The sequence below is a fragment of the Methanimicrococcus hongohii genome (assembly GCF_032594095.1).
Classification (GTDB): domain Archaea; phylum Halobacteriota; class Methanosarcinia; order Methanosarcinales; family Methanosarcinaceae; genus Methanimicrococcus; species Methanimicrococcus hongohii.
On sequence record NZ_CP131059.1, the window covers coordinates 288357 to 346027 of the forward strand.

General features: G+C 38.6%; 42 protein-coding genes (1 of these 42 only partly in view). 37 read left to right on the top strand and 5 right to left on the bottom strand.

The features are described 5' to 3' along the window. Positions 1 to 24 precede the first annotated feature (24 nt). On the top strand, positions 25 to 4827 hold the full coding sequence (locus MmiHf6_RS01320) for an SdrD B-like domain-containing protein (RefSeq protein WP_316557914.1): 4803 nt from the start codon (positions 25 to 27) through the stop codon (positions 4825 to 4827). Positions 4828 to 4977: 150 nt separating this feature from the next. After that, on the top strand, positions 4978 to 5439 hold the full coding sequence (locus MmiHf6_RS01325; protein ID WP_316557915.1) for a hypothetical protein: 462 nt from the start codon (positions 4978 to 4980) through the stop codon (positions 5437 to 5439). A 43-nt stretch (positions 5440 to 5482) separates the two neighbouring features. On the opposite strand, the gene MmiHf6_RS01330 is transcribed toward MmiHf6_RS01325, so the two are convergent. Beyond that, on the bottom strand, positions 5483 to 5683 hold the full coding sequence (locus MmiHf6_RS01330) for a hypothetical protein (RefSeq protein ID WP_316557916.1): 201 nt from the start codon (positions 5681 to 5683) through the stop codon (positions 5483 to 5485). A gap of 223 nt (positions 5684 to 5906) precedes the next feature. On the opposite strand from MmiHf6_RS01330, the gene MmiHf6_RS01335 reads away from it, so the two are divergent. Continuing rightward, complete coding sequence (locus MmiHf6_RS01335; protein WP_316557917.1) at positions 5907 to 10649, top strand: SdrD B-like domain-containing protein; 4743 nt, start codon at positions 5907 to 5909, stop codon at positions 10647 to 10649. Positions 10650 to 11172: 523 nt separating this feature from the next. Further along, positions 11173 to 13239 carry a sodium-translocating pyrophosphatase gene (locus tag MmiHf6_RS01340; RefSeq protein ID WP_316557918.1) on the top strand — a complete coding sequence of 689 codons (2067 nt, stop codon included), beginning with the start codon at positions 11173 to 11175 and terminating at the stop codon, positions 13237 to 13239. A 252-nt stretch (positions 13240 to 13491) separates the two neighbouring features. On the opposite strand, the gene MmiHf6_RS01345 is transcribed toward MmiHf6_RS01340, so the two are convergent. Both MmiHf6_RS01345 and MmiHf6_RS01350 read right to left on the bottom strand, forming a co-directional pair. Further along, the gene (locus tag MmiHf6_RS01345) at positions 13492 to 14064 is read right to left on the bottom strand and encodes a type II toxin-antitoxin system VapC family toxin (RefSeq protein WP_316557919.1); all 573 of its coding nucleotides are present in this window, start codon (positions 14062 to 14064) and stop codon (positions 13492 to 13494) included. 20 nt (positions 14065 to 14084) lie between these two features. Next, positions 14085 to 14438 (bottom strand): hypothetical protein, encoded by a 354-nt coding sequence (locus MmiHf6_RS01350; protein WP_316557920.1) that lies wholly within the window; start codon positions 14436 to 14438, stop codon positions 14085 to 14087. A gap of 260 nt (positions 14439 to 14698) precedes the next feature. On the opposite strand from MmiHf6_RS01350, the gene MmiHf6_RS01355 reads away from it, so the two are divergent. The 4 genes from MmiHf6_RS01355 (at position 14699) to MmiHf6_RS01370 (ending at position 17507) form a co-directional block, all read left to right on the top strand. Then, the gene (locus MmiHf6_RS01355) at positions 14699 to 15184 is read left to right on the top strand and encodes an RNA-binding protein (RefSeq protein ID WP_316557921.1); all 486 of its coding nucleotides are present in this window, start codon (positions 14699 to 14701) and stop codon (positions 15182 to 15184) included. A gap of 342 nt (positions 15185 to 15526) precedes the next feature. Next, positions 15527 to 15919 (top strand): cell division protein SepF, encoded by a 393-nt coding sequence (locus tag MmiHf6_RS01360; RefSeq protein WP_316557922.1) that lies wholly within the window; start codon positions 15527 to 15529, stop codon positions 15917 to 15919. Positions 15920 to 16525: 606 nt separating this feature from the next. Further along, positions 16526 to 16669, top strand: coding sequence for a hypothetical protein (locus MmiHf6_RS01365; RefSeq protein ID WP_316557923.1), 144 nt, complete (start codon positions 16526 to 16528; stop codon positions 16667 to 16669). 178 nt (positions 16670 to 16847) lie between these two features. Then, complete coding sequence (locus MmiHf6_RS01370) at positions 16848 to 17507, top strand: ZPR1 zinc finger domain-containing protein (RefSeq protein ID WP_420891309.1); 660 nt, start codon at positions 16848 to 16850, stop codon at positions 17505 to 17507. 136 nt (positions 17508 to 17643) lie between these two features. On the opposite strand, the gene MmiHf6_RS01375 is transcribed toward MmiHf6_RS01370, so the two are convergent. Continuing rightward, positions 17644 to 17952, bottom strand: coding sequence for a hypothetical protein (locus tag MmiHf6_RS01375; RefSeq protein WP_316557925.1), 309 nt, complete (start codon positions 17950 to 17952; stop codon positions 17644 to 17646). 21 nt (positions 17953 to 17973) lie between these two features. Here MmiHf6_RS01375 and MmiHf6_RS01380 point away from each other — a divergent pair, with 21 nt between their 5' ends. Together MmiHf6_RS01380 and MmiHf6_RS01385 are read left to right on the top strand one after the other, a co-directional pair. Next, the gene (locus MmiHf6_RS01380; protein WP_316557926.1) at positions 17974 to 18336 is read left to right on the top strand and encodes a hypothetical protein; all 363 of its coding nucleotides are present in this window, start codon (positions 17974 to 17976) and stop codon (positions 18334 to 18336) included. Positions 18337 to 18462: 126 nt separating this feature from the next. Continuing rightward, positions 18463 to 19788, top strand: a complete 1326-nt coding sequence (locus tag MmiHf6_RS01385) for an adenylosuccinate synthase (RefSeq protein ID WP_316557927.1) — start codon at positions 18463 to 18465, stop codon at positions 19786 to 19788. Positions 19789 to 19811: 23 nt separating this feature from the next. Here the strand turns inward: MmiHf6_RS01385 and MmiHf6_RS01390 are convergent, their stop codons facing one another. Then, entirely contained in the window at positions 19812 to 20504 is a 693-nt protein-coding gene (locus MmiHf6_RS01390) for an HFX_2341 family transcriptional regulator domain-containing protein (protein ID WP_316557928.1), read from the bottom strand. A gap of 161 nt (positions 20505 to 20665) precedes the next feature. Here MmiHf6_RS01390 and MmiHf6_RS01395 point away from each other — a divergent pair, with 161 nt between their 5' ends. The 27 genes from MmiHf6_RS01395 to MmiHf6_RS01525 form a co-directional block, all read left to right on the top strand. Continuing rightward, a complete protein-coding gene (locus tag MmiHf6_RS01395; RefSeq protein ID WP_316557929.1) occupies positions 20666 to 24979 on the top strand; it encodes an AAA domain-containing protein in 4314 nt (1437 codons plus the stop codon). A gap of 2 nt (positions 24980 to 24981) precedes the next feature. Then, complete coding sequence (locus tag MmiHf6_RS01400) at positions 24982 to 27105, top strand: hypothetical protein (RefSeq protein ID WP_316557930.1); 2124 nt, start codon at positions 24982 to 24984, stop codon at positions 27103 to 27105. Next, positions 27102 to 28169, top strand: a complete 1068-nt coding sequence (locus tag MmiHf6_RS01405) for a hypothetical protein (protein ID WP_316557931.1) — start codon at positions 27102 to 27104, stop codon at positions 28167 to 28169. Before MmiHf6_RS01400 ends, MmiHf6_RS01405 begins: the two co-directional genes overlap by 4 nt. Before the next feature lie 2 nt (positions 28170 to 28171). Next, positions 28172 to 29986: an AAA family ATPase gene (locus MmiHf6_RS01410; RefSeq protein WP_316557932.1), complete on the top strand. Its 1815-nt coding sequence runs from the start codon at positions 28172 to 28174 to the stop codon at positions 29984 to 29986. Next, positions 29979 to 30530: a 4Fe-4S single cluster domain-containing protein gene (locus MmiHf6_RS01415; protein WP_316558632.1), complete on the top strand. Its 552-nt coding sequence runs from the start codon at positions 29979 to 29981 to the stop codon at positions 30528 to 30530. Before MmiHf6_RS01410 ends, MmiHf6_RS01415 begins: the two co-directional genes overlap by 8 nt. Before the next feature lie 422 nt (positions 30531 to 30952). After that, positions 30953 to 31402: a 30S ribosomal protein S19e gene (locus MmiHf6_RS01420; protein ID WP_316557933.1), complete on the top strand. Its 450-nt coding sequence runs from the start codon at positions 30953 to 30955 to the stop codon at positions 31400 to 31402. A gap of 112 nt (positions 31403 to 31514) precedes the next feature. After that, on the top strand, positions 31515 to 31865 hold the full coding sequence (locus tag MmiHf6_RS01425) for a DNA-binding protein (protein WP_316557934.1): 351 nt from the start codon (positions 31515 to 31517) through the stop codon (positions 31863 to 31865). 82 nt (positions 31866 to 31947) lie between these two features. Next, on the top strand, positions 31948 to 32550 hold the full coding sequence (locus MmiHf6_RS01430; RefSeq protein ID WP_316557935.1) for a DUF7411 family protein: 603 nt from the start codon (positions 31948 to 31950) through the stop codon (positions 32548 to 32550). A gap of 153 nt (positions 32551 to 32703) precedes the next feature. Continuing rightward, positions 32704 to 32859, top strand: a complete 156-nt coding sequence (locus MmiHf6_RS01435; protein ID WP_316557936.1) for a 50S ribosomal protein L39e — start codon at positions 32704 to 32706, stop codon at positions 32857 to 32859. Between the two features lie 38 nt (positions 32860 to 32897). Further along, the gene (locus MmiHf6_RS01440; RefSeq protein ID WP_316557937.1) at positions 32898 to 33167 is read left to right on the top strand and encodes a 50S ribosomal protein L31e; all 270 of its coding nucleotides are present in this window, start codon (positions 32898 to 32900) and stop codon (positions 33165 to 33167) included. 176 nt (positions 33168 to 33343) lie between these two features. Further along, positions 33344 to 33997 (top strand): translation initiation factor IF-6, encoded by a 654-nt coding sequence (locus MmiHf6_RS01445; protein ID WP_316557938.1) that lies wholly within the window; start codon positions 33344 to 33346, stop codon positions 33995 to 33997. A gap of 170 nt (positions 33998 to 34167) precedes the next feature. Beyond that, positions 34168 to 34344: a 50S ribosomal protein L18Ae gene (rpl18a, locus tag MmiHf6_RS01450; protein ID WP_316557939.1), complete on the top strand. Its 177-nt coding sequence runs from the start codon at positions 34168 to 34170 to the stop codon at positions 34342 to 34344. A 2-nt stretch (positions 34345 to 34346) separates the two neighbouring features. Continuing rightward, entirely contained in the window at positions 34347 to 34751 is a 405-nt protein-coding gene (gene pfdA / locus MmiHf6_RS01455; protein WP_316557940.1) for a prefoldin subunit alpha, read from the top strand. Positions 34752 to 35106: 355 nt separating this feature from the next. Beyond that, the gene (locus MmiHf6_RS01460; protein WP_316557941.1) at positions 35107 to 35673 is read left to right on the top strand and encodes a matrixin family metalloprotease; all 567 of its coding nucleotides are present in this window, start codon (positions 35107 to 35109) and stop codon (positions 35671 to 35673) included. 4 nt (positions 35674 to 35677) lie between these two features. Continuing rightward, positions 35678 to 36304 (top strand): hypothetical protein, encoded by a 627-nt coding sequence (locus MmiHf6_RS01465; RefSeq protein ID WP_316557942.1) that lies wholly within the window; start codon positions 35678 to 35680, stop codon positions 36302 to 36304. 42 nt (positions 36305 to 36346) lie between these two features. Continuing rightward, entirely contained in the window at positions 36347 to 37021 is a 675-nt protein-coding gene (locus tag MmiHf6_RS01470; RefSeq protein WP_316557943.1) for a hypothetical protein, read from the top strand. A 265-nt stretch (positions 37022 to 37286) separates the two neighbouring features. Next, complete coding sequence (ftsY, locus tag MmiHf6_RS01475; protein WP_316557944.1) at positions 37287 to 38657, top strand: signal recognition particle-docking protein FtsY; 1371 nt, start codon at positions 37287 to 37289, stop codon at positions 38655 to 38657. Positions 38658 to 38750: 93 nt separating this feature from the next. Beyond that, positions 38751 to 40007: a tRNA (guanine(10)-N(2))-dimethyltransferase gene (locus MmiHf6_RS01480; protein ID WP_316557945.1), complete on the top strand. Its 1257-nt coding sequence runs from the start codon at positions 38751 to 38753 to the stop codon at positions 40005 to 40007. A gap of 112 nt (positions 40008 to 40119) precedes the next feature. After that, a complete protein-coding gene (locus tag MmiHf6_RS01485; RefSeq protein ID WP_316557946.1) occupies positions 40120 to 40326 on the top strand; it encodes a hypothetical protein in 207 nt (68 codons plus the stop codon). Positions 40327 to 40816: 490 nt separating this feature from the next. Continuing rightward, on the top strand, positions 40817 to 41329 hold the full coding sequence (locus MmiHf6_RS01490) for a cupredoxin domain-containing protein (RefSeq protein ID WP_316557947.1): 513 nt from the start codon (positions 40817 to 40819) through the stop codon (positions 41327 to 41329). A gap of 264 nt (positions 41330 to 41593) precedes the next feature. Next, positions 41594 to 42289, top strand: a complete 696-nt coding sequence (locus MmiHf6_RS01495) for a DUF2110 family protein (protein WP_316557948.1) — start codon at positions 41594 to 41596, stop codon at positions 42287 to 42289. A gap of 121 nt (positions 42290 to 42410) precedes the next feature. Then, entirely contained in the window at positions 42411 to 42935 is a 525-nt protein-coding gene (locus MmiHf6_RS01500; protein WP_316557949.1) for a DJ-1/PfpI family protein, read from the top strand. A gap of 271 nt (positions 42936 to 43206) precedes the next feature. Then, complete coding sequence (locus MmiHf6_RS01505) at positions 43207 to 43683, top strand: hypothetical protein (protein WP_316557950.1); 477 nt, start codon at positions 43207 to 43209, stop codon at positions 43681 to 43683. Positions 43684 to 43780: 97 nt separating this feature from the next. Then, positions 43781 to 45415, top strand: a complete 1635-nt coding sequence (locus MmiHf6_RS01510; RefSeq protein ID WP_316557951.1) for a thiamine pyrophosphate-dependent enzyme — start codon at positions 43781 to 43783, stop codon at positions 45413 to 45415. Positions 45416 to 46834: 1419 nt separating this feature from the next. Further along, positions 46835 to 47524, top strand: a complete 690-nt coding sequence (locus MmiHf6_RS01515) for a hypothetical protein (protein ID WP_316557952.1) — start codon at positions 46835 to 46837, stop codon at positions 47522 to 47524. A gap of 789 nt (positions 47525 to 48313) precedes the next feature. Further along, entirely contained in the window at positions 48314 to 55705 is a 7392-nt protein-coding gene (locus MmiHf6_RS01520; protein WP_316557953.1) for a cobaltochelatase subunit CobN, read from the top strand. A 441-nt stretch (positions 55706 to 56146) separates the two neighbouring features. After that, positions 56147 to 57671, top strand: partial view of a DUF4139 domain-containing protein gene (locus MmiHf6_RS01525; RefSeq protein WP_316557954.1) — the 5' portion only. 257 nt of this gene lie beyond the right edge of the window; the window shows 1525 of its 1782 coding nt (coding positions 1-1525); it begins with the start codon at positions 56147 to 56149; the stop codon falls past the right edge of the window.

Genomic DNA, 57671 nt, shown 5'->3' on the forward strand with positions numbered 1-57671 from the left:
ATTGTTCTTATATTGTTGTTGTTAATGGTTGCACCTGTAGCTGCGACAGATATTTCTGCAGACTGGAGTGACAATTCAGGCGTAAGCACCACTAAAATATTACAGCCGACAAACAGCAGCTCTTTAATTTACAAAATAACATCGACATCAACGGCTAATATTGAGTTAGAGCTGACAATTGAAAATGCGAATAACAGCAATTACGGTGTCGGATTTAATCTGACTTATCCGACCGAATATGTCGGGACAGAAGACAATTATTTTGCAGAAGTCCTTTCACATTCATACAATTATGATTCCGGTACCAATAAAGGAACTCTTAAAATGGTTCTTGAACCAAATGCTTCCGTTTTTGATTTAAATATTGTTGTTACGGCGGATGCAAAAAAAGTCTATCATAATGAAACGGCAGAAATCAATGCAAAAATTACTCAAGCCGGTTCAACTAAAACGGCTGATGCCGCAACAGTTAAAGCACGAATTCCTTCAATCACATCTTCCGGTTCTTATATTCTTAATAATCCGTCCCGATTGGCGACAGGTGCGGATGAGGTCGACATTGGTCTTTATTATGGTCCAAATATTTCTGCTCTTTCCGTTGCAGGTTTCAGAATCTATGCAGACTCAATCACTTTTAACTTTTCCAATATTACAGTATATGCAGACGGTTTTACCGGTAATTTGTCGGAATGGAAAACTAATAACGGCGGTACGGATATTTTAACATTCGAAGAGTTCTTAAACGGCACTTACATAATTACCGTTGATAGCGATAATTATACCGTTACTTTTACACCAAAATCCGGTCAATTTACTTTAGCCGGCGCGTTTTATTTACCTCTGAAAATTAAAACAGATTCAAATTTTACGGATACACCCGCTAATACGACAGCTCCTTCCATTTCCTTCACGAATGTAATGCTTACTGCTGAAAATATGACTTTCAACGGCCGCGGTCCTGTTATCACAAGTTTTAAGTCCGGTACTTCAACCGACGGAAGTACTTACGGATGGGGCACAGGCGGATCGAAATTTACCGCTGTCAAAAGTGGAGATGATCATTTATCTGTTAAATTAAATGCGCCGACAGGGGCGAACGGCGATATGAACCGCAATATCATCAATGCCGATGCCGGTATTTTTGAATATCAGAATCTCTTTAAAGCTCAGATCACAAACAGTGTGCGAAACGGTTCAGATGAAACAATTGACTTTGAAATTCCGACCGGCCTTAAAGTCACACACATTCGTGTTCCTTCTTACAGCAATGAACAAACAAAGTATACAGCGGTTTCAATTTGGGACCGTGCAAACAATACTTTTGTTTCTTTGGCTCCTGCGGTCACGACAAATTTGACTCAATATGGTTATGGAGACGGCGAAAACATCACTTTGAAAATTGAAAATGTTCTTCGTATGTATCCCTCCCCGTCCGCAGCAAGCACAGAAAGCGCCAGCCATATGATTACTTTTATCGGTCAAATTACGGACACCAATACAACACCTGTCTCTTTTACATTCAACGCTTCACGAAACGGCAGCGCTTTGGATAATATCAGTGCCGGTTTAACGATTACAGTTCGAGACAGTTATATTGTGATGCCTTATCATGCTTACGGAAACGGCATTTTGACAGACTCAAAAACAAGTTATGCCGGAACACCGTCACTTGTACAGCGCGGTGATACTTTCTACATGTTTACAAGTTACAGTGCTTCCTCTTATCCGTACAATTCCGTTCTTCGATTTAATCCGATGAATGTCGGCGGCACAACCGCGGTCTCCAATCCGGTGATTTACTTTAACATTCCAAACGGATTAGTCGTCACGGGAGATCCTGAAGTGACTTATTCAAACGGTACCGTAAAAACTTATAATTCTTATTCCGGCACCCCTTTGACATTTACGACCAAAACATATGAAAATGAAGGAATATACGGTTCTGAAGGCGGATATGTTGTCGAAGTGAAATATAATGTTGATAATTCAAATACTGGTACTTTTTGGGCACGCGATGCAAATATCCGTCTTCCGGTAACTGTTGCGGATGACTATGAAGGCACAGGATTTACCTTTGAGCCTTACAGCATACTTGTTTCAACCTGGGATCCGAATGCTTATGATGTCTATATGAGCGGGTCAGGCGGCAGAGTTTACAAGTTGAGTGATGTTTTTTCATCTTCTAATTTGAGCACAATTGCATCATCTGTGACTCATTCAACTTATCCGCAATACATTTACCAGTCCTTTGTAGAAGTTGCATCCGATGCTTCTGTTTCGGCAAGCACTTCTGTTAAAATGTCAACAGGCTATGTTTCCTATAAATCAGGCACGACAACGACATATCCCGAACTTCATGCGGGCAGTCAAAATGAAGAATTCAAAATTTCTTTCAAAAATAAATTGAGTTCTCTCACCGATGACGCAGTTGTTTATTTCGTTTTGCCTTCCAATGACGAGTGGGCACCTAAATTGCTTTCTCCGAATTTGGGAGACACCGATTTGAATATCAGTCTTTCCGGAGATTTGGATCGCGGAAATATTACCGTTTATTATACAACAGAAGCACTCGGCAATGAAAATTCGCTGACTGATATGGGCGGCTTAACAACATGGGTTGAAATCACTTCTGTAAACTTGCAGTCCATTATTTGGGATGACGTCACTGCGATTCGCTGCGATGTTATCAATGCGCCCGGCGACAGCGGCTTTGATCTTTATTTGAAGTTCTATATGCCGGATCTTGAAGCAGCTGCTTTATCCGATGAAGATCAATTGGTTCTCGGACAAACGCTTTATGATATCAACATCTCCGGATTTGATCCGATTACTTCCGAAACCGGCGCAACCGCCGCGATTAAAATAAAAGCGTCTTTGCCGCCTCAAATCATTGACATTGCGGGAGTCGACTTTGTGACTTCTTCAGATGTTGAATTCCGTACAGATTCCGTTTCAAATAAATTCTATGACGGGTTCATAGTACGCGACGATTTCAGTGATGTGAAACTTGATCAAATCATTGTTAAATATAAAGAGCCGGGAAGTACTGAGTTTATTGTTCAGTCTCAATATTCATATGACAGCACCAACCTTTCCGATGCGGTAACTTCAGTGACTTATTCCGATACCATATCCGGTCAAGATTGGAAGGGTTACAAGTACACTTTGAAAGACAGCTTGAAAACCTATATTCAAAATATGAATCAAACGTTGGGTGAATATTCCGTTACTTTAATTTCAACAACAGATAATGATTTGAATCCTGCTTCGGCAACTTATACAATAAAAGTTTCAAAGAATGAATCTAATGTCACACTTACATTGAATAATAACAGTGTTGAGTATGAAATGAATTCAGCCAATACTCTCCCGTTGTATTTGCCGGACGGTTCAACACCGACAGACGGTTCATACACCTGGACTGAATATCTGACCTACTTTGTAGATGTCAACGATTACGGAGACGTACACAATGTTTCCAGATTTGTCAAAGCGGAGAGTTCAAACTTCACCAATATTGCAGAACCCGGAAAATTCTTTATGAATTATACATACATTTCTCCGGGATTGACTGACAGTAAATCTGTTTCTGTTCCGGTAACCGTTGTATTGTATGATGATTTAACGGTGAAAGCGGTTGCCGACGGTCAGTCTCTTGACGGTTTGACTGTTTACGTCGATGACGGTGTGTTAAGTCCGATTGTTCCGCTGAATTATGATTCGGATTTATCTGGATATCCCACTTTCATTAAAGGCAGTTACAGCGATCCGAAAAATGCTTCGTACGCAATTTACTATTCCGGCTTCCCGTCGGGATTAAAAGATGTAAATGGCGGCGTGTCTGACGGCTACGGTAATTTGACAGTTGATTATTCCGTTGAATACGGCGCAGAAAGCTATACGCGAGCCCGTGTGCTGAATTTTGATCCGATCAAATTCGAAGCAACGGCATCAGGAGATACAGACGGCATTTATTCCGTGAGCTTGTATAAAGTTGATACAGAGGATGAATTAATTGACAGTCCGATCATTCAGGACAAAGAAACACCTCAGTCCGTTTTCACATTCGATAAAGAATCAGGCGAAGGCTGGTATTCTGACGGTGGTTATTATGTTTCTGTTCAGCTCATACCGGGCTATCAGCTCAGTGCTTCAAGCGGTTTTGTCCAAGATTCTGATAATTCTTTGATTTGGACAAGCAGTCCTGAAAATTTGAACAGCGCAGATGTTTCATTTGCTTTCACCGTTGAACAGGCACCGTTTGTCTCAGGTCTTGTTTGGGTCGATTCAAATAAAGACAGTACGATGGATGTCGGCGAAAAGCTTCTCTCAGATGTCGAAGTTCAGCTTTACAACAGCACAAATGACCTTATTGGCACAGCCAAATCTCTGGATGACGGATATTATTATTTCTACGGCATGCCGGAAGACGACTATTATGTTAAAGTCATTGTTCCGAGCGGATACCGGCTGTCCGAATTTGATGTTGATCAAACTGTGTCTAAAACGAATGACAACAGTTCAGATGTATTCACTCTTGATTCTTCGACTCCGTGGAAAGAAGCAATGTATGTCGGTCTCTACAGAACAGACAACAGCGGATCCGGATTCGGTCAGGCATATGTTGTTGCATCCGCTTCCGGCGGTACAGTCTTGGTTGAAAGTCCTGAAGGGGAAATCAGAGAACCGGGTTTTACAACACCTCTGGATGTTATTGAAACAAAGAGAACTCAGTTCCCGTGGTATCTTCTGATCTTGGGATTGCTTGTCGTCATCGTTTGTGTCGGTGCGGCAGTAATGTATCAAAAATCGAGAGGAAGAGTTTAATTTTCTTCTTCTCTTTTTATTTTTTATTTCTGATTCGTTCTTCTTGTCATTCTTTTCGATACAAATTGTTTTTAGGGGGACAGTTTATTAATATTTAGAAAAATATTAGTTACTACTCTAAACAGTAATATTGTTTTTCAGGTGATTTATATGAGAATTAATAACGACGATAAAATGAGAATTTTCGGGGTTTTGGCGGAGCGCTATTTTGCGGACAACAATTGGAAATTTTATTCCGTTGAAAAAGGCGCCGACCGCATTATCAAAATCGCCGAAGACATCAATGAACAGCACAACGCTTATCCGAGCATCACGCGCGACTGGTACGTTCAAAACGGCGGCTCACGCGACATTCACTTGACAGATTCATGGGACGAACTCAAAACGGTTGCCGGATTTTTAAAGAACAGTCCCGGTTACTTTGATTATTTTGTCGACACGGGCGAAATCAAAGCGTTCTGTATTTTGAGCGCGACAAAAGAGCTTGAACCCGAACGCATTGAAATAATTTTAAAAGCACAGGAAGCAGGCATTCGAACCCTCGTCTTTATTGCGAATGTGCCCAGCGACATTGAAGCCAGCATTCTTCAGATTCGAAAGAGTGAATGCTGATTCTTTTTCTTTTTTACTTCTTCTATTATCTTTTTTACTTTTTCTATTTCTTTTTTACTTTTTCTATTTCTTTTTTACTTCTTCTATTATCTTTTTTACTTTTTCTATTATCTTTTTTACTTCTTCTGTTGTCCTTTTTACTTCTTCTGTTATCTTTTTTACTTCTTCTGTTATCTTTTTTACTTCTTCTGTTATCTTTTTTACTTTTTCTATTTCTTTTTGGTTTTGATTGTCGGCGATTCAATCTTTTTACGTATGGTTTTGTTTATTTCTTTTCGTGTATTTATCTCATCGTGGATACATTTTATAGATTGTTATATCTATTAATTATTATTATATTTTCTCTCTTTTTTTGAGACTTAGTGTATTCTCTCAAAACATTTAAATATCTTATAAATTGTTATAGTTTTTAGTTAGTTTATTTTCCTAATAAGGCTGATAAAGCACATTAATAGGGGTTGAATTAAATGAAATTACACATAAAATATTCTTTTTACGTTTTATTAGTTGCAGCATTATTTTTGATTGCTTTGTCCGCACCGGCATTAGCCGCATCCTACAACAGTACAATTACAACAACATGGCTGGATTCCACAGGTGATAACTATTCTATCCAGGCCAATACCGATTACAAACTCGTTTATAAAATTCATGCAAATGAGTCTGATCTCGGCGGTAATTATGTTTTTACCGTTAAATTAAGTCATAATAATTCGACAGTATCTGAATCAAAAACAGGATTTGATATTACAGGATATACAACGGAAGATGCCTATCCTGACAATATTTTAAATATTGAATTGAAAAATGGTAACACAGAAATTGTTTATACATTAAAAGAACCGACATTAATTCAGATCGAGCTCGTCATTCGGGCAAATGCGAAATTGGTTTATGACGGCGAAGTTGCTGATATTACTGCAGGTTTGTCAAGATACGAAAGCGATTCACTAAATCAAGTCGCAAGCGATTCAATCATGCAGGCAACCTGTGTTTATCCGACAATGAAGATTACCGGTAATTATGAATTGACAAATCCAACAATTATGCCTGACGGTGCCAAGAAAATTGATTTTAATTATATCTTTTACACAGATTCAACATTTAATTCCCTCCGTACAAACGGGGGTCTGACAATGTACAACAAAGGATATACTTTGGATTTCTCAGATGTTAACATTACAATTAATGGCATAACCAAAACTTATGCCGAATGGCAGAATGAACCGAATTGTCCGATTACTTTTTATTATTCAGACAATACATCTCTTTCTTCTGATTATTTGATTAAATTTTCAACGCCCTCCACACTAGGTTGGGGGTCTCGTCTCCCTTTTAAAGCCATTACAAATGAGTATTTCACAAATACGCCTATAATTGATTTCTCAGGCTTGAAAGCTTACGGAGAGATGAGTTTAAATAACCGCGGAACAACTGTTGAAATTTCTACCGATGATGGAGAACTTTTCAAATCAACCTCTGCCGGAACATTTACAGGAGTATCTGCATACAAGACATCTGTTACACTTTCACGTTCTGCCGGCACCACCAATAATTATATCATTGCTAATTCGGAGAGTTATAAGACAAATATAACTCATTCTCATCTTTTATATCAAGAATTATTCAAAAGCTATATTACCAGTACGGAACGCGACGGTACGTCGAATGTGACGGTAACTTATGAAATCCCGGACGGTGTTACTGTTACGCATATCCGCATTCCTGTAAGCGGCGCTAACAATGAAACAAAATACGGCAAAATCATTCTTCTCAAGGATGGTGAGTCATACGACCTCGGAAACAGCGGCATGTTTTTAGATCTTGTCAACACCACAACTCTCGACGGTAAATCTTTTTCACAGTTTGTGCCAGGTGAAAAGGTTGTTTTTGAATTCGAAGATGTTTTAAAACTTAAAGCACAACCCGGGTCCGGCCAGTCTTACAGTCAAAGTTATTCTCTGAGTTTTATTGGAACAACGAACAGTTCAGTTACAGGCGGTTCAGCTCTGACTTTTAAAGCGAGTACAAATGAAACAGGAAACATTCCTGCTTCTATTACAACATCTGTCTCTAATAAATATTATATGACTTCTTACATGATTTCTATGAGTCATTTGACAGGAAATGAAAATTATCAGCAGGTGACTGCTATCGAGAAAGAAAAACCGTTTTATTTCTATACCGGAATAACAACACCTACATATCCGTATTATTCCACGCACCATACGGACCCGTCCAATCCGGCAAACACCGGTGTTTTTTCAAGCCCTGTCTTTTACTTCAGCCTTCCTGAAGGAATTAAAGTTTCAGGATATGACGCCGCGGAAATTGTCACTTCAGCAGGTGCCTCCGCAACATTGAAAGACATTAATGGCAACGTGATTACACCCAATATTACGGCGATTTATCCGAATGCAGGTCTTTATACAAATGGAACGCTTGTTGAGGTCAAACTTGAAAATGCCGACAATCCTGATGATGTTTTTTGGATGCGCGGCGCAACATATCTCCGACTGAAAGTCTTCATAGAATCTGAATACGATGGTGTTGAGGTTATTACAATCCGACCGAACAGCATTTTGCTCAGTTCATGGGATCCGTCAGTTATTGATACAATGACCGGCGGTTCAGGCGGCGGAGTAATGGCAGTTCCGGCAGCTTCCGGAAAAATACATGCGGGGACGAACGGAACTTATCCTTCTTATTTAACAAACAAAACAATTTCCGTCATTTCTGCTGAAGCTGTCCGTGTCGCTGTCAGTGTTATGACTCCTTCCGGTAACTTGACATATACGCCGGGCGATGAAACATCGTACCCGCAATTGAAAGCAGGCAGTCTGAACGAAAATTTCAAAGTCTATTTCTCTAACGATTTGGAAGATGGCATTTTCCCCACTGCCGATGTTTTTGTCATTTTGCCTAAATCATCAAACTGGAAAGCTGACTTAAACGGTGCTGCGATTTTAAAGACTTCAGGATTCGCAAATTCAAACGATTATATAATTGAATATGCGCTTGATGCAACTAATCCGATTGATTATACAAAAATCGGAGATACTTCCTATTATAATCGCTCTTCGCTTCAGTCATTTACTTGGAATACTATGATTTTTACAGGGGATACTGCAAATAGTATTGACTGGGAAAATGTAACTGCCATTCATATTAAAATGAATTTGAGTGGCTATGAAAACTTGGAATTGCAGCTTCCTTTCGAACTTCCGAAAGTAAATGCCTCTGACAATATTAATTACGGTGATACAGCACGCGGCCAAACGATTTACTATTTGAATGATACACTCAAACACGATAATACATACACTGCCGCCGTTATGCTCGTTAAATCCGATATTCCTGTCGTTTCAGCCGTCAGTACGTCTGGTCAGATTCCTGAATCTTTCCAAGATGTGACGATTGATTATCAAAATGATACGATTCCGAATTGGTATGAATTTTATACATATGATGACTTTACAGCTGATTTGAAAATTAAGGAAGTCAATGTTACCTTTACACCGTATGTCGGTTCACCTGACAATTATATGATTCCGCAATCTGCGATTTCAAATACAACCTATATGCCGCAAAGATCAAACGGTATGGGCGGGTATGAAGATGATGTTGATTTCGTTTACGGATTTAAATGGACAATCTCAAATCCGACAAATTATATCAGCTCGGGTGTTCCGGGAGTCTATCGCATTACTTATGTTACGGAAGAGGATGACGATTCACAAACACGGTCAATAAATCAAAACATAACAATGTCAAAAGGTGCTGGTACGATTAGTGTCTCTGCAGCCAATACCGATATTTTATGGAAGACAGACCTCGGTACAACAGTCGAGGAGTATTTCAAACAGTATGTTACGGCAACGGACAATGATGTCGCTTCAATTGATTCTTCCAGAATTCGTTTGGAATCACAAACTCCGGAGTTTAATATCAGTGAACCCGGAAATTATACTCTGAAATACAGTTATACCGATTTGGGAAATAATGTAAAGAGCACGACAATGATTGTTTCTGTCCGCTACAACGGAACACTTAACGGAACAATTTTCGGAAACGGTTATCCGGTTGAAAATTTCATATTAGATGTTGACGGAAATCCTGTGACGACCAACGAGGCCGGACAGTTTACCCATGAAGTTACAGCTCCTGTCTCTTTGCCGACACAGGCAGATTATAATGTCACTTTTACTTCGTCGGTTCCTGCGGGACTGAATTATTCAGGCAGTATGCCGATCAGCGGTTTAGGCAGTCTTTCAGTTCCGGCACCATTGGAAAATATTTATTTCGATGCGGTTTCAATGACTGTCAACATTACCGGCCCGACAGAGGGTATTGAGTCTGTCAAATTGTATAAAGTCGGTTCAGACTCTTACATAGACATCAATGATACTGTTTCGGGAGATGTTGTGTTTGCAAAAGAGTTCAATGGAGGATGGTTTGAAGCGGGTGATTATTATTTCGTTGCCGAATTAAAATCGGGATATCGTGTCAACACATCTGATTTCGATATCACAGATGCAGGCAATTCAATTTTGAATTTGAATACCTCGGCATTTACTCTCGGCAATGATGATATTGAAAAATCTCTTGTTGTTGAAATTGCACCGCTGATTTCAGGCTATGTTTGGAATGATGCCAACCGTGACAGTATAATGGATGCATCGGAGACATGTATTGCTTCAACGACTGTCACCCTGTTCGATTCGACAGGTGCTGAGCAAATTAATCAAACGGCAACCGATGAAAACGGATATTATTGTTTCATTGATTTGGATGAGACTCTTGAATATATCATTGAAATCAAAACGCCGAGTGGATTCAATCATGTTTCTGCACTTGTAAATGATCAGAGGATCAATGGCAGTACTTTCCAGACCGACTTGATTGATTTCGCAAGTGATCTTCATGTCACGGAAATTAACGGCGGCTTCTATAAGGTCAATTCCGGCGGCAACGGCGGAACAGGCGGCGCAACAATTGTTGATTCGACAACTCCTTCCTCTTCAATGAACGGAACGGACAACAGCAGCGGCGACAGTGATGATTCGGCTGACAAAGAAGGTTTCCAAAATGTACTGCCTGAAATCGTCAAAGAATCCGGCAATATATGGTGGATCTTGCTTCTGCTTCTTGTTGCAGTCATTGTCGCAGGCGCAGGGTATTTCCTCTATCAGCGCAGAAAACAAGCATAATAAACATAAATAAAAGTAATTTACAAAAAAGATAAGCGATTCCGATCACTTATTTTTTTTTTTTTTTTTTTTAAAAAAAAATTCTTTTTCAGACACTTGTTTTTGGATTATTTTATTACTTTCAATTTCATGTTTTCAAATGTTTTTTAAAATGAAGTGTCTCACACACGCCGATCCGTTTTTTGTTTAATCAAATCAATCCTCTTCATTTACCTCTTCCGTGGTCGTTTTATGCTATAATCCACGGGGTTTATATATTATAAAACTCTTCCTCTTCACATTAGTCGCCTGCCGCATTCCGTTAACACGACGGTTTACAGTGAGCGGTTTTGTTCATTTCAGCAGTGATTTGGTCCGGACGCGGAAAACGAACGGCTGAAAGGTTATTATTATCATTTTTGTCAAAATTGTTAAATTATTTTTCACACAATTATTTAACATGCAGTTGAAATTTTAAATTTCAAAATTTCAAAAAATTTCAAGTTATAAATTTACAAATTATTGGTTTAAAAAGAGGTATAAAATGGATTTAGGATATTTGATTTATCTGGCTCCTATTTCCGGTTTGGTCAGTCTTCTTTTTGCAGCTCTGCTTGCCAAAAAAGTTCTCGCTGAGGACAAAGGGTCAAAAGAGATGCAGGATATTGCGGCGGCCATTCAGGAAGGTGCCATGGCGTATCTGAACCGCCAGTACAAGACAATCGCAATTGTCGCGGTGATTTTAACAATTTTAATCGCTTTGCTTTTGCCCAAAAGCGATTATTACAGCTTTATCGTTGCAGTTGGTTTCGTTTTCGGTGCCATTTCATCCGCAGCAGCAGGCTACATCGGTATGAACGTTTCCATTCGCGCAAACGTCAGAACCGCAGCCGCTGCCAAGAACGGTTTGGAAAGCGCTTTGAACGTTGCTTTCCGCGGCGGCGCCGTCACCGGTTTGGCCGTTGTCGGTCTCTCTCTTTTCGGTGTCAGCACATTCTACATCATTTGTGATTATTTCGCTCTTGCGGCTAACCCTGTCGATTTGGTCATCGGATTCGGTTTCGGTGCCAGTTTGATCAGTTTGTTTGCCAGAGTCGGCGGCGGCATTTACACAAAAGCCGCTGACGTCGGCGCGGACATTGTCGGCAAAGTCGAAGCGGGAATCCCCGAAGACGACCCGAGAAACCCCGCCGTTATCGCTGACAACGTCGGTGACAACGTCGGTGACTGTGCCGGTATGGGCGCAGACTTGTTCGAAACATATGCTGTCACTCTGCTTGCGGCAATGCTTCTTGGCTCACTCGTTTTGGACTCCATCCCCAACGCCATTCTCTACCCGCTGATGCTCGGCGCAGCAGCCATTTTCGTGACAATCGTTTCATTGTTCTTCGTCCGTCTCGGCAAGAACAAGAACATCATGAACGCGCTTTACAAAGGCGTTGCAGCAGCGACAATCATCAGTGCCGTCGTTTTCTTCTTCATTACCGAATACTTAATCGGCGACTACACTTTCTACATCGCAGCACTTGTCGGTATGGTCATCACTGTTTTGATGGTCGTTTTCACCGAATATTACACTTCCACCAAATACCGTCCGGTCAAAGAAATCGCGGCCGCATCTCAAACAGGTGCCGGAACCAACGTCATTTCCGGTCTTTCTTTCGGTTTTGAAAGCACTGCCCTTCCGGTCATTGCAATCGTTATCGGTATCTTGGTTTCATTCTTCGTTGTCGGCGGCGCAGCTGATGCGACAATCGGCCTTTACGGCATTTCCGTTGCGGCAATTGCAATGCTTTCCACAACCGGAATGATTGTTGCGCTTGACTGCTATGGTCCGATCACGGACAACGCCGGCGGTATTGCTGAAATGTCTAAACAGCCCGAATCTGTCAGAGAAGTCACTGACGAGCTCGATGCTGTCGGAAACACAACAAAAGCAGTTACAAAAGGTTATGCGATCGGCTCTGCGGCGCTTGGTGCGCTTGCATTGTTCGCTGACTACAAACTTCGCGTCGATTTGGGCGCAGGCTCACTTTCCATTGACAACCCGCTTGTTTTGGTCGGTCTTTTAATCGGCGGTCTTTTGCCGTTCATTTTCTCTTCCGTTACCATGCGCGCTGTCAGTAAAGCGGCGATGAAAGTCGTTGACGAAGTCCGCCGCCAGTTCAAGGAAATTCCGGGCATCATGGAAGGAACCGCAAAACCCGAATACGGCAAATGTGTCGACATCGTGACATCCGCGGCTCTTCGCGAAATGGTTGTTCCGGGTGCGCTTGCAATTGTCGTTCCGGTGGCAGTCGGTATCATCTTCGGCTCCGAAGCGCTTGCAGGTCTTTTGATCGGTATTATTGTTGTCGGTCTCATGCTCGCCATGACGCTCAACAATGCCGGCGGTGCTTGGGATAACGCTAAAAAGTTGATCGAATCCGGTCTTTACGGCGGCAAAGGTTCTGAAGCGCACAAGGCGGCTGTTGTCGGTGACACGGTCGGTGACCCTGCAAAAGACACTTCCGGTCCGGGTTTGAACGCTTTGATCAAAGTCGTGAACATGGTTGCTATTCTTTTTGCAACGCTTTTCATGAGCGGCGGATTGATCGGCGGCTTATTGTAATTTAAAAATCGTAAGAAAAGAATTCTTTCTTTTCTTCTTCTTTTTTATTTTTCGTAATTTGTTGAAAACATTCCGTCTGTTTTGATTTTTGAATAAATCGGTTGTTTTATTTTGATTTCTTTTTTGAAAATATGTTCGTCGGGTTTTTTATTTTTTTGAAAGTTGTGGGACTCGCGCGCGGCGGGCGGCTGCAGCAGTTGCAGCAGTTGTAGCGATTGCCGATTCCATTGATTTACACAGAATCTTTCATTTTTAAAGCGTATAAACATTGATATTCGGATCAGTTTTGAATTTCATATTTCGCTTAAAATCGGAGTCGGCTGTTATTAAATTGAAATTTCGGCAAACGCTTTTGTTTTTGCGGCATTTCGGACAAACTGCTAAAAAATCAATCGGGTCGAGATGGTGTCTGTCATATGTTTGAATCAAAAGTCGAATTGTTTCAAAATCAACAGTTTCGTCTGTTATGAAATAATCTGAATATATCTGCTGAATTGTGCTTTGCAGTTTGTTTTTGACTGCTATACGCTCATTTTGATAACCGCGATACTCTTTGAGTGTAATTCTTGTGTTATTGTTTCGACAATATTTTTTATATTCGGCTTTCTCAATAACATGCAGTAACTCCTGCAGATTGAGAGCGGAAATATACAATGGGTTGCCGTTGTTTCTAAGATTTTTAATATATTTGCGATAAGCGTCTGCTTTCATCTTTGTTTTTTCAAAATTTTGATCATTATAATAAATAAAATACAAAACATTCGCATCAACAAAAAAGTGTTCGTCGGGTGGCACAAAGTCCGATAAATCAATTGAATAAATCATTTTTACCACCGATTTTATTATTACAAATATTCTTCAACCATTTCTTCCAATTCTTTTTCTAATTCGAGGCGGACATGAAGGGGCAGACTGTAATGATTGACCATATTATCATAAGTCAGCCAATATGCACCTTTTCCCAAGTCTGATAATCCTGTTAATTGAAAACATTCATCATATTCTTCATGAGTCATATCTTTTAAGCGATATGTCAGAGAAGATCTGAAAAAAGCGGAACAGTATTGTTCAATGCCTGTAAAATCAATAATGATCTTTTCCTCTCCGTTTTCCAATGCAGAATCAATAAGGTTTGAAAGAATTTCGGCATCTTCTGTGCTGTGTGCGGTTTCAAAATGTTTTGCTGCTTGAATAATCATATAATCCCTCAAAAAGCCAATAAAAACAGATGAGTATATATTCATTTTTAAATTTTTTCATATGTTATTGTTTTGTAAATTATATAAATTTGATTGATGCGGTTTTTAATTTTTTTGTATGCTTTTTAAGTATATTTTAGTATGTTTTTAGTATGTTTTTAAGGGTATGTTTTAATCGTCCATGATTCCTGTATTTTTTTCAGCATCTTTTTATCTTACTTTTTCATATTAACCGTCAAGCTAAAATTTCAGGTGATTTTTTGAAAATAAAGTCAAGAGTCAGTCTCCGAAAAAATGATAAAAACAAGATGGTTGAATCCCTTCGCGATATTTACGGCGACGAGGTTTCCGTTTTTTCAAATTCCAAGTTCGAAGTGATCACGACAGACGAATTTAAAGTGATTTTCGCGGACGGCAAACAAATGTTCATTGAATATGACGGTCAGCTTTTCCCGACCGTGCGCGGCGCGCTTGAATTGCTGCCGCCGAAAAGATTGGTAACGGTCGATATGGGCGCCGTGAAATTCGTTGTCAACGGCGCGGATGTCATGAGCCCGGGAATTACCGCAGCGGATTCTTCCATTCAAAAAGATGATTTGGTCGTGATCGTTGAAGAAACGCACAAAAAACCGCTTGCTATCGGACGCGCGCTCATGTCCGGCGATGAAATGGCGGCATCCGATTCGGGCAAAGCGATTAAATCACTTTCATATGTCGGCGACGCGCTTTGGGGACTTGAAATTTAAAAAATAATTGATTGTTTTTTAATTTTTAAGGTTCATCCTAAATAATTTTAAGATTTTTGATTTTAATTAATTTTAATTAATTTTCAATATTTCTAATGTTTTTAATAATTTTTAATATTTCCAATGCTTTTAATAATTTTTAACAAGTTTTAAATTATTAAGTCAAAAGGCGTTCTATACGGTTGAATTTGTTTCATGTTTATACACAAGTTTATAAATATGTATAGCATTAATGCTTTATATTATTCCAATATAATTTACATAAAATATCAACCTCGGAAAATTTATCGGCGTTCTTCCGTTACTTTTTCCGCTTACACACATTTTAATTAAAAGACAAAGGTGTTCCAATTGAGTTTTTTGAAAAAGATTATGGGCGGTTCCGAGCCCAAACAGAGTGACGATTATTCAGCATACATTGACCTTGACAAGTTTGAAAAGGACATTGACAGCAATGCAGGCGACGAGCCCGCAGAAACATATGTCAAAATCGCCATTTTCACCCACTTTGATCAGATCACGTCCTTAAAGAAGGAAATTTATGACGGCAACATTTTGATTGTTGACATTTCCAACATCAAATCCGATGAACGCCTCAGAAACCATCTTTTCAACGAACTCAAAGATGTTGTGTTAGATGTCCACGGCGACATCGTCGGCATGAAAGACAACAATATTCTTGTCACGCCCACAGGCATTAAAGTGGACAGAAAGAAAATCGGCGGCAACTATTAATCCGCCATTATCTGATTTTCTTTTCATTTTTTTCTTTTATTTCCTTTTCAATTCATTTCAACTTATTTTCGATTTATTTCAGTTTATTTTCTCCTTTTGTATATTTTCTTTTGTATATTTTCAATACTGAAACCTAAACATCCATTTTTCAAAATCGGTAAACCTGAACGCCCGATAAAACCCTAATCTTAAAATGCTTGATTTTGATAAAAGACGGCGTTCCGTTTTTGAATAATTTTGATAAAAGTGATGTTTCAGTCTATTTTGAAATTTTGTTGAAAAGACAAAATACCGCCACCTCCAACGACGCGTTTCCGAAGCGTAAGCGGAGGAAAGAAGGAGTTGGAGATTCTTACCATGCAAAATAAAAACACAAAAACATCTGGTTTTTCAGCTACGTTCGGCTCCTGCAACGTGTTTTCTTGCAACTGTCTTTTACTGTGACCTGACCAAGCTTAGCCTGTCAATCTGCAACTGTCTTTTTATGGTTGCTGCTGTCAATCAGGTTTGCGCTTCCGTTTGCATCTGCTCATTTTAATCGTAATCCGTTGGCATTAAATTTTGCTCGGCTTCGCCTCACAAAATTTCAGGCTGCCGGTGAGGACGGTGTTTGTTTCCGCTTGGAGTCAGGTTTCTGTTTCCGCTTGGAGTCAGGTTTGCGCCGTCGTTGCCGCCGCCGATAGCCGCCGCGCGCGAACTGTACAACTTTTAAAAAATAATCAAAACGCAGCTCGTATTATTCTAAAATAATCAAAAAGAGGATAAACAAATTTGTATTCGTTTTGCATTTATTTTTCATTCATTTTGTATTTATTTTCTGTATCTTTAAAACTTGATTTCATTTTTTAAACAACCTTTTTTTATACAGCTTCTTCCTTTTTTTATTTATTCTTATAATTCAAATATCTATACAAATTCATTTAAAACGGTGTTATTCTTGCTTGATTATTTTGAAACACAATCCAGCTGCCCGCTTTGTCAGGCCGACATGGCGATAAAATGGCAGAAAGATACGATTCCCTATTTCGGCGACATCATGTACACGACTGCCAATTGCGACCAATGCACTTTCCGCTTTGCCGATACGATTATTCTTTCCGGCAAAGATCCGGTCTGCTATTCGATGCCGATTCGAACAGAATCCGATTTGGACGCGCGCGTCATTCGCTCGACTTCCGGAACAATCGTTATTGAAGAAATCGGCGTTATGGTTGAGCCCGGTCCGATTTCGGAATCTTATGTAACGAATGTCGAAGGCGTTCTTCAGCGCATCCGCGGCGTTATCGAAAGCACGGTTCGATGGTCTGAAATGGACGGCGATTTTGAAAAAGTAGAAATCGCGTTGGATCTTTTAAACAAAATCGATGCCGTTATTGATAATCCCGAAACGGCGCCCGTGTCGCTGACGCTTCAAATCAAAGATCCGATTGGGAACAGCGCAATTATTTCGGCAAACGCGGAATCCCGAAAATTGACGGAAGACGAATTGGAAACCCTGAAAACCGGCATGATTATTTTGGATGCCGAAAAAGACGAAATCATTTACGATATTTCCGATGAAGCCGGACCGATCGGAAAAGACGAGTGAAAGGATTTGATTTTTTTTCAATTCTCTTCTTTTCCTTTTTTCATTTATTTTTCATTTATCTTTTGATTTATTTTTTTGTTTATTTTTTAATTTTTCTTCTGTTGTTTTTAGAACGATAAACCCAAACATCCAATTTTCAAAATCGGTGAACCTGAACGCCCGATAAAACCCTAAAAAAGATAGATTTTATTGAAAAATTGGCGTTCCGTTTTTTGAAGAAAATTGATAAAAGACGATGTTTCAATAATTTTAGATTTGAATAAAGTTCAAAAGCCGCCACCGCAAGTTGAGTTTCCGAGCGCAGCGAGGAAACGAGACTTGGCGGATTCTTCCCATATGAAAATAAAAAATAAAAACAGTTAGGTCTTTCAGTTGTTTTCGGCTCCTGCGAAGCATTTTCTTGCGACTGTCTTTTATTGCTGCCTGTTCCGGCTAAGCCTGCCAATCTGCAACTGTCTTTTTATGGTTGCCACTGTCAATCAGATTTGCGTTGCTGCCTGTATCTGCTCATTTTAATCGTAATCCGTTGGCATTAAATTTTGCTCGCTTCGCTCACAAAATTTCGGGTTGCAGCGGGAAGGAGGTGGTTGTTTGCAGCGGGAGTCAGGTGGTTGTTTGCAGCGGGAGGGAGGTGTTTGTTTGCAGCGGGAGGGTGGTTTCTGCTTCCGCTGCTACCTACAGGTTTCCGTTCCCGCCTGCCGGTCAGATTTGTGCCGCAGTTGCCGCTGCCGGCAGCCGCAGCAGCTGCCCGCCGCCGCGCGCGGCTCGCTCCATTTTCATTTTATTTTCAAAAATAACCCGCATTTTTTTCAATATTTTTAGTTCTTGAACGATTTTTAAACATTTTTTGAACGAATTTTTGAACAAATTTTGAACTATTCTTAATTTTTATTTTTAATCATAAATTTTGATTTTGAACAGAATATTTATTATTATCTTAGTAATTGCATCACATATGTTTACAGTTATTACAGGTGCGCAATTTGGGGATGAAGGAAAAGGAAAAATCGTTGACCTTCTTGCAGAAGATTATGACATCGTCGCCCGTTTTCAAGGCGGCGACAACGCCGGACACACAGTTGTTATCGGCGAAGAAACTTACAAACTCCATCAGATTCCGTCCGGAATTTTGGTCGGAACAACCGCTCTCGTCGGTCCCGGCGTTGTTTTAAACCCGTTTACATTAACGGATGAATTAAATATGCTCAAAAGCCGCGGTATTTTTGTCGATCCCGAAAATTTCGGAATCGACCCCAAGGCCAGCATAATCATGCCGTACCATATCGCAATGGACGCGCTTACCGAAACCGCTCAAAAAGAGCGCATCGGAACAACAAGAAAAGGAATCGCTTACGCTTATTCCGATCGGATTTTGAGAAATGAAATTCGTCTCGGCGATTTATTTGATGAAAACCGTTTTTACGAAAAATTGAATCAATTACTTCCGGCAAAAAAAGATCTCATCGGCAAAATGGGCGGCAACCCCTACGATCTTTTTCCCGATGAAGAAGCAAAACGCCTTTTAAAAATCGGCAAGGAACTCGAGGACTACGCCGTTGACGTTTCTTATGAAATCAACAGCTCGCTTCGCGCTGGCAAAAAAGTGCTCGCCGAAGGCGCGCAGGGCTCCATGCTCGATGTCATTCACGGCACGCAAAAATACGTGACTTCTTCTTCCACGATTGCAGGCTCGGCCTGTACCGGTCTCGGCGTCGGCCCGTCTCAGGTGACCAACACAATCGGCCTCGTCAAAGCATATATGACACGTGTCGGCAACGGACCGCTTCCGACCGAACTCAACGACGAAGTCGGCGTTCACATGTGTGAAGTCGGTCACGAATACGGAACGACGACCGGCAGAAAGAGACGCTGCGGTTGGATTGATATTCCTATGTTGAAAAAATCCATCAATTTGAACGGATACACGGAATTGGTTTTAACAAAATTAGATGTTCTCACCGGTCTTGAAACTACCAAGATGTGCGTCGCTTATGAATTGGACGGTGAGCGCATTGATTATCCTCCGGCCATGTCTGAAGATTTAGAGCGCTGCATTCCGATTTACGGTGATAATGAAGGGTGGAGTGAGCCGCTCGGAGACATCCGCAATTTTTATGACCTCCCTGAAGTTTCAAGAGATTTTATCGAATATATTGAAAAAATCTGTCGGGTCCCGATCAGTTATGTTTCTGTGGGTCCTGAAAGAGATCAAACGATTAAATTGGATATCAACCGCCAAAGAGATACAAGATGCAATCCGATCAACAGACAGCTGTTTTAAACAGCTTTTCATTTTTTAAATTATTAATCTTCTACCCATGTCGAAAACATTTTTCCTTGTTCTGTGGGGATTACTATTGTATTTCTCCCTTCTTTCTTTTTTAATACTAAACCGCTTTCAATAAATTTGGTTAAATAGTGGTTTAATCTTTGGGGCGTTGAACCTTCTGTAATTCTAGATAATTCTTCCATCATGATTCCGTTTTCTTTTTCACAAATAGATAAAAGAAGATTTTTAGAAAACGGTTTCATTTTTTCCATATCCGGTATTTTTGGAACAGGTATGATTTTGATAAGTTCTTTAGATGACAATTCCGGATATTGGCGCGCATCCATAATATAATAAAGTGTTGCGCCTATAAAATATGAAGCGCTGCAACATGCGCCGGCAACAACATTGGTACCACTTGTAAAATTTATGTAGAACTCTGTATTTACATCATTCTTTTTTTCTTTATGGTGAATGCTCAATATTTTTGCAACAACATCAGCATAATTATATGGGTCCACACATACTTTTTCAATATTTTTTTGACCTATTCTATTCATTGAGTCCTCTACTATTGCTAAAGCCGATAAAACTTCGTTATGTTCATTATATAATAAATAAAATTTATCGCACGGTAAATTGCTTCTAAATACCGCTAAAATCGGCTCAGGATAGAATCCGACTGGACAAATATGAATTGCTTTTGATTTTTTTTGTTCCAAATGCATTGTCTTTTTCTCACTCAAATTTATTTTAGCTAAAGCATTTTTCCTTTGTTATTCCATTTTTACTTTTATTAAAACACTTCTTATCTTTTATATTGTTATGCTTATTTTATGTTTGTCGGATATGCAAAAGTGCGAATTCGACTAAAATCTAGAGGAATAAAATGTCAAACAATTACAAAAATTTGTTTTTGGATTTTGCATCGAATATGAACGGTACTGATCCTAATCAAAAACCTGTTTTTTCCCCATTAGAGGAGCAATATTCAAAATTGAATATTATTAACAAAGACGATTCAATGCGTGATTTTCTCACTGCTCTGTTTTTTGAAAATGAAATATTGGATATACATATTTCTCATCCAAGTTTTAATAAACAGCCACGGGAAACTAAACAACAAAACAAATATTATAATAATGTAGCAATTAGGATTTCAATTTCTCCTGAACAGGATCTTGTTTTAATGGGAGATGTTATGGTTCGGGCAAGAGAGCTGGTTAATCAGTCTTTTTTTATGATCAAATCATTAATTGTCATGGATTCTGAAATTGTACATATGGGAGAATTTAATTTATCATGTCAGACGTATGTTTCTTTTGAAAAAGATAGAGGTCGGTCTCAATGGGAATCTTACGAGCATCAACATTTCCAACCAAATGATTCCGAATGGTCTGATACAGTTTTTTCTGAAGATTTTATTGACAAATTATTAAAATCATATGTTGTGGATAAACCCGCTGAGGTATTAAAAACTCTTAATGAATGGGATAAATATTTAGAGGCACGGGAGTACATTCTGAAAGAAAATTCCAAAAACGGTTTTTCAGTTCAAACTGATTTTTTTAAAGGATATGTCCGAGAAGTAAAAAAGAATCAAATTACAGATATTGAAAATTATGATTTTATCCCTTTCCTTAAAAAAAGTAATAACATCATATGGGTTAAAACAAAGATTGAAGGTTTTGAAGAACGCGTATTGGGGCATATTATGCACGATGTTCTTGAAAAAGAGTTTGAAGCCGATGAAAAATATCTTAAAAAATATAACGGACTTACAAAATCTACTGTGAAACTTATCGATCTCTCAGTTAGTGTTGAAAAAAGGTTAGATGCCAATCTTATTTTTAAATTTGATGATACTAGAATTACTGTTGCTGAAAAAGAGGTAATCCCTCCCACAGGTAGACTTCAAGAATTAAATGAGAATGAGATTGATGAAATCAAACGGGTTCAAAACGAAATTGAGAAAAAACTCCGAAAAGAAATCGATTTGTCTATCTCTGAATTTAAAAATAAGGAATTGCCTGAGTTAATTGATTTATTTATACAGGATCAACGTGATCCGTTTTCTAAAAGAGTGGCTGCCGAATGGTTAAGGAAAGTTGAAACAGATCTTACAGAAGTCAGGGAGTCAATAAAAAAGGCTGAAATAAAATTGGACGAAACGATTAAAAATGTCCGAAAAAAGCATTCAAATCTTGAAGGTGAAAAACTTCAAGCCGTTTTAAATGATGATGTAAATATTGTTAATGCCAAAGCAAACCTTTCGAAAGAGCAGAGTCGATTAAATCGGGAACAGATCGAGTCACAATATAACTTTAATGAAATGTTAAAAGCGGAAATTTTACGTCTTTCTCATCACGAAGAAAATCGGCTTTTAGAAATAAAACGTAAAGAATTAACTCAATCATTAAAGTCGCGTTTTGATGATGAGTTGAATCAAATAACAATAGATATTAAAGAAAAAATGAATTCGCTTCGCGAAGATGCAAAAAGGGAAGGAAATATTGTAAGATTACATACTTATTTTGAAGTTCCGATTGATGAATCCTCAAATGCTGATATAACGCTTAGAGATGCAGTTAAAGCTATTGAAGGTCATGCCCAATGCTTCCTGACATATGATGATTCAGGCGATCGGACAGTTTTGAGACGCCAAAAAGATGCTTTAAGAAAATTTAGAGAGGGATATGTTATGAATCCTTTCCTCGCAACTGCGTTATTTTGCCCTGCTGCTGGTGACAGAGTTTCAGATATTCTGCTTGAGACTTTTTATCAGGAAAATTTGAATAAGATTCAAAAAAAAGCAGTAGAATCTGCTGTTTCTTCAAACGGTATGTTTCTAATTCAAGGCCCGCCTGGGACCGGAAAAACACAGGTTATTGCAGAAATTACTACTCAGTTAGTTTTCCAAGGTAAAAAGGTTTTAATTGCCAGTGAAAATAACAAAGCTGTTGATAATGCGTTTAGCCGTCTTCCTAAAGATCCTTCGATTCGTCCGTTACGTCTTGTCAATGATAAAAAAGCAAAAAATAATCCTTATTCTTTAGATTATTTGCTTAAAAACTTCTATAAAAATATTTCAAAAACTCTTGATGGAAGAATACACAATTATGAAAATTATGAAAGTTACAAAGAGAGTTACAAAGAAAAGATGGAAGATTTGAAATCTCGTTTCAATGAATTAGGAAAGTTGAAATTGGATATTAAAAACATTGATCAAGAAATTAAAAGAAAGCAAAAAGATCTTCACGATTTAGAAATGCAAGTAAGGGGGATTAAAACCGAAAACAATAACAAAAATTTCGAAATTTCTGAATTAAAAGATCAAATATCTCAAATTTCAAATTTTAGAGTACAGGATGAAATGGTTGATTCTCTTCTATTTGTGGAAAAACTTCGTTCCATTTTTGAAAAAAGTGAAATTTTTATCGATGGTGCAGGCGCATCTGAATTAGCTCTCCGCATTTCTAAATCAAACGATTCAGAGATTATTTCTCAAATTGCCAGAATAAAAGTTCATAATAGTTATTTTGAATTAATTGCTCAAAAATCAAATGCAAAGCCAAATCAAATTGCAAAATTAAATGAACAAATCACACATTATGAAGAAATGAATAGTATCTCATTATCTGAATTTTCGTTATTTGAATTGTCTCATTTAGAATCAGATGATATCATTAAATTAAGAACGAAATTACTAAATTTAAGGAACAATGAATCTGATATTATTTCGGAACGGATTAATGGATTAGAAGCTTCTATGAATAATTCAGACTCTCTTGAGCGGAAAATACGGATTTTGAATAACGAAATTGACGAATTAAAAGAAGATGAAATTTATAATCAATATACTTCGTTTAACGGAAAACTTCATTCCGAAGTTAAAAAGATTTTTTCTGAGCTACGTATTTCTGATCCGTATCAATCTGACCTGTCAGATGTTTTAGAAATAATTGAAGATAATTGGTCTTTAATTTCTAAAAACTCCAAGAAAAATGAAAGTAAGAATAAAAAGTTAGTTCCAATATACAAAGAGATTTCAAAATATTTGACAGATGATGATGTTCTTAAGAATGATGATAATCAATATTCTAAACTGTTACAATCCTATGTGAATGTTGTCGGGATGACATGTACAGCTAGAGAATCTATCAGTGATTCTGAAATTGATGTTAATAAAATGGGTATTGATGTTGTTATCGTTGACGAGGTCAGCAAAATTTCTTTTGTTGAACTTCTTCAACCGATTCTTTACGGTAAAACCGTTATTTTGGTGGGTGACCATAAACAATTAGCTCCTATGTACTCTCCATGTGTTCCAAAAGAGGTTGACTGGAGTTTATATGATGAAACGATCATAACAGCTGAATTGGAAAACAATTTCAAAAAAATATACGAAGAGTCTTTTTTCAAGCAGCTCTTTCAAAAAACTCCGGACAGTTCCAAAGTTACATTGAATATTCAATACCGTATGCATCCTCAAATAATGGAAGTTGATAATAAATTTTATTTCGATTCACTTTTGGAATTTGGCGGAAAGGGATCGGATAAAGACCATTATCTCGAAGTAAGCGGACAGTTTAAGAGAAAAATAATTCGCCCTGACAATCATGTTATTTTTATTGATTGTAAAGGCCATGAAAGACAAGAATCTGGAAGCACTTCCTATTCAAATGAAGGGGAGGCCGATGTTGTCAAAAAAATGCTTGATTTAATTAATCAGAATTGCAAATTTGACAGAAATCATCAACCTATCAGAGACTCTTCTCAATATCGGAAAGAAGATACACGTTTAAGCGTTGGTGTGATTTGTACCTATTCTGATCAAGCCAAATTAATCCGCAAGAACAAAACTCAGAAGTATTCTTCTTTTAATGACAGTGACGATGATAGATTTATGGTCAAGACCGTCGATGATTTTCAGGGTGATGAGCGGGATATTATCATATTATCCATGGTTCGAACAGACTCGAAATCCAATTTCCTTAAAGAATATAGGAGAATTAATGTCGCTATGAGCCGTGCTCGTCGTTTACTCATTATCGTAGGTAATGCTTCTGTTCTCTCCAAAATGAGTGTAGAAATAGATTCGTCAACACAACCACGATCAAGTAAGGTCTATGATGAAATTATTCAAACAATTAAAAACTTTGATGGATATAGGGAATCTGAAAATGTTTTGGGGGAGGTTTAACTATGCAAAATGAAACACAAATTGAAATTCCCTTTCCTTTGGTGATTAATAATTTTTTTGCAAAATATAGTGCAACAGAAAAACCATCCGGTTTGGGATATATGATTCTAAAAATGATTGGATCAGACGGAGTCTCTAAAGAAATGACTTTTAGGGAAATTGTTAAAGAATTTGGTCTTCCAGAGGACTTATTTCCGATTTTAATTAAAGAGTTGGAAGTGTTATGCTCTAAAAAAATGATTCAATTTGATGGGTTGATTGAATTAGATTCTCAAATTTCTTTTATCACTTTCACAAAGCTTGGAAATGAAGCTTTTTCAAAAGGTGTTATTTCCAAAAGTCCGAAAGATTTTACTGGCGATTTGTTTTTTGCTCCTGGTAAAAAAGACAAACTTTATAGAAGCAGTTCGAATTTCAAATCTTTTTCTGGTGAAATAAATGTAAATCTCTTTAACCAGATCCACAATATTGACGCCCTTGATCTTGAGGACTATTTAAAATCACACAAAAAAGATTATAATATCAATAAAGAGGATGATATTTTCGATTTTCAATTAAATCCATTCGAAATAAGTATTTACGGTCAAAATGTAAAATTAATTTTTGATCAGACAAATGCTATGTTTTCATTTTCAGAAGGAGATATGGATATTAATTTTATTAAAGGTCATTATCCATCAGGATACATTGCAGATCAATTAAATCCATTTATTTTTGAAACCTCTTCAAATGATATTTCTATAACTAAATGGGATACATCTGATATACCTTGGAATAAATACGAGTATGTTTTGCCTTCTGATTTTAAAATTTTGGAATTTGATTTGTGTTTGTTTAATACTGAATACTGCGAAGTCAACATTGAGCATTTACACGCCCCTTTCTGCCTTCAAAAGTTTGATTCACATGCAATCGTCATTTCCTCAACAGGCTCTTTTGCCCATCGCTTTATTCGCGGGAAAGTCGGACTAAAAGGATTTGATGGGCAAAGGGAATGCAATCTTGTTATTCGTCGTTCTCTTCTTCCTGAGGAGAAGGATAATTGTCTTAAAGAAGCAGTAAAATCCATTAATCAAAACGAAACCGATAGTTTTTTAAAATGTATTCAAATCTGCCGCCAAATGTCAGACAGTGAAATTGAAATTAAAGATTTTCTTACATCTTATCTGGAAAATGCTTCAATTGAAAAATATAGTCTTACAGCAAAGGAGCTTAAAAGATTTGAAAAGGAAAAATGGCACAAAAAATTGCCCGAGATTATTGAACAGTCTATTGTTGAAAATACCGATTTGTTAAAAGATTGGAGATCACTTGTCGATCTTTTACTGTTACTTGCAAGTGAGAAAGTTGTTTCTGGCTGGTATGCTGTTATACCAAAGCTGTTTTCATCCAATTCGTCTTTAAATTTAGAAGTTGCTGATTATTGTTTAGATAAAAATTTCGATAAAAAAACAATCCTCCGCAGTTCCGGTATTTTGACTCCGATGATTCGAAGTATTCAAAACAATAATAAAATCGATGGAAATTCAAGATTTTTTACAAATGCTTCAAATATAAGATACAATTTGACAGAACTTAAAAAATTAACTGAAATATTATCAGTTTCAGAGTACAGTTTCGATATTGATCTGATTGATGAGGAAAAAAGAACAAAAATTATAAAGCATGTTTCGACGCTGGATTCATTGTTTAAGAACTTTTTATTCGATGCCGAATCCTCAAATATTTTGAAAAGTTCAGATCAAGTCGATTTGGAAAATATCAAAAAGCTTGTTGATATTTTTAAAGATATCAGCATAACATTAAAAAGTATGGATAAAACGGTGAGTTTAAAAGACTTATCAAAAGAACGTAATTCTCGCTTAGTAGGTATCGGTTTAGGCGTAAAACTAGAAGAGATTTTCAAATCAATGGGCTTTGTTGGAACCTTAAATGAGATGATTTCAAATGCTTACGACAAAGAGTTAATATCCAAATCAGATTTTGAAATCTTTGGAAAAATTCGGGAATTTAGAAATCAGTGTGCTCACGATTTAATTGTTCCAAATATTGATGGTAAGCAGAAAGAAAAGTGGATTAGTTCAGTATCTCGATTAGATTTGTCGTCCGCGGTGGTTCAAAAATGAGTTGTCATTATTATGCAGATTTTGAAATGCTCAGTCACTGTACTGAACTATGTAACTTAGCTCAAGAAAGATTATGTGGCATTGATCAAGCGCTTGATTATTTGAAGGAGAATGCAAGTTCATTTGTTGATGATGATATCGCCGAATTGATAAATGATTTGGAAGAGTCAAAGGCATCCCTCTTGGAGAAAATCAGGCAAGTCTCTTCAGAAGCCAACACTGAGATGACATACTCAGCGATTCAAAGTTTGATAAGGGATGCTCGCTCTCTTCTTCATAATGCAAATGATATCGGTGTTATAAGGATGGGTGCAATAAAAAGTATTATTCGTGAGTCTTTGGATGCATCAATAGCAAATCATACTGATGAACTTGAAAGAATGGCTAAAGGGTATGCTCGGACACGTAGTGAGTTGCCCGACTTTTTGGAAACGGTTCCGGATGCAGAAGTCAAAAGTGCAGTTCGACTCCTTTCCAGAAATCCTGTATATAATGATCTTTCATTAGGTGAATTGAAACAATTGGCAGAGAAAAGACTCCATCCTGATATGGCGTTATCTGATTCAGAAAAAATGATTATTAAAAACAAAATTATTGCTGAGATGGACGAACATAATGTTGATAAAGAAACCATGTCGTTCGTTATGGGGGATTCAGTAACTCCATCTGGCATTTTGGAAATATTAAATGCATCCGATGAAGCGATAATTTCCGAAAAAATCCGCAAAAAAGCAATTAATGCAATCATTTCAAATATCGTTGATAAAGGATTTATCGTCGATAAAAAAAATATACGTTTTCTTCGAGAGGAAAATTCTGTAAAAATTATTGCGATGAAACCCGGTGGACAAAGAGCAGAGTTTAATATTAAGCTGGACGGGTCTTTTGTTTACAAATTTGATGAATATGAAGGGCAAGCTTGTCAAAAGGATCTCACATCCTTTATTGATGATTTGAATTCTATATATGGGATTAAAATTGGAAATATTACAGAGACATGGTCGAATCCCGATAAAGTTTCAAAAATGAGCTATCAAAAAATGGATGTTATGAAGGGGGATTAAAAATGTCTGTTGGAAATGCAATAAATAAGATTAATCGAGAAGTTGGGATTAAAAAATGTATCATAATTGATGGCAATACCGCTGATGTGTTTTTGCACAATCGAAGAATTGTCACAATAAAAGATCTTTTAATCAAAAATCTTGCTGAACAAGGTTGCAATGATGTGATTTATTGGGATCGGATTTCAGGTCTTGAAGGAAATCTTTCAAATCTCTGTCTTGCAGAACCTGTCGAGGAAACCGAAGGCGAAGAGTACGATTTCGGCGAAGATGATTTCAGTGTGCCGGCTCCGTCATTATCGGGAGCTTGTAAAGATGTTTCAGATATGTTGAATGTTGTGCTCAGAACAATGAGTGATGAAACGCGAAAAACAGTTTTTATTTTGAATTGGACTGAATATCTCTTTTCAACCGGTCAGTTAGATCCGGCTGACAGACAATCTTTAACACTTTTAGGTAAGTCTCTTCGTGATTTGCCTCCGCGTCATAACAGTACTGAAAGGGAAAGTGCAGTAATACTTATTACAAATAAGGTTTCTTCACTTCCTTTATCCTTTTATAACGGAAATCCTGAGGTAAGCCAGGTAACAATTACAAAACCAGATCGTAACGAAAGAAAAGAAATGATTGAACGCATTGCTCCCGGTTTTTCCCTAAAAAATGTAACCGATATTACGGACAGTGAGAGATTGGTTGAATTTGTTGATATGATGTCTGATTTTACAAATCGCGAAATTATTCAAATGGCAAATATGTCCCGAATCGGGGAACGGATGACATTTGATAAATTATTCTATCTTTTCAAATATGGTGAGACTGAAAACCCTTGGGAGAAACTGGATGCTGCAAAAGTTAAGTCAATTAAGAAAACTCTTTCTGAGCGTGTTATTGGACAAGAAAATGCTGTCAATAAAGTTGAAGATGTAATTGTTAAAGCATTTATGGGTCTTACGGGCATGCATAAAGCTTCCAGTAAGTCAATGCCTAAAGGAGTTCTGTTTTTTGTTGGTCCGACGGGTGTAGGCAAAACTGAACTTTCAAAAGCGATTGCAAAGTTTTTGTTTGGGGAGGAATCAGCGTGTATTCGGTTTGATATGAGCGAGTATGTGCAGCCAAACAGTGATCAAAAACTCATTGGTGCTCCTCCGGGATATGTCGGGTATGAAGAAGGGGGTCAACTCACAAATGCTATTCGAGAAAAACCATTCAGTGTTATTTTATTTGATGAAATCGAAAAAGCGGCGAAGCCAAATCCGCGGATACTTGATATTTTTCTTCAAATTTTGGAGGATGGCAGGCTGACAGACAGCCGCGGTGAAACTACATATTTTACAGATACTATTATCATATTTACATCGAATCTCGGTGCCAGTGAGATTTCTTACAGCAGTAATAAAGAACAAGTTTCTGAAGATTTCATTCAAGTCGTCAAAGAATACTTTGATCATGAACTTGGACGACCTGAATTATTGGGTAGAATCGGGTACAGCAATATTGTGCCTTTTAATTTTATAGATGACCCTGAATTTACAATGAATATTGCTCGCTCTAAAATGGAGCCGATTCGTGAAGGTATTTTGGAGAAATATAAAATTAAATTAGAGATTGAAAATGAAATTAAATTTTTTGATTATATTCTCAAAGGAGCCGACACTTCAAAGGGTGGAAGGGATATTCTAAACGCATTAAATGATCGTTTATTAAGCCCCCTCTCCAAGTTTTTATTCATGAATTATGATGACCTGAGAAGTTTCAAAGGGGCAACATTGCTTATATCCGTAGAATCCGATAAATTAAGATTTGATTTTGATGAATAAAATATTATTTAATGTAGCTGCTATCAATATATGTACAACAGCTGAAGGACCTCATAAAAGATTGGCAATTTGGTTTCAAGGATGTAATATCAAATGCACCGGATGTTGTAATCCTCACTTTCAGTCAATTGAACCAAAAAATATTATGACTTTTGAAGAGCTTGTTTCTCTTATCTTTCAATCTATTCTGGAGAATAATATTGAAGGAATTACCTATTTGGGCGGCGAACCGACACTTCAATCAAATCTTTCTTTTCTTTCAGAATCTGTTCAAGAAATGGGTTTAGGTGTTATTATGTTCACCGGGAAAGAAATCTCAGATATTCATCCGGAATTATTAAAAGGAATTGATTTGGTTATTGACGGAAAATTTGATCAAAATCTTCCAGACCAAAGAAATCTTATCGGCTCATCTAATCAGAGAATTATTCATCTCACAGAAAGATATAAGCAGGATGGTGGATGGTTTTCTAAAATGAGACCAAAAAAAGTTGAAGTAAATGTTTTAGATGGAGGCATTATTTTTTCAGGTGATGTTCTATAACATATTCTTCTCTTTCGCTTCCTTATTTTCAACAAAATCTTTTTATACCTTTACCCTGTTGATAGGTTCATTTGAGTCCTTATTATTCAGGCATCCGGTTTCGGCCACCGCGGAGCTTGAAATAAAAGTTCAAAAAACCATTGAATGCTTCAGCCAGCGTTGCATTGAATGTTGCAATATAATCCGAACGAACCTGTCAAAATCGTCTGAATCCGTTTGATAAAGACTGAAGAAATTGAGCGGGGCGTTTACAGTCCGCATGCAGATATGCTGCATCGGTATTGCTGAGCACTGCTTCTCACTATTCTTCCTGATTTTATCAAACAGCATACTTGCTTTTTTGGCGGATTTGGCATTTGAATTGCAGACTTTGAGGCGATTCAAAAGCAAACGAGATTATTCAATTTAATAAGGAGATATTAATGACAACAGCATACGATGTTCCCGCAATCGATCTCATCACGAGAGTTGCGGACAAATTCAAAGAAAACGACAAAATCACCCCTCCGGAATGGGCTGAATTTGTCAAGACAGGTGTTCACAAAGAATTCCCGCCCGTCCAGGATGACTGGTGGTATGTCAGATGCGCTGCAATCCTCAGAGCCGTTTATATGAACGGTCCGGTCGGCGTCGAAAGACTTTCCTCCATCTACGGCGGCAAACAAGACCGCGGATCCAAGCCCGGCAGAAAAGCAAAAGGCAGCGGCTCCATCATCCGAAAAGCCGTCCAGCAGCTCGAAGCCGCAGGATATGTCAAGACCGACAAAACCGGAAGAACCGTTGCAGGTCCCGGCAGAGCGCTTCTTGACAACACGGCGCACGAATTGAAAGGAGAACTTCTCGAAAAGTACCCCGGATTGAAAAACTACTGATGTTTTTTGATTTCAATTCAGTCGAAATGATTTCTGAACAATTCTGAAATAAATCTGAAAATTCTGATTATCTGAATAATCTGAAAAATATTTCGAAAAGGAGTGTTTAAAAATGGATAACGAGCTTGAAGAAATTCGCCGCCGGAGAATGGCGCAGATGCAGGAGCAGCAAGCTTCCGCTCAAGCGAGTCCCGAGGCTGCCGCTTACCAGCAGGAACAGGCGCAAGCCGAAATGGAAGCGCGCAAGCAGGAACTCCTCCGAAAAATCTTAACGCCTGAAGCACGCGAACGTTTAACGACGCTTCGTATGTCCCGCCCCGCATTGGTGGAACAGTTGGAAATGCAATTGATTTCACTCGCGCAGAGCGGCCGCATTCAGAATATGATTGATGACGAGCAGTTAAAACAGCTTTTGGCGCAGATTCAGCCGCCGAAACGCGAAACCTCCATTAAAAGAGTGTAATGATTAAGATTCAAACAAATCAAAACATATCGAAAAATCGAAACCTATCAAAGTTTCCCATCTCAGTTGAAGTGTAAAAACCATGAAAGCGCATGTATTATTCAGCGGCGGAAAAGACAGTTCTTTGTCCGCATTGATTTTGGAGCCTTATTTTGAGGTTCAGCTCGTCACCTGTAATTTCGGCATCCTGCCCACAGGTGAAGTCGCTAAACAAATTGCTGATGAATTGGGCTTTTCGCATATGGTAATTCAGCCGCCGATGGAAATTTTGGAAAATGCCGCAGAAATCGTTCAAAAAGACGGTTTCCCAAACGGCGCGATCAACTACATCCACAAACAGGTGCTTGAACTCCTGGCAAAGACAGAAGGCGTTGAACTCATCGCTGACGGTCTCAGAAGAGATGACCGCGTTCCGCATTTGGAGCATTCCGAAATTCAAAGTTTCGAAGACCGAAACAAAACTTTGTATTGCAGTCCCTTGATGGGATTCGGACGGTTTACGATTAATGAAATGATTGAATCCAACCTTGTCATCACCGAAGAAGAAAGTGCAGTGATCCTGAAATGCGATTACGAAGCCGAACTCCGCGAATATTTGTATCGTGAAATCGGCGTTGATGAAACGCATCAGCATTTCCCGAAATCTCACAAGCAATCGCGCGTGATTTCAAGAATCAGAAAATGACCTGAAAAATCAGTCAAAAAGATATCAAAATCAAAAAGATATCAAAATGATCTGAAATCAGATATCAATCAGAAAATGAACAAAATCAGAAGCAAAATCATTCATTTCGATAGATTTCATTTATACATATCATAACAAATTTAGGTGTTTGAAATGAGTAAGAATTTAAAAGGACAAAAGAAGAGACTCGCAAAGGCGCACATGCAGAATTCGCGTGTCCCGGTCTGGGTTATCATCAAGACCAAAAGAAACGTCACATCTCACCCCAAGAGACGCCACTGGAGAAGATCCAGCATGCGCTTGAAGTAATCGGGATGCTAATTTAATAAAAATTATGGTGATTTATAATGGCAGAAGACATTGTTAAAGAACAAATTTATACAATCCCGCTTCGCGGCGTGAAAGTGGCTCCCAGATGGAAAAGAGCCAACAAGGCAATGGTTATCATCAGAGCCTACCTCGAAAGACACATGAAAGCAAACCCCGAAATGATTAAGATTGACAAATCAATCAACGAGCGCGTTTGGGAAAGAGGCTGTGAAAAGCCCCCGTCCTTTATCCGCGTGAGAGCTGCAAAATACGCAGACGGCGAAGTTCAGGCCGAACTCGCTGCCTGATTCTGTTCAAAGCTGTTGGTTTGATATTGTTGATTCCGGCAACGTTTCACGATAATTTCAAAGATTTGAATTATATTCATTTTATAATTCATTTTAATTTGAATTGTTTAATTTCGTGAAAATCGGGTCGGAATCTCTTTGTCTTAATCGTTTTCAAATTGAAAGTGAAGAAGATTATGCAAACAATAAACATTATGGATACCCCTGTCATCGGGGTTTTTTCCACATGTACCGAAGAAATCTGTTTGGTTCCGCAAGGAACGCGACCGGAGGTTATCTCTCAAATCGAAAAGCGTTTGGAGGTTTCCGTTTATAGGTGTCTTGTCAATGACAGCATCTTGGTCGGCTCCATGTGCCGCGGCAATTCAAACGGTTTTTTGGTTCCTGAAAATTCAAAGACCGACGCTCTTTCAAAGCAGATCGGAAAGCCCGTGACGGTCATGCCGGGAAAATTAAACGCTGTCGGCAACATTTTGCTTGCCAACGATACAGCGGGTTTGATTCATCCCGAAATGCCGGACAATATTGTCAAAATCATCGGCGACGCACTGAAAATCGATGTTCGGAAAGGAACGATCGCAGGCATCAAAACGGTCGGCATGGCCGGCTGTGTCACGAACAGCGGACTTTTGGTCAGCCCGGGCGTGACGGAAGATGAAACGGCGCTTCTTGAAGACCTTTTCGGATTTGAGCCGGTGATTGGCAGCGTCAATTTCGGTTCCCGGATGGTCGGTTCCGGCATTTTGGCAAACTCGAAAGGATGTTTGGCAGGGTCGGAGACGAGCGGCTACGAACTCGGGCGCATTTTAACGGCGCTCGGTTTGGAGTAAGAGTCGGAACAACATTTCGAATAAAAAGTTTCGAATAAAATTCGTATATCGATAAATTTTCGAAAATTTTGAAATGTTTCGAAAGGCTTTGAATTTAAAGTAAAATATCAACTTATATCAACCACCGGCACATTATGATTGATACATTAAGAATTAAAAGGTGAAGACAAATGGCAAACTATTTGATCACAGGCAAATTTAAACCCGGTTTTTTCTGGGAGAAATTTACCAAAACAATTGAAAGCGAAAATGAAAAGAACGCGCTTGAGAAGGTCTATTCTTTGATGGGCAGCAAGCACGGCTTAAAGAGGCGCTGCATTGTTGTTGAATCTGTTAAAGAGGTCTGATTATGGCAATCAGTGAACAGGAAGCCCGACAATTGGTCGCGGAATATCAGGAATATCAAAGAAACGTTGAGGCGCTTTCAGGACAACTGGAAATGGTTCGAAATACGCTGACCGGCTGCGACAGTTCAATCAGCACGATTACGGCGCTCAAAGAGGCGGCTGCAAGTAAAACGTCCGAGTCTGTCATTCCTGTCGGTTCCGGCTGTTTTGTTCACGCCGAAATCCGTGACTTTTCAAAAGTGATCGTCAACATCGGCTCCGGCGCAAATGTCGAGAAAAATGTGGACGACGCGCTTTCTTTCCTCACGGAGAGAAAGGGCAAGCTTGAGAAAATGATTCAAGAATTAAATGAGTCTCTCGCTCAGATTCTTCAGAGAATGAGAGAAATTGAGTCTCAGCTTAATTGATTAAAACATATTTTCAATTAATTCTAAATTATCAGGCTTGAGTTGAACCTTAACTTGATACTGATGAATTAATTGACTGATTAATTTTGATTTTTCAAAATTAATCTTTTTTTAATTATATTTTGTTTTAAAATATGTTCATAGCATAATAACTCTTGATGTTTCACTTATTACGCCTTTTATTTATTCCGGTTTTAGTTAATAATTTCCATTAATATGTATTTGTTAATATATTATTCTATTTTCGGGGTTACTTTTTTGAATACATTATTTTTATACACCATTATATATATATATATATTTTATGCCGTTTTAAATTATTATGAAGTCTTCTAGGCTTCAAAGGAGAGATATTATGAAAATTAAAGCAATATTTTTGTTATTTGTTGTACTACTACTTATTGCAGCGCCAATGAATGTAGCAACAGCTTACAAAGCCGGAAATGACAAATGGTTTTCTGTCCATATTCCTGTACAAGTTTCATACAGTTCAATGCCGTCAGGATGGCATAATGCAATTACAAAAGCTATGGATAGTTGGAGTTATGCTGGGGCAAATTTTAGTTTTGAAAATTATAGTGGTGCATATCTTTTTTATGTTAATATTAAACAGGGTCAATTAAGTGATTATGAAACATTAGCAACAGAATCGGGCTCACATGGAATTCTATATTCTGACGGCAAGCGGCAAAAATGGGGTTCCAATATTACTGTAAACTCTCAGCGAAGCTTTAGTACATATGGTGCTTCTAATACACATGATATTGAAAGTGTCATACTTCATGAGTTAGGACATTCTTTGTGTTTGGGAGATATTAACAGCCCTACAACTTCAGTAATGTATAGGTCTTTGTCAATCGAACAAATGAAAAGAGTTCTTACACAAGATGATATTGATGGAATAAAAGCAATTTATGGGTGATATTGTGAAAAATAAAATATTAGTGTTTGGCCTATTAGGTTTGTTGTTAATTGGAACTGCTTTATCTGTTAATGCCTTTTCCACAAATGAAAAACTTCCTTTTGAGTTTGTTCATGAAATAAATGTAAGTTATCCGCAATATTCTTATGAAGATTTGTATGAAAAAAGCGATTTAATTATATATGGCTCTATTACTTCAAACATTTCTATGTGGAGCACCCCAGATTCCAAGATGCCCTCCGGAATAAAATTTATTCCCGGAAAAGATGAATATGGTGAATATATTGAATATTATATTGACTTAAATGACGATGAAATAATCTATACTGACTTTATATTTAAGGTTGATAAGGCTTTTAAAGGCAATCTTGAAGACAATGAAATAATTGTACGTTCTTTTGGTGGAACGGTTGATAATTTTACAATTCAAATGAATGGTGGGTCAAATTTCACTAATTATAAAGAAGGAGATAAAATCTTGTTATATCTTATTAAAGATAAAGGATCAACTAAGGATATTGGTCATTCACATTATACCATTCTTACTCCAAAAGGACAGTTAATACCATATGGTGATATGTATATTAATGGATATGATGAAAAAATAACTTTAAAAGAAATGAATCTATAATATAAATTACATTTCTTTTTTTATTTTTTTTGAGATGTAATTATGAAGCAAAAATTAATTATAATAATTTTTTTAATTTCTGTTTTTTTTACAGGATGTTTAACGCTCGACAACCAATCTTCGAATTTTTCTGATACTGTTGAAAATCTGAATCATACACTGAAACATGATTCTCTTAATCCCTTGGACAAAAACATATCACCATTTGAATCTGGCGGTTTGTATATTGTTCCTCGTGAAAATGTTGTATGGTATGAAACATATATTAATGAATCACAAGCGGTTTATTCGGAAGAAGAATTAATTTCAAATTCTGATTTAGTTTTTTATGGTACAATCAAAGAAGTTCGTCCGTCAAAATGGTCAACAAAAAGCGGTCAAACACCACTTAGACTTTATTTCGCCATGCCTGGTATTGCTGGATTCGGGGATGAAGAGAATTATTATGAATACAAACTTGTTTCTTTAAACGGAGTTAATGATTTTATTTATACTGATGTTATTTTTGAAGTCGATTCTCTCATAAAAGGAGTAAACAGTGAAGAAATCGTAATTTCCGTAAAAGGGGGGCAAGTTGGAAAGTTTGTTATGCCTGGAACTTATGCAAATCCTTGGGATTTCAAAGCAGGAGATGCTTATCTTGTTTATTCACATTGCAGAGACAACAGAAATGAAATTATGGAACCAGGACTTTTTGTTATAAATGATGTTTTATGATTCTTCTGAAATATTACAAATTAATTAAGATTTTCCAATCGAATCATTGTTTTTCATCATTTTTTTCAAAATAACAGAAACATTTTCTCAATCTTTGAAATCTTAAACTTCAAAATATTTTGTTCAAATTCTATTTCATTTTAATTTATCTCTTTGTTTTATTTTTCAAATCCAATCATCGAACCTGTCATTTATTTATATTCGTTTTCTCTTTTACTTCTAATACATTCAAAATGATCTTAAATCAATCTCAGGAGATTATTTCTTGTTCGGAAAATTAAAAGAAAAATTGGCAAGCTTCACAAAATCTTTGGATAAAACGGTTGAGGAAAAAGCCGTTGCACTCGAAGAACCCGAAGTCGTTGTCGAGGAAAAAATCATTATTGAAACGGATGCCGAAAACGGTTTGAACGCAGCAGAAGTTGAAATCGCTGCCGAAATCATTGCCGAAAATTTGGAAGAAAAGGAAATCGAATCGATTCAGGCTGTTGAATCCGATGAAACCGCCGGCAGCGATATTGAAGTTGGTATTGGCGGAACAATCGAAAAGGATGAGCTTCCGTCATCCGATTCTTTTTCAGAATCTTCTCTCGATTCTTCTTCAGAATCTTCTCTCGATTCTTCTTCAGAATCTTCTCTCGATTCTTCTTCAGAATCTTCTCTCGATTTTTCTTCAGAATCCTCTCCCGATTCATTTTCATCCGATTCCAAAGCATCAGCGCAAAGCGAATCGAAAAAAGAGAAGGCGGGATTCTTCGGGAAAGCCAAAGCGCTCATCTTTGACCGTGAAGTCATTTTGGATGACAACGACCTTGAAGGACCGCTCATGGAACTTGAAATCGCGCTTCTCGAAAGCGATTTGGCGCTTTCCGTCACCGACGCAATCGTTGAATCTGTTCGCGAACAGCTCAGCGGCACACGCAAGCGTCTTGGAAAGAATACGGGCAGCATTGTCGAAGACGCACTCAAAAATGCGATTTTAGAAGTCATGTCCGCCAACGTTTTCGATTTCGATGAATTCCTGGAACAGCGCCGCGGGCAAACCGTTCACATCGCTTTTGTCGGCATTAACGGAACCGGAAAGACCACAAGTATCGCAAAAATCGGAAACCGCCTTCAAAAGAACGGCTATTCCGTCACGATTGCAGCAGGCGACACATTCAGAGCCGGCGCAATTGACCAAATTCAAATTCACGCCGATCGCTTGGGAATCAAAGTCATTAAACACCAGGAAGGATCTGATCCGGCCGCCGTCATTTATGACGCGCTTCAATATGCAAAGGCGCACAAATCCGATGTTCTGCTTTCCGATACGGCCGGAAGAATGCATACGAATGTCAATTTGATGGCACAGCTTGAGAAAATCTGCCGCGTCAGCACGCCTGATCTCATTATTTTTGTTGACGAAGCGACCGCCGGAAACGATGCCGTCGAACGCGCTTCCCAGTTCAATGATGCCGTTCCGATCAGCGGCACGATTTTGACGAAATTAGACGCCGATTCCAAAGGCGGCGCCGCAATTTCAATCGCATATATTACTCAAAAACCGATTCTCTTTTTCGGTGTCGGTCAAGAGTATGATGATTTGCTGAAATTCGATCCCGAATGGTTTGTCGACAAGATTTTCGAAGATTAATGAAAATCAATTGAAAATCAATTCGAGATTAATGAAAATAAATTCGAGATTAATGAAAATAAATTCAAAATTAAATTACAAATTTCGTTTACAATGTATCAATTAATCAAAGAAGGGCAAACGGAAGTTTATGTTCCGGTTGATAATGATCCTGATATTCCTTCAGCGTCAGCTTCCGTCTTTTACAATCCTGCAATGGAAATGAATCGCGATATCAACGTCGCCGTGACTTCCGTTTACGCGAAAAAACTGGCGGAGCGAAAAGGATTCGATAAATCTCAAATCACTTACGCCGATGCTTTTTCAGCTTCAGGAATCCGAGGTTTGCGCGTTGCCAAAGAAGTCGGAATTTCTGTTGTTCTCAATGATTGGAAAGAAGAAGCCGTCTCCTTGATTCAAAAAAATATTGATCATAATAATCTTCAAAATAATCTTCAAAATAATCTTCAAAATAATCTTCAAAATATTGATTACAACAACTGTCAAAACAATGATCTCGATCATCAAAACACCGGTCATGACAATCAACAAAGCGTCACGGCAACCTGTATGGGCGCCGACAAACTTCTTCACAGCCGGAAATTCGCAATCGTTGACATTGACCCGTTCGGAACGCCCGCGCCGTATTTGGATTCGGCGGTCTCGTCCGCTTCTTTCTTTTTAGGCGTTACGGCAACCGACACGGCTCCGCTCTGCGGCGCTCACCTCAAATCAGGAATGCGCAAATACGCCGCCGTTCCGCTGAACAATGAATTTCACAGCGAAATGGGTCTTCGAATTCTCATCGGAACTATTGCAAGAGCGGCTTCCAAATTTGATAAAGGAATTCGCCCGCTCTTTTCTCACGCGACGCGCCATTACGTTCGCGTTTATGCCGAAGTTTTAAACGGCGCGGGTCATGCCGACAAAACATTGAAAGAACTCGGTTTTCTCGCCTGGTGTCCGCAGTGCCGGAATTCGGAAACAAAAAACGGTCTCGCTGTTTTTATGAATGAAGAATGTTCTGTTTGCGGCAGCAATCGAAAAATATCGGGGCCGCTTTGGTTAGGCGCTTTTAAAGATGTTGATTTCTGCAATGAAGTGATTTCCGAAGTCGAGTCTTTGCCGCTGAACAAAAAGAATGACGCGGTTAAATTGCTGACCGCCTGCCGCGATGAAGCGGATATTCCGTTTTTCTATGATCAGCATATTTTTTGTGAAACGCTCAAAATATCGGCGCCGCCGATGGAGCCGTTTTTGGAAAATTTGAGAAAAGCCGGATATGTCGCGACAAGAACGCATTTTTCGGGAACTTCTTTTAAAACAAATGCAGCGGCTGAAGTTTGTATGGAGATTTTGAAAGAACAATGAGTATTCGTTTTCAATCGCTCATTCATTTCCAATCGTTCATTTTTCAAATTGTTCATTTTTCAAATTGTTCATTTTTCAAATTGTTCATTTTTCAAATTGTTCATTTTTCAAATTGTTCATTCTTTCAACTCATTTTGTTCATTTCGCTTACAATATTTCAGGTTGCAGTTGGGGGGCGGTGTTTGTTTGCAGTTGGAGGGTGGTGTTTGTTTCCGCTTGGAGGGCGGTTTCTGTTTCCGCCCGGGCGTTCAGGTTTGCGCCGCAGTTGCCGCTGCCGGCAGCCGCAGCAGCTGCCCGCCGCCGCGCGCGAGCCGCATAAACTTTAAAAACGAATCAAAGCGAGGAGCGCCTTTTTTAAAAATAATCGAAACGAAAAACACGTTTGAATGACATAATTAAAGTGAGGAGCACCTTTTTTAAAAATAATCGAAACGAAAAACACGTTTGAATAAAATAATCAAAACGAAGAGCACCTTTTTTAGAAATAATTGGAAAACGGATCACATTAAAAATGAAAAATTAATTTGTATTTTTTGATTGAATATGGATTTTTTAAACTTTTTTCGTTTTTTCATTTTATTTTATTCTGACTGTGTCTTTCTGCTTTGAAATTGTTCGCATCTGTTGAAAATATTTATATATTTAAGTACCGTTTATTTTTCAACTTTCAATTTATTGATTCTATATTGTTTTAAGATTCTTATTCCTTTCACGGTTTGAATTTTGCAGTATTTTCGGATTCAATGAATTGTTTGCTTATCTGTTACATTATCCAATACAAATTAAATCCAATATCAAAGAGGGATCAAATGGTTAAATCTAAAGCTTTAATGATTCTTGCTGTTTTGGTTTTGCTCTTCGCAGCAGTCAGCTTATCCGGCTGTCTCGGCGGCGACGACGATGCCGACAACAACACGACAGACAACAACACGACAGTTCCTGAAAACAACACAACAGTTCCTGAAAACAACACAACTGTTCCTGAAAATAACACAACAACAAACGGCTCCGTTACAGTTGTTATTGGTGAAGACGGTCCCGAGCCTTCCTATTTCGTGACAATTAAAGACCAGAAATTCAACACTGCATCTTTGAGCATCAGCAAGGGAGAAACAATCAGATTCATGAACACCGAAACAAGAAACTTCAGACACCTTTACCACTCTGAAGACGGTGCTTTTGAAGACTTCAACCTCAACCCCAGATACTCTGCAACATTGACATTCGATGCAGCAGGTACCTACAAGATTGACTTGCTTAACTACTACACCAATGAATCTTTCAATGATGCAGGCTCTACGTTGACAGTGACTGTCGCATAATTTCATTAAATTTCTTAAATCATCGGCTCGAAACTTTTCAGAATCGAGCCGGTTCTTACTTTTATTTTCTGTTTTGCTTTGAATTTATTTTCATTATCTTCGATTTTTCAATAATTTTCAATTGTTTGATTATGATTGTTTTTATGATTGTTTTTATGATTGTTTTTAGATTGCTTTCATGACTGCTTTTATTAATGATTGACTCTTTTATCAATGATTGAAATCTTAATTTTTATTCAAAATTCAAATTGTTTCTTGATTCTTATGATAATCGAATTATTACAGCCTGTTTACATTTCCGAAGAAAATGCCGTTAAATCTTTCAAAGCATTCGCAGATTCCGAATTCAGCGGACTTGATGTTTCTTTTGATGTTACTGTCCAAAACAAGCGCTTTTCTGTTTCTTTAGAAGGCGAAGACGCTGAAGTTTGCGAAAGCCTGCTTTATCGGGAATTCGGAAAACCCGTCACTCAAGAAGAAGTTGAACCTGAAACGTCATACAAAGGTTTTATTCAAAAAATCGAACCCGAACGAATCATTGTCAATATCGGTTTTGAACTTCCCATTGCCGCCGACTCTCTTGAACAGCTCGGCGTCGGCAGAGCCGGACAAATCGCAGCGCGTTTCGGTATGATTTCATATTTGCCCGTTAACGTTTCTGTTTTGGTTTCAGAATTCGGCGATTTATCGGCTGTTTTTACAAAAGAGCAGATCGATCAATGGTGGTCATGGAAAAAGACTTCAACCGATCGCATTTTTGTCAACGGCGCGACGCGTTCTCAAGTCAAAGCGGTGCTTCAAAGAAAAGGTCACGGGCGCGATGTTTACGGTGTTGAAAAAATCGGCTTGACGGAATGTGTTATTATTTGTAAAGAAAAAACAGACGCTCCCGGAATTGTCGCGTCGATCGGGAAGGTTTTGCCGCTTCGAATGGGCGTTTTGCTCGGGACAAAAAAATAAATATTCCAATGAATTATTATTTTTGAAATTTTATTTTAAAATTATATTTAAAAATTATATTTTAAATATTTCATTTTTATATTATATTTTAATATTTCATTTTATTTCAAAGGTGAATCTGATGGAAACAAAGAAAATTTTAATGATTGTTGCTCCCGAACGTTTCAGAGATGAAGAATTCTTTGAACCGCGCGATGTTTTTGAACAAAACGGTTATCAGGTCGTTGTCGGATCAACGCGTCTCGGCAAAGCGACCGGCGTTAAAGGCGGCGACGTCGATGTCGATATTTTGATTGACGACGCGTCAGCGAATGATTATGATGCAATCGCCATTTCCGGCGGCGGCGGCTCCAAAGCTTTCCTTTGGGATAATCCGAAACTGCACGCGCTTTTAAATGACGCGTCGGCAAAAGGAAAAGTTGTTTCCGGAATTTGCATTTCTCCGGTTGTGCTTGCCAAAGCCGGTCTTTTGAATGGAAAAGCGGCTTGTGTTTTCCCCGATGACGAAGCCATTTCGGAAATGGAAAAAGCGGGCGCGAATTTAAAAGATGAAGCCGTCGTCAAAGACGGCAAAATCATCACCGGAAACGGTCCGGAATGTGCAGCGGAATTCGGCGAAACGGTTGTTGAAGCCATCGAAGAATGAAATCCAAACATCCATTCTATTTTTGAAAAATGAAACACGAACGCCCGATAAAATCCTAATCTTAATTTTTTTAGATTTTGGAGAAAAGAAGGCGTTCAATTCTTTTAAATAATTTTTAGAAAAACGATGTTTCAATCAATTATTTGATTTGATAATATCTCAAAAACCGCCCCCTCCAACGACGCGTTTCCGATAGCGTTGCAGAGGAAAGAAGGAGTTGGAGATTCTTTCCTATACGAAACGAAAAGATTACAAACAATTTTGTTGTTGGTTGTATTCGGTTCCGGCTGAGCCGGTCGGTCTGCAACTGTCTTTTAATGTTTCCGCTTGGAGTCAGGTTTGTGTTTCCGCTTGGAGTCAGGTTTGTGTTTCCGCTTGGAGTCAGGTTTGTGTTTCCGCTTGGAGTCAGGTTTGTGTTTCCGCTTGGAGTCAGGTTTGTGTTTCCGCTTGGAGTCAGGTTTGTGTTTCCGCTTGGAGTCAGGTTTGTGTTTCCGCTTGGAGTCAGGTTTGCATTGCCGCCATCGGATTAGGTTTGCATTTCCGCTTGCATCTGCTCTTTTTAATCGTAATCCGTTCGCATTCGCGAACGTGCCGCTGCTACCTTCAGGTTTCCGTTTGCTGCCGGCAACCGCAGCAGCTGTCGCCGCCGCCGCGCGAGCTGCTTCATTTTTCATTCATTTATTTTTACCGACCCACATTTTTTATTTTTTTCATTTTAACCGCCCATCATTTCATTCAAATTGCTTAAACTCGCCATCGTTTTCATTTGATTCAGATTCCTTAGATTCTTTGATTCGTTTTGATTTACTAAAAACTAAATATACTCCACCGACCTTTTTCTTCTCATGACAATTTTATCGGGCATTCAAACTGCCATCCAATCCGCCGCCGACAACAGCGTCAGCGCCGTCTTCGGCGTTCCCGGCTCTCCCGTGACGGACCTGGTCGACGCTTTCAAAGAATCGCCCGAATTTTCAGACAAAACCGAATGGTTCGTCAACGAAAAAATCGCTTTTGAATGGGCGCTCGGTTATTCTTTTTCCGGAAAACGCTCTCTTGTTATTGTCAAACACGTCGGAATGAATGTTTTGGCCGACCCGCTGATGACTTCTATGATTCACACAATCGGCGCGGGAATCGTAATTTTGGCGGGCGACGATCCCGAAGTCACGGGATCACAAAATTCTCAGGATTCGAGATATTACGGCAGCCTTTCCCGCTCTCCCGTATTTGACCCGTCGGCGCCGCAGGAAATTTATGATTATTTGTCGGAGGCTTTTCGTTTGTCCGAAAAAATAAAGGCGCCCGTTATTGTCAGAGTCACGGCGGCGGTTCTCAATGAAGAATCCGATGTCAAGAGTTCGGAAATTGTTTTTGTTTTAGATTTTCCTTCCGGATTAAAAACCGACAAATCCGTTTGGCAATATCGAATGAAAGGACGCTATCAGCGCTCTCATTTTGCCAACGATGCCGTTTCGGAACAGGCGTCGGTTGATTTTTGCAGAGTTGAGAAAAATAACGGCTCAAAATCGGAAAAATTAGGAATCATTGCTTCCGGATATTGTTATTCGCGCGTCCAAAATGTTTTAAAATCCGTTTCGGAAAAAAACATAACGCTCGCGCCTGAAAATATTTCAATTTTAAAACTCGGCATTGTTTCGCCGCTTCCGATTTCTTTGATTCGAAAGTTTTTGGAAAAATACGAAACGGTTTTAGTCGTCGAAGAATCCGAGCCGTTCATTGAAGATCAAATCCGTGTTTTTGGAAATGTAATCGGCAAACGCTCCGGACACTTGCCTTTCGGCAGCACGACGGAAGCGCATATCTTATCGGCGATTGAAAAATCGGGCTCCCCAACTGTTCCGATTTCAACAAATATGGAAATGTTTAAACGCCCCGCCGGCAGTCCCGATTTCTGCGGCGATTCTTTTTATCCGCTTTTTTATGAGATGCTTGGCCGATTGAAAAAACAAACAAATGTTTTGGTCAGCGGCGACATCGGCTGTTCGATGCACGGCATTCTTGAGCCTTATTCTGTTTTGGACTCTGCTGTTTCACTCGGCACCGCAATCGGAATCGGGTCGGGTGGAAGCGCTGCGTTTTCCAAAAAATCAATTACGGTCATCGGTGATTTCGGCTTTTTCCATTCGGGATTGCTCAGTTTGATTGAAGCGGCTGAAAAAGGCGTTTCCGTTTTGGTTTATGTGATGTGCAACGGAGCGGCGGCGATGACGGGCGGGCAGATTGCTTATAATCCTGAAAAAACGGCGCGCGCGGCAATTGATGCGGGATTGAATTCAGGGTCGAAATTAAATTCCGAGTTGAATTCGGGTTTGAACTCCGGCTCAAATACGTTTTTGTCTTTTGATTTTGATGTTTCTTCGAAAGATGTTAAGGAAAAAATGAAATTGCTGTTTGAAGCAAGTTTGAAAGAAATAGAAAAAGAAGGCGTTTCCGTGATTATTGTGCGCTGGAAATGATGAATAAAGGCAATTCATTTTCATTTTTTATTTTCATTTATCTTTTTGGATTTGGTTTCGTTTTATTATTGTATATTCAAACTATAAAATGAATTAGAATTATTTGTATTATTTTTATAATTTACTCTCCTTCTGATTATGCAAACATTCGCACGTCTTTGATTTAATTCTTTGAAAAGTTTTATATAAGAATCATTCCTTACAATAAAATGCACAAATTTACTTGATTTGAAAATAGAGTTTGTTTGGGTTCGTTCTCTATTGTAATACAATTGTTTATAATTCAAGTAAAATGATTGGTTAGTTCTCATTTTTTGTGTTACGGCAAGTGTTGCCGTTATGCATCGACCACATACATTTCGGAAGAAATTCCGGAAAAAGTGCAATGAAATAGCAACTGCAGCTAAGAATTTTATTTAATTTCATATTTTAACCTCTTAATGTTTCAAAAACAGTTGAAGAGAGTCATCCGGCTTAATTCAATCAAAAAGGGATTTCGACCGTCTTGTACACGGTCGAAATTTTACCTCTACTAATGTTCCTCAGTAAGGAAAAGCAAAAATCGAGGCAATATGCAATGCATTCGGAAGTTATAAAAACATTTTCCGAAACATTTTGCCTCTTTTTTTGAAAAATATCGAAAATGATTCGTTAAATTCGTTTGACATATCAAAATCACCAAAACAGACATTCAGTTATTCAGTTCACCAAATTAAAAATTCGAAATTTCAGTTTCAAGCATTTGGTTCCTTTGCCTCCTTTCCGTCATTAGCTGTTTTAGCGGCCCAAACCGCTGTCAAAAGTGTAAGAACTAACAGGCGGAAATCGGGGCAAAGGTACCAAGTGCTTGGGATTGTTTTTCCGAATCAAAAATAAGTGATATGAAAAATTCATAAAAACTCATGAAAAATCATGAAAAACTCATGAAATAAAATTCAAAAAAATATATGAAAAATTCATTTGTCGCTTCATCCGGGCCCCGAATCTGAAATAAAAAACAGAATCGGCGCGGCGGGTTTTTCGTGTCAAAGCGAAGAGCGGCTTTATCCCGAGACGGCAATTTTGCTGTTGATGACGGATCGTATAGACAGAATCAATAAATGAAAGGAAAAAAGAAAATCCGGTCATGCGCGAACATGACCGATGGGTTATCAGAATAGAAATTTAGAAAGTAATTATTCTTAATAAGCAATGAATACAACATTTGTGTTTTATATAAACCTTTTGTTTGTGAACATTCTTGTGAAGGGGTTTTATGATCGAATATTTCTAAAACTTGAGGTTTTTCACGAAAGTGAAAGTCGGATTCTTCTGATTTCTGAGCACATTTTCGTCTCCCCGTATTAGTTTGGGGGTGAATGAAATGTGCCTTGTAGTTTTTGAAAATCTAAACGCACAAAATTAAAAGGAGTTCATAAAATGAACTATTCTAAAATCTTATTGGCTGCGCTCGCAGTCATGTTAATCTTTGCAGTTGCTCCTTTGGCAAGTGCAGGTGATGGTTCGGAAGAAGATCCGTATCTTATACTTTATGTCGGCAATACCGGCTGGGATATGATTCCGCTCAACGGCGGAGCGACAGGCATTGATGAAGTTAATGGTATTCATTACATTATTGAATACATCGACGGCTATGGTGCCTATAATTACACTCCCACTCCGCCTTATGAACCCTGGTATGAGCCCAGTGAAGATTATTTGTATCTTGCTGAAGAGGATCTGTTCCAATATTTCGATGTCATGTTCATCGACATGGTCAATGTTCCCTATGATCTTGATTTGAATGATTCTGAACAAAAAGATGTGTATGATGTTTTTGTAAATGCATTTACTAATGCTGCTGCAGGCAATTATACAAAAATCATAACTCTTCGTACAGCACCCGTCAACGGTAATTCGGTGATGCCGTTATCTTTTGATTTCATTGATACAACAGCGTATACGGTCAACAATTCCATCCCGTATGTCAATAATGAACCTGGTGCTCGCGCTTTCGTTTCAAATTTCGGTCCGATGGCAACTACCCACAGCGATAACTGGACTACTGCATCTGTGCAGGATTGTGAAAATACCATCATTTGGCTTGATGCTTACCTTGCATTAAGATAAGTTAAGTTTTGAGTATGAATGTTGGAACTACCAAATTCATACTTTTTTTATTTTTTATATTTCTTAAAGGGATATCGGGTGTTTATCATGAGTTTGAATCTATCTTATTATTTGAAAAATACATTTTTTTTAATTTTTATTCTCAGTTTATTATTATGTCTTCTTGCATCTCCTGCTGTTGCAACAGAAGAAATGTATCCGACAACAATTTATATGCTTGAGGGAGATGAATTGACGTTAAATCCGCCTGATAGTACACAATTAACGTCAGGAAATCCGTCGGTTGTCAATATTATCTCAGGAAATTCTGTTAAAGCAAATGGAACAGGAATTGCAACGATTTACTATTCAAAAGGTGTCCAAGATTATCAAGAGCTGTGTAAAATTTATGTTTTGGGAGACAAATTGGAAGTTTTAACGGTTGGCAATGCTGATCCAAAATTAAATTTTTCTACAATTTCTTATATAAATCATACAATCAGAGTCAATGATTCGGATTTTTCGTTTTCAAATGACCTTTCATTTTTTGATGCAGTCATTTATGTAAACACAAACACATATTCTCAAAGTAATGTCGATGCCATATGGGATGCAAATGAAAGCGGTTCACTTGTCCTTTATATCCCCTCAAATATCACTAATGTAGAAATTCAAAGTGCTGACAGTTCTTATTATGATTTTTATGCTGTAAAACATCTCTTAAATACAGGTCATCTGCATACGAATGAAACATTTGCTGCTGAAATTGAGAGTGTTGCATCAGTTTATATCGGTTCTGGTCATAATCATTTGACTGCGACAGTAATTGCTGAACGTTCTGAATCTATTGCGCCTTTAATTGCACGCCATTCTTTGTGGAAAATGATTGAAAAATCATATAATGATTTCTCCGGATATGATACACAAGCACTAACTGCTGCAAAAGAGGTATGGGATTCTGATGTTTCATCTTTGGAAGATTATATTGCTGTAACTCATCAATTGAAAAAAGATTATGCGGATGAAAATAAAATTTCCAAGGTTGAATTAAATACTGATGATTTTAAAATGAAACTCGGAACACAGGTAAATTTGACTGCAGTAGTTGAAACAGATAAAATGGGATTGGCCGATAACCGTAATATTGTTTGGTCTTCCAATGACACAGATGTTATTGATATTGATGAATACGGAATGGTGACCGCAAAAGGAATCGGTGAAGCAAAAGTTACTGCTTCCGTCGATGGCGCAAAATCAGATTCTTGTACGATTACTGTCGGGAAATATTTAATTGCAACATCCCCTGCGGTGATCGAATCAATTTCCTCTGATACTGTTCTTTTGGAAGTTCTCAGTTTCGATGATGATTTTTCTGCTTATGATATTGTTTTTGTAGGCAGTACAGGAAATATCTATATAGATTTATACAAATATGCTTATAATTTAGAATTATTCGTTTTATCTTCTAATAATCAGCTTTTGGTGAGTGCTTTTAATACGCAAAGTACTTATACTCAGTATTTAAGCATTTTAACTAAAGGAAAAGATGTCGGTGTTGCTATCAGATTTAAAGATGCAGGTGTTTATCATAACGGTGTTGTTGTCGATGAGCCGACAAATTTTACAAATTCACTTCAGGAGTTAGTAGGTGGTGACTATTCCAAGTTCTTTGAAAATGGTGATGTCGAAAAAGAAGTTTTAAGTCATTATGTTGAGACATTTTCAAATCTGATTGAAGTTGATTATACGAAAGAAAGCTGGGATCCTTTTGCGGATGAATTGGCTGATGCTCAAGAAATGTTAACAGATGTTTCTGTCGAGGACCCCGTGATTACAAAAGAAGATTTAGCAGCAATGGCATTTGATTTGAAAGAAGCACGCTGGTCTTTGATTCCAATTAATTCTATTTCGGAAATTTCAATAGAGTCAGGATTATCTTTGTCTGTCGGGAATTCTCAGAAACTGGATCCGAAAATTAAAGATTCAAACAAGGTCGAATTAACACATATTCCGGTGACTTGGTCCTCGGACAATACGACTGTTGCAACTGTTTCAAAGTCAGGGACAATTACTGCGAGATCAGCCGGTATTGCAAATATCACAGCTACAGCAGGCGGTAAATCATCTGTTTGTGAAGTCTCAGTAACAATACCGATCAATTCTCTTATATTAAGTTCTTCTAAAGAAATTATTGAAATGGATGGAGAATCCCTCACGCTTACAGCCATTGTTTCTCCAATCAATGCAAACTACGAAAAAGATACGATTGCATGGTCATCAGCAGACACTTCCATTGCAACGATTGTTGACGGGGTAGTTACACCTGTAAGCCCTGGACGGACAACAATTACTGTTTCAGTTGACATTAAAGAAAATGTTTATGATGCTTCTGCAGGAACTGTCTCTGTTGTTACGACAACAAAAACGGCGGAATGCGAAGTCATTGTAAAAGCAATAAAGTCTGAACGTGTCGGTGTTCTTTATATTGGTGAAGCGGATTTAGTAGGTCTTCAAGATACTGTTGATTCAATGTATTACTGCGGATATTTTGATTATTCTTTTATTTCCGGTTACAACGCAGACAGTACAGTTACAGATGAACTATTGAATCTGGATTTCAGTGAATATGATGTTGTTTACTTCGGTATGTTCGGTGACTATGATCAAATCAAAGAGGCATTACAATCTGCTCAAGAAACTGGAACAAAAGTTATTTCCTTGGAAACTGAGACAACCGCGCCAACTTATTTCAATGCTTCTTTCCCCTCTGCCGAAGTTCAAGATATATCTCTGCTTTACCATTATTACAGGCAGCTTCTTTCCCTGTCCAAAGCCTCGACAGCATCAATGCTCTGGGGAGAAAAATTCCTGATTCAATCAGCAATTGATTATGCACCTGCAAGTAAAATTCCGCAAGAATTGGCGGATGAAGAACCATTGAAAATATTATACATTGGCTCACAAGCAAGCAATTTTGAAGATGTGGCGAAAATATTCTCTCAAGGTGCCTACGGTGATGCAGTTTCTTGGCCGACTTTTTTGAAGAACGGTGAAACATTCAGTGCCGATATTATTGAACTGTTCGATTTAGACGATATAAACAACCCTGAAACTTTGAACAAAATTGCTTCAATTAATAATCAAATAGCTTCAAACGATTATGATATTATTATATGCGACGGGTTTGCAGGCTACGATGATTCGACGAGTACTGACACACATTTCACTTATTTGGTAAATATTATTTCCAAATCTAATGATGCTACGGATCCTGCGATTATTGTTCTTCTCAATAAAGAATTAAAAGGTGATGGTGAGTGGAATTCGGCAGCGACAGTCTTGGGAATTTCTGCTTCTAATTACCTTTCGGTGTCAGATGAGATGACCTTTGAAACAAGTACCGATGAGTTAAAAATGGCTAACCGTTTCTTATTCGGTCTTGTAAATACCTACGGGCATGAAAGGGCAAAAACATGGATTTATACTGACGATTCAATATCTGTCGGATCAGTATTCTATGCTCATCCCTTGCCGGGAGGCGCCGATAGACTCAAATTCTCAACTCTTGATGCCTATTTAACATGGGCTACGAAAAACGGATATTTTGATCCTGACAGACCGACTGTCGGTATTTGGGGCTTCCCGTCAGATTTGGGCCCCGGTATGGATTCTTTAGTATTCGAATTAGAAAATCAAGGAGTCAACGTCATTTTAGGACTTGAATCTTACAATGATATTCCTAAATATTATACTTGGACAGATGAAAATGGAACGAAAAAGCAGATTGATGCCGCTATTTCCATTAAGAATTTCGGTTTGAACTACTGGAATTACAGCGAAGGTCTTCGCCAACTGGAAGAAATGGATATTGCTGTTTTAAAAGGTATATTTTCATCTTCTGATTATAAAACAGTTACACCGTCAGATCCCTCTGATATGAATAAATATATCGATTCAAGCAGTATCAGTAGAATGACTTTATCTCCAAACCGTGACGGTATTTTTGATTTTATTGTTATCGGCTATATGGACCAGAGCGTCTCTTACGGTTATTCTGATCAAATCGAATGGATGGCTGAAAGAGCTGCTTCTTGGGCTTATTTGAAACATAATGAGAATTCGCAGAAACAAATTGCACTTTTGTATTACAACTATCCTCCGGGGAAAGCCGATATCGGTGCGAACTATTTAGATGTAATTTCCAGTTTTTCGGGAACCGATTCGTTTGAAGGTCTGCTTGACAATATGAAGCAAACTGATCAATATTTCGACGTTAAAGGAAATGATTTGGGCGGTTACATAATTGATTATAATAAACTGCCTTACGCAAATGATTCGGATACTGCCGGTAAATACAATTATGAGTATAAGTCAGATTCCGACAGCGATGATGATTGGGGTAAAAAAGTCATGACGGAAGAAAATCTTCGCCGTTTGATGTGGTCTCAAGGTATCAATGTCGGTTCTCATGCTCCGGGAGTTTTAAAAGGTATGGTTCAGGAATATACTGACTTCATCAAATACAATGATCCTGAAGACTGGTGGGGCCTCCGACTGATTCCTGTTGATGACTATAAATTATGGCTTGAAATGGGTGCTCTCCCTCAAGTCTTGAGTGATGAACTCAATGAAACTTGGGGTACACCTTGGGAAGGAGAATTGTCTCAAGACCAAAGCGGAATGATTTGGGTCGATGAAGACAACGCTCTGCAAAATGGTGCAGGCAAACGCTACTTTGTCATTCCCTGTATACAAGTCGGCAATGTTTGGATTATGCCGCAGCCTGACCGCGCTCTTGCCGGAACGCAGGCAATAGAAGGTGATTTGAGTTCAACAACCAGCGCCGATTATCACGGCGATATGGCACCCACACATCAGTATGTTGCTTTCTACTTATGGTTGAATGAAGGTGTCAGTAAAGGCGACAGCTGGAACTTGATGGAAGACGAATGGAAAGCGGATGCAGTCATTCATTTCGGAACTCATGGAACACAGGAATGGATGCCGGGAACAGCCGTCGGTCTTCAAGTGGACAGTGACTGGGGACCTAATTTAATCGGGCGCCTTCCGAATATCTATCCGTATATTGTTGCAAATGTCGGTGAAGGACTGACCGCAGAAATGCGCGGTAATGCTTTAATTATCAGCCATTTGACACCTGCCATGGTCCGTACCGGTCTTTACGGTGATATTTTAAAACTTGAAACTGCAATGCAAAGCTATTCAAAACACAGGTCCGTTGATGGTGATCCGAGTATTCAATACGAATATCGAAAAGATATTGTTGACATTATTTTCGGAAACGAATCAAAAGGATTTGACGGTATTGAGACGATTTATATGTCAATAAATGCCAGTTACGGTGCATCTGTCGCAAAAGCGGAAGGTATTGATGTATCAAAAGTCAATCAAACTGTATTCAAAGATCATTTATTGGCATTGAGTGATGATGAGTTTAACATATTCATGACGAATTATTTACACAATATAATTGATTCTATTATGGAAAATTCTCTTCCTCTCGGAATGCACATCTACGGTAAAGCTCCGACAGATGCACAGTCCGCTCGAATGGTGCGAGAAATATGGGGTAATTTCAGATTTGAAGAACTCATTCAAGAACTCTATTTTGAAGGGGAATCAATACCGCAAGAGAAACCTTTGACTGTTGGTGGTATTACATATTACAACGGTAAATATGACGGCGATGTGGAAAACTTTGTGCTTGAATATGTGGCCGGGAAATCCGAAGGTTTGTCCGAATCGGTTGTTATTAAAAATGCATTGGAAAGCACATTAGAAGGTGACGATGATCAGCGCTTCGCTGTTGAATTCTTTATTCGCGGTCCGATAATGTTCTATGAAGATGCGAAAGCTTCAGGAAATTATAATAATCTCGAAGATTTGCAGGCTTATGTTCTTCAAAAATGGATCGAACATGGGGTCGAAGACATTGTGATTGATGAATTGTGTACAGATTTTATTCCGAACAGTGTTATGGGATCTAAGTTGACCGAAAGTGGCAGTACTGTAAATGCATTTGATGAAACAAAATTCAATAATCAGTTCAGAACTTTTGTTAATGAAACTGTCAAACTTCTTGAGGAAAATGCTGCCCTTTCTGAAGATAAGCAAAGAACGTCTGAACAAATCATTAATGGTGTTCTGACGGAATGTTTCAATGTAAACGGCTATGCTGATCAAACATGGATTAATCAGGGTGTCATGGATTACATATTGGCTTACGGACGTGATTCTTATGCTGAAAGTTTAATGTCCTGCGGTCAAGCGGAAACGCAAGCATTATTGAGTGCGTTATCAGGCGGCTACATCTCTGTCACAACCGGTAATGATCCCATTCAAAATCCTGCGGTTTTGCCGACCGGAAGAAATTTCTATGGTATTGATCCGGACACATTCCCGACACGTGCGGCATGGGAAGTCGGTCAGGCAATGGGTGAGCAATTGCTGGTAAGTTACTATGAAGAGTACGGCACATGGCCTGATACAGTTTCTTTTATGCGTTTCGGCGTTGAATACATCCGTGATGAAGGAGCTTTAGAAGCCTGTATCTATTATTTGCTCGGTTGTGAACCGGAATGGTCTGGTAATCAATATACCGGCACAGGTACTTTCAAAGGCGGTAAGGTGATTACAGATACTGAGTTCTTCCAGTTGTATTACAGCAACGGGACAAAAATCGAAGAATTGAGACCGCGTGTTGATATTGTTTACAATACGGCCGGTATGCGTGATGCATATCCCAATGCACTTCGGTATATCGATAAAGCTATTCGGGATGTTAATGCTTTGGGAGATTCCGAAATTCAAAACAATGTCAAAACAAATACGAAAGCTATTGAAGATGCATTGTTTGAAATGAAAAAGAATGGTGAGATTGATTTGTCCGATGATGAGATTAAAGAACTTGCTCTTTCCAGAACATTTGCTCAGCAATTGGGTACATATGAAATCGGCACAGGTAATTTGGTCAGTTCCAGTGGTCTTTGGGATTCCGATTCTGCTCAAGCGACGAATGATCTTGTCAACTTGTATATCAGTAAAATGGGCTATGTCTACAACTCATATACATGGGGCGGAGACGGATCTGAAGATTTCAAGAAGGCAATGGAAGCTGTTTTGAAATTAACTCTTTCAAAGGCGGATGCTTCTGTATTTGCTTCATCTTCCAATCTGTATGATTCATTAGACAACGATGATGTTTTCCAATATTACGGTGTCATGAATTTGGTTTCTCAGCAATCCCGCAGTGACGGGAAACTCCCCAAAATGTATTATGCCGATACAAGCAATGTTGCCAATTTCCAAGCAGGTGATCGTGTTATAAGCACAATGCAGGAAGCACTTATGAAAGACTTAACCTCTCGTTATCTCAATCCCGAATGGATTAAAGCCATGGAAGATGCAGGTTATTCAGGCAGTACGATGATGGCAGAATTCATGGAGAATTTATTCGGATGGGCAGTTGTAACAAACGGTGAATTTGTCAGTGATGAATTATGGGGTACTGTTATGACTGTGTATTTAGAAGATAACAGTCATCTGCTGAATAACGAAGCATTCTCTTATGCCTATCAATCTATGACAGGGCGTATGTTAGAAGCTGTCAGAACGGATTATTGGAACGCAAGCGATGACCAAGTAAAAACCCTTGTTGACGCCTATGTCGATTCAGTAATGGATGCAGGAGTCGCTTGCTGTCACCACACATGCGGCAATCCGTCTTTGAATGAATTCATTTTGGGTCAAATGTCTGTTCTCGGATATACCGATGAAGAGATGACTTCCTATTTAGAAATCGTTCAAAAAGCAACACTGATGACATATTCACTTCCGCCCTCAGATTCGGATGACAAAAATATCTCATCCTCTTCAGGCGGCGGTTACGGAATGGCAACCGCAGTTGAAGCAGGTGAGGCTGCAAGCGGTGAAGCCAGTGACGACGGTGAAGAATCAGACAGCGGTGACGAACAAAACCCGGGTGTCGGAGAGACCGGTACAGAAACCGGAACACCGACAACAGATGTCAGCGGATTTGAAATGACTGTTACAAATGCAGCCAATTCAGTTCGTGATTTCATCCAAAATCCGACCTTCTCATCGTCGAGTATCATCGCCATCGCCTTTGTTATATTGGTGGTCGGCGCAATCTTCTACGGTTCGAGAAGACAGAAATTGTAATGAAAACATATTCATCAAACGATTTGATAAATTTGATTGCCGGATTTTTCCGGCAATTTTCTTATTTTTTCATGTTATAATTTTTTGTTAAATTTTTATTTTATTAAATTTTTGTTTAGTTGTTTTTGTTTTGGTGTTTTTGTTCTTGTTTTATTTTGCTTAAATTTTTGTTCTCTTTAAAGCGAAACTTTAAATCCTTCAACCGTCGATTAGGTATGTTCAAGAATTGAAACTGTTTTGTGTTCCCTCAAAAATTGCGGGAATTTTATTATCGGACAGGCTAAAATGCCTCAGTTGCCGATACGGATTTTGACAAGAAATAATGCCCTTGTTTTACAGAAATATTCTAAAATTTTACAAAAAATTTTAGGAATATCCATGAAAATATTTTACAAAATTTGACAGATATTATGACAAATATTAATATCGGAGGCTATTGCTATGGAAAATTATACAATCTTATCAAAAGTTGAAGAGGCGGCCGTTTTTTATAACGGCGCGGAATTGGTGCATACTGCCAAAGCGTCTCTTGTGAAGGGAAGCAGCGAAGTTTATATTGAAGGATTCAGCCCGAGCACGGATTCAAAAAGCATCAAAGTCAAGACCACAAACGGCGTTGTCGTTTCGTCTTTTGAATTTTCGGTCAATTATTTGAAAGAAGAATCTTTGGGCGAAAACTCTCAAAAATTAAAAGATGAAATCAAAGTGAAACAAAACGAGCTTGAAAAGATTGAGACAAATATTCGAATCAATGACGAAATGCTTTCTCTGCTTCGGGAAAGTATGGAAAAGAAAACATCCGGTCCCAAAAAAGGTCCCGACATTGACGATTTGATGAAAGCGCTTGATTTTTTCAAAACCAAATCTATCGAGCTTGAAAATTCCATTCGGGAAGACCGCGAAGAAGCGAATCAAATTCGTGAGAAAATTTACGATCTGTCAAGCCAGTTCAATCAGGAATCGGCGAAAAACACAAAAGCGTCAGGCATTTTGAAATTGAACCTTTCGGCGCCTGCCGACTCAGACTGTGATTTTATCATCCGCTGTTTTACAAACAATGCCGGCTGGTACCCGTACCATGACATTAATGCGGCATCAGCCGAAAGTCCCGTTAAAATCGTTTCCAAAGCGAAAGTCCATCAGACAACGGGAATTGATTGGGAAAAAGTGAAAATCACGCTCTCAACCGCTGTTCCGAGCATGGGAAAAACGGCGCCGCTTTTTAACACATGGTTTTTGGATTTCGTCAAACCGCGACCGCTGCCCGTTGCCGCGCCTCATCTTTCAAAAATGAGTATGCAAAAGGAACGTATGGCACAGAACGCTTATTCTTACGAAATTCAAGCGGTTCAGGCCGCAAGAGTTGCGGATGAAAAAGTGTATGAAGAAGAATGTGGTGATTATTGTGAACCGCTTGAACCGATTTATACGGTTGACGGAAGAATGACGGATGCCGCTTATTACAATTCGATTGATTCATCCATGATTAAAGAAAACACCTTTTTGGAACCGTCCGCGGCGGTTAACAGGTTCGGTCCTGCTGCTGCCGGCGGCGCTTATGTTTTGACGCTGAAAAGCGGCATGGAAGATTTTGTCAAAGAATCCGACAATCAATTAAACATCACGTATGAAATTGAATTGCCGTATTCGATTCCGGGAAACGGTAAAGAGCAGAACATCGAGCTCAAAAGCAGTGAAGTTCCGGCATCATTTATGTATTACTGCGCGCCGAAATTGGATTATGAAACCTATTTGATTGCGGAAATCAAGGATTGGGAGAAACTCGGACTTTTGAGCGGCACCGCAAATGTTACTTACGACGGCACTTTCATCGGCGAGACGTATATTGACGCCGATTCGACGCGCGAAAAACTTTCGCTGACGCTCGGAACGGACAGGCGCGTTGCCGTGAAGCGCGAAAAGCTGAAGGAATTCAGCAGCAAAGGCTTGTTCGGAAGCGACATGA

Coding starts and splice junctions, on each gene's coding strand:
- MmiHf6_RS01320 (WP_316557914.1), top strand. CDS start 25: ATGGTTGCACCTGTAGCTGCGACAGATATTTCTGCAGACTGGAGTGAC.
- MmiHf6_RS01325 (WP_316557915.1), top strand. CDS start 4,978: ATGAGAATTAATAACGACGATAAAATGAGAATTTTCGGGGTTTTGGCG.
- MmiHf6_RS01335 (WP_316557917.1), top strand. CDS start 5,907: ATGAAATTACACATAAAATATTCTTTTTACGTTTTATTAGTTGCAGCA.
- MmiHf6_RS01340 (WP_316557918.1), top strand. CDS start 11,173: ATGGATTTAGGATATTTGATTTATCTGGCTCCTATTTCCGGTTTGGTC.
- MmiHf6_RS01345 (WP_316557919.1), bottom strand. CDS start 14,064: ATGATTTATTCAATTGATTTATCGGACTTTGTGCCACCCGACGAACAC.
- MmiHf6_RS01350 (WP_316557920.1), bottom strand. CDS start 14,438: ATGATTATTCAAGCAGCAAAACATTTTGAAACCGCACACAGCACAGAA.
- MmiHf6_RS01385 (WP_316557927.1), top strand. CDS start 18,463: ATGTTTACAGTTATTACAGGTGCGCAATTTGGGGATGAAGGAAAAGGA.
- MmiHf6_RS01390 (WP_316557928.1), bottom strand. CDS start 20,504: ATGCATTTGGAACAAAAAAAATCAAAAGCAATTCATATTTGTCCAGTC.
- MmiHf6_RS01395 (WP_316557929.1), top strand. CDS start 20,666: ATGTCAAACAATTACAAAAATTTGTTTTTGGATTTTGCATCGAATATG.
- MmiHf6_RS01400 (WP_316557930.1), top strand. CDS start 24,982: ATGCAAAATGAAACACAAATTGAAATTCCCTTTCCTTTGGTGATTAAT.
- MmiHf6_RS01405 (WP_316557931.1), top strand. CDS start 27,102: ATGAGTTGTCATTATTATGCAGATTTTGAAATGCTCAGTCACTGTACT.
- MmiHf6_RS01410 (WP_316557932.1), top strand. CDS start 28,172: ATGTCTGTTGGAAATGCAATAAATAAGATTAATCGAGAAGTTGGGATT.
- MmiHf6_RS01415 (WP_316558632.1), top strand. CDS start 29,979: ATGAATAAAATATTATTTAATGTAGCTGCTATCAATATATGTACAACA.
- MmiHf6_RS01420 (WP_316557933.1), top strand. CDS start 30,953: ATGACAACAGCATACGATGTTCCCGCAATCGATCTCATCACGAGAGTT.
- MmiHf6_RS01425 (WP_316557934.1), top strand. CDS start 31,515: ATGGATAACGAGCTTGAAGAAATTCGCCGCCGGAGAATGGCGCAGATG.
- MmiHf6_RS01430 (WP_316557935.1), top strand. CDS start 31,948: ATGAAAGCGCATGTATTATTCAGCGGCGGAAAAGACAGTTCTTTGTCC.
- MmiHf6_RS01435 (WP_316557936.1), top strand. CDS start 32,704: ATGAGTAAGAATTTAAAAGGACAAAAGAAGAGACTCGCAAAGGCGCAC.
- MmiHf6_RS01440 (WP_316557937.1), top strand. CDS start 32,898: ATGGCAGAAGACATTGTTAAAGAACAAATTTATACAATCCCGCTTCGC.
- MmiHf6_RS01445 (WP_316557938.1), top strand. CDS start 33,344: ATGCAAACAATAAACATTATGGATACCCCTGTCATCGGGGTTTTTTCC.
- rpl18a (WP_316557939.1), top strand. CDS start 34,168: ATGGCAAACTATTTGATCACAGGCAAATTTAAACCCGGTTTTTTCTGG.
- pfdA (WP_316557940.1), top strand. CDS start 34,347: ATGGCAATCAGTGAACAGGAAGCCCGACAATTGGTCGCGGAATATCAG.
- MmiHf6_RS01460 (WP_316557941.1), top strand. CDS start 35,107: ATGAAAATTAAAGCAATATTTTTGTTATTTGTTGTACTACTACTTATT.
- MmiHf6_RS01470 (WP_316557943.1), top strand. CDS start 36,347: ATGAAGCAAAAATTAATTATAATAATTTTTTTAATTTCTGTTTTTTTT.
- MmiHf6_RS01480 (WP_316557945.1), top strand. CDS start 38,751: ATGTATCAATTAATCAAAGAAGGGCAAACGGAAGTTTATGTTCCGGTT.
- MmiHf6_RS01490 (WP_316557947.1), top strand. CDS start 40,817: ATGGTTAAATCTAAAGCTTTAATGATTCTTGCTGTTTTGGTTTTGCTC.
- MmiHf6_RS01495 (WP_316557948.1), top strand. CDS start 41,594: ATGATAATCGAATTATTACAGCCTGTTTACATTTCCGAAGAAAATGCC.
- MmiHf6_RS01500 (WP_316557949.1), top strand. CDS start 42,411: ATGGAAACAAAGAAAATTTTAATGATTGTTGCTCCCGAACGTTTCAGA.
- MmiHf6_RS01510 (WP_316557951.1), top strand. CDS start 43,781: ATGACAATTTTATCGGGCATTCAAACTGCCATCCAATCCGCCGCCGAC.
- MmiHf6_RS01515 (WP_316557952.1), top strand. CDS start 46,835: ATGAACTATTCTAAAATCTTATTGGCTGCGCTCGCAGTCATGTTAATC.